Source organism: Streptomyces sp. NEAU-sy36 (assembly GCF_013423905.1).
GTDB lineage: Bacteria > Actinomycetota > Actinomycetes > Streptomycetales > Streptomycetaceae > Streptomyces > Streptomyces misionensis.
Map to the genome: position 1 here is coordinate 7,585,945 of NZ_CP058977.1, position 53,459 is coordinate 7,639,403.

67 protein-coding genes (2 of these 67 only partly in view) are annotated in these 53,459 nt (G+C 70.0%); 12 read left to right on the top strand and 55 right to left on the bottom strand.

What is annotated here, in order from left to right:
- Together HZZ00_RS33150 and HZZ00_RS33155 are read left to right on the top strand one after the other, a co-directional pair.
- On the top strand, positions 1-1,537 hold the 3' portion of the coding sequence (locus HZZ00_RS33150) for a glycoside hydrolase family 3 N-terminal domain-containing protein (RefSeq protein ID WP_180329813.1). The gene continues 767 nt to the left of window position 1, outside the view; only the last 1,537 of its 2,304 coding nucleotides appear in the window; its start codon lies beyond the left edge, outside the window; its stop codon occupies positions 1,535-1,537.
- A gap of 146 nt (positions 1,538-1,683) precedes the next feature.
- A complete protein-coding gene (locus HZZ00_RS33155; protein ID WP_257585505.1) occupies positions 1,684-2,508 on the top strand; it encodes a hypothetical protein in 825 nt (274 codons plus the stop codon).
- Positions 2,509-2,655: 147 nt separating this feature from the next.
- On the opposite strand, the gene HZZ00_RS33160 is transcribed toward HZZ00_RS33155, so the two are convergent.
- The 4 genes from HZZ00_RS33160 to tsaB are packed head-to-tail and all read right to left on the bottom strand — an operon-like array spanning position 2,656 to position 5,147.
- Positions 2,656-2,913 (bottom strand): hypothetical protein, encoded by a 258-nt coding sequence (locus HZZ00_RS33160; RefSeq protein ID WP_180329814.1) that lies wholly within the window; start codon positions 2,911-2,913, stop codon positions 2,656-2,658.
- Entirely contained in the window at positions 2,910-4,007 is a 1,098-nt protein-coding gene (tsaD, locus tag HZZ00_RS33165; protein WP_070026292.1) for a tRNA (adenosine(37)-N6)-threonylcarbamoyltransferase complex transferase subunit TsaD, read from the bottom strand. The genes HZZ00_RS33160 and tsaD overlap by 4 nt, the downstream gene beginning before the upstream one ends.
- The gene (gene rimI / locus HZZ00_RS33170) at positions 4,000-4,473 is read right to left on the bottom strand and encodes a ribosomal protein S18-alanine N-acetyltransferase (protein ID WP_074996177.1); all 474 of its coding nucleotides are present in this window, start codon (positions 4,471-4,473) and stop codon (positions 4,000-4,002) included. The genes tsaD and rimI overlap by 8 nt, the downstream gene beginning before the upstream one ends.
- Positions 4,474-4,490: 17 nt before the next feature.
- On the bottom strand, positions 4,491-5,147 hold the full coding sequence (tsaB, locus tag HZZ00_RS33175; RefSeq protein WP_180329815.1) for a tRNA (adenosine(37)-N6)-threonylcarbamoyltransferase complex dimerization subunit type 1 TsaB: 657 nt from the start codon (positions 5,145-5,147) through the stop codon (positions 4,491-4,493).
- A gap of 112 nt (positions 5,148-5,259) precedes the next feature.
- Between tsaB and HZZ00_RS33180 the strand changes: the two genes are divergently transcribed.
- Complete coding sequence (locus tag HZZ00_RS33180; protein WP_180329816.1) at positions 5,260-5,820, top strand: hypothetical protein; 561 nt, start codon at positions 5,260-5,262, stop codon at positions 5,818-5,820.
- A gap of 356 nt (positions 5,821-6,176) precedes the next feature.
- On the opposite strand, the gene tsaE is transcribed toward HZZ00_RS33180, so the two are convergent.
- The 5 genes from tsaE to HZZ00_RS33205 form a co-directional block, all read right to left on the bottom strand.
- On the bottom strand, positions 6,177-6,707 hold the full coding sequence (tsaE, locus tag HZZ00_RS33185) for a tRNA (adenosine(37)-N6)-threonylcarbamoyltransferase complex ATPase subunit type 1 TsaE (protein ID WP_180329817.1): 531 nt from the start codon (positions 6,705-6,707) through the stop codon (positions 6,177-6,179).
- On the bottom strand, positions 6,670-7,932 hold the full coding sequence (locus tag HZZ00_RS33190) for an alpha/beta fold hydrolase (RefSeq protein WP_180329818.1): 1,263 nt from the start codon (positions 7,930-7,932) through the stop codon (positions 6,670-6,672). The genes tsaE and HZZ00_RS33190 overlap by 38 nt, the downstream gene beginning before the upstream one ends.
- A gap of 89 nt (positions 7,933-8,021) precedes the next feature.
- The gene (gene alr / locus HZZ00_RS33195; RefSeq protein ID WP_180329819.1) at positions 8,022-9,191 is read right to left on the bottom strand and encodes an alanine racemase; all 1,170 of its coding nucleotides are present in this window, start codon (positions 9,189-9,191) and stop codon (positions 8,022-8,024) included.
- A 189-nt stretch (positions 9,192-9,380) separates the two neighbouring features.
- Positions 9,381-10,811, bottom strand: coding sequence for an NAD(P)H-hydrate dehydratase (locus HZZ00_RS33200; RefSeq protein WP_180329820.1), 1,431 nt, complete (start codon positions 10,809-10,811; stop codon positions 9,381-9,383).
- 47 nt (positions 10,812-10,858) lie between these two features.
- Positions 10,859-11,230 (bottom strand): holo-ACP synthase, encoded by a 372-nt coding sequence (locus HZZ00_RS33205; RefSeq protein WP_180329821.1) that lies wholly within the window; start codon positions 11,228-11,230, stop codon positions 10,859-10,861.
- A gap of 49 nt (positions 11,231-11,279) precedes the next feature.
- Here HZZ00_RS33205 and HZZ00_RS33210 point away from each other — a divergent pair, with 49 nt between their 5' ends.
- Positions 11,280-12,071: an SDR family NAD(P)-dependent oxidoreductase gene (locus HZZ00_RS33210; protein ID WP_180329822.1), complete on the top strand. Its 792-nt coding sequence runs from the start codon at positions 11,280-11,282 to the stop codon at positions 12,069-12,071.
- Between the two features lie 15 nt (positions 12,072-12,086).
- On the opposite strand, the gene glmS is transcribed toward HZZ00_RS33210, so the two are convergent.
- Positions 12,087-13,934, bottom strand: coding sequence for a glutamine--fructose-6-phosphate transaminase (isomerizing) (glmS, locus tag HZZ00_RS33215; protein ID WP_180329823.1), 1,848 nt, complete (start codon positions 13,932-13,934; stop codon positions 12,087-12,089).
- A gap of 196 nt (positions 13,935-14,130) precedes the next feature.
- Between glmS and coaA the strand changes: the two genes are divergently transcribed.
- Positions 14,131-15,099, top strand: a complete 969-nt coding sequence (gene coaA / locus HZZ00_RS33220; protein WP_180333814.1) for a type I pantothenate kinase — start codon at positions 14,131-14,133, stop codon at positions 15,097-15,099.
- A gap of 55 nt (positions 15,100-15,154) precedes the next feature.
- On the top strand, positions 15,155-16,084 hold the full coding sequence (locus HZZ00_RS33225) for a DUF389 domain-containing protein (protein ID WP_180329824.1): 930 nt from the start codon (positions 15,155-15,157) through the stop codon (positions 16,082-16,084).
- 81 nt (positions 16,085-16,165) lie between these two features.
- Here the strand turns inward: HZZ00_RS33225 and glmM are convergent, their stop codons facing one another.
- The 3 genes from glmM to rplM form a co-directional block, all read right to left on the bottom strand.
- Positions 16,166-17,524 (bottom strand): phosphoglucosamine mutase, encoded by a 1,359-nt coding sequence (gene glmM / locus HZZ00_RS33230; RefSeq protein WP_070026303.1) that lies wholly within the window; start codon positions 17,522-17,524, stop codon positions 16,166-16,168.
- A 195-nt stretch (positions 17,525-17,719) separates the two neighbouring features.
- The gene (gene rpsI / locus HZZ00_RS33235) at positions 17,720-18,232 is read right to left on the bottom strand and encodes a 30S ribosomal protein S9 (RefSeq protein ID WP_003998795.1); all 513 of its coding nucleotides are present in this window, start codon (positions 18,230-18,232) and stop codon (positions 17,720-17,722) included.
- A 42-nt stretch (positions 18,233-18,274) separates the two neighbouring features.
- Positions 18,275-18,718, bottom strand: a complete 444-nt coding sequence (gene rplM / locus HZZ00_RS33240) for a 50S ribosomal protein L13 (RefSeq protein WP_070026304.1) — start codon at positions 18,716-18,718, stop codon at positions 18,275-18,277.
- 265 nt (positions 18,719-18,983) lie between these two features.
- On the opposite strand from rplM, the gene HZZ00_RS33245 reads away from it, so the two are divergent.
- Complete coding sequence (locus HZZ00_RS33245) at positions 18,984-19,880, top strand: hypothetical protein (protein ID WP_180329825.1); 897 nt, start codon at positions 18,984-18,986, stop codon at positions 19,878-19,880.
- Between the two features lies 1 nt (position 19,881).
- Here the strand turns inward: HZZ00_RS33245 and truA are convergent, their stop codons facing one another.
- From truA to HZZ00_RS33425, 36 genes are all read right to left on the bottom strand, one after another.
- Positions 19,882-20,733 carry a tRNA pseudouridine(38-40) synthase TruA gene (truA, locus tag HZZ00_RS33250; RefSeq protein WP_180329826.1) on the bottom strand — a complete coding sequence of 284 codons (852 nt, stop codon included), beginning with the start codon at positions 20,731-20,733 and terminating at the stop codon, positions 19,882-19,884.
- A 73-nt stretch (positions 20,734-20,806) separates the two neighbouring features.
- Positions 20,807-21,301 carry a 50S ribosomal protein L17 gene (gene rplQ, locus HZZ00_RS33255; RefSeq protein ID WP_070026307.1) on the bottom strand — a complete coding sequence of 165 codons (495 nt, stop codon included), beginning with the start codon at positions 21,299-21,301 and terminating at the stop codon, positions 20,807-20,809.
- 181 nt (positions 21,302-21,482) lie between these two features.
- The gene (locus HZZ00_RS33260; RefSeq protein WP_003966937.1) at positions 21,483-22,505 is read right to left on the bottom strand and encodes a DNA-directed RNA polymerase subunit alpha; all 1,023 of its coding nucleotides are present in this window, start codon (positions 22,503-22,505) and stop codon (positions 21,483-21,485) included.
- Positions 22,506-22,632: 127 nt separating this feature from the next.
- Entirely contained in the window at positions 22,633-23,037 is a 405-nt protein-coding gene (gene rpsK / locus HZZ00_RS33265) for a 30S ribosomal protein S11 (RefSeq protein ID WP_003956432.1), read from the bottom strand.
- Between the two features lie 66 nt (positions 23,038-23,103).
- The gene (gene rpsM / locus HZZ00_RS33270; protein WP_009300593.1) at positions 23,104-23,484 is read right to left on the bottom strand and encodes a 30S ribosomal protein S13; all 381 of its coding nucleotides are present in this window, start codon (positions 23,482-23,484) and stop codon (positions 23,104-23,106) included.
- Between the two features lie 192 nt (positions 23,485-23,676).
- Positions 23,677-23,790 (bottom strand): 50S ribosomal protein L36, encoded by a 114-nt coding sequence (gene rpmJ, locus HZZ00_RS33275; protein WP_003998809.1) that lies wholly within the window; start codon positions 23,788-23,790, stop codon positions 23,677-23,679.
- Between the two features lie 60 nt (positions 23,791-23,850).
- A complete protein-coding gene (gene infA / locus HZZ00_RS33280) occupies positions 23,851-24,072 on the bottom strand; it encodes a translation initiation factor IF-1 (protein ID WP_003948620.1) in 222 nt (73 codons plus the stop codon).
- Positions 24,073-24,239: 167 nt separating this feature from the next.
- Complete coding sequence (gene map, locus HZZ00_RS33285) at positions 24,240-25,076, bottom strand: type I methionyl aminopeptidase (RefSeq protein ID WP_070026308.1); 837 nt, start codon at positions 25,074-25,076, stop codon at positions 24,240-24,242.
- 103 nt (positions 25,077-25,179) lie between these two features.
- Entirely contained in the window at positions 25,180-25,845 is a 666-nt protein-coding gene (locus tag HZZ00_RS33290; RefSeq protein WP_180329827.1) for an adenylate kinase, read from the bottom strand.
- A complete protein-coding gene (secY, locus tag HZZ00_RS33295) occupies positions 25,845-27,158 on the bottom strand; it encodes a preprotein translocase subunit SecY (protein WP_070026310.1) in 1,314 nt (437 codons plus the stop codon). Before secY ends, HZZ00_RS33290 begins: the two co-directional genes overlap by 1 nt.
- Positions 27,159-27,344: 186 nt before the next feature.
- Positions 27,345-27,800 carry a 50S ribosomal protein L15 gene (gene rplO / locus HZZ00_RS33300; protein WP_070026311.1) on the bottom strand — a complete coding sequence of 152 codons (456 nt, stop codon included), beginning with the start codon at positions 27,798-27,800 and terminating at the stop codon, positions 27,345-27,347.
- 2 nt (positions 27,801-27,802) lie between these two features.
- Complete coding sequence (gene rpmD / locus HZZ00_RS33305) at positions 27,803-27,985, bottom strand: 50S ribosomal protein L30 (RefSeq protein ID WP_003974250.1); 183 nt, start codon at positions 27,983-27,985, stop codon at positions 27,803-27,805.
- Between the two features lie 2 nt (positions 27,986-27,987).
- On the bottom strand, positions 27,988-28,593 hold the full coding sequence (gene rpsE, locus HZZ00_RS33310; RefSeq protein ID WP_009190144.1) for a 30S ribosomal protein S5: 606 nt from the start codon (positions 28,591-28,593) through the stop codon (positions 27,988-27,990).
- A 43-nt stretch (positions 28,594-28,636) separates the two neighbouring features.
- Complete coding sequence (gene rplR, locus HZZ00_RS33315) at positions 28,637-29,020, bottom strand: 50S ribosomal protein L18 (protein ID WP_070026312.1); 384 nt, start codon at positions 29,018-29,020, stop codon at positions 28,637-28,639.
- 3 nt (positions 29,021-29,023) lie between these two features.
- Positions 29,024-29,563: a 50S ribosomal protein L6 gene (gene rplF, locus HZZ00_RS33320; protein WP_070026313.1), complete on the bottom strand. Its 540-nt coding sequence runs from the start codon at positions 29,561-29,563 to the stop codon at positions 29,024-29,026.
- A gap of 24 nt (positions 29,564-29,587) precedes the next feature.
- Entirely contained in the window at positions 29,588-29,986 is a 399-nt protein-coding gene (rpsH, locus tag HZZ00_RS33325) for a 30S ribosomal protein S8 (RefSeq protein WP_014674378.1), read from the bottom strand.
- Between the two features lie 212 nt (positions 29,987-30,198).
- Complete coding sequence (locus tag HZZ00_RS33330) at positions 30,199-30,384, bottom strand: type Z 30S ribosomal protein S14 (protein ID WP_003948630.1); 186 nt, start codon at positions 30,382-30,384, stop codon at positions 30,199-30,201.
- A gap of 5 nt (positions 30,385-30,389) precedes the next feature.
- The gene (gene rplE, locus HZZ00_RS33335) at positions 30,390-30,947 is read right to left on the bottom strand and encodes a 50S ribosomal protein L5 (protein WP_070026314.1); all 558 of its coding nucleotides are present in this window, start codon (positions 30,945-30,947) and stop codon (positions 30,390-30,392) included.
- Entirely contained in the window at positions 30,947-31,270 is a 324-nt protein-coding gene (rplX, locus tag HZZ00_RS33340; protein ID WP_014674376.1) for a 50S ribosomal protein L24, read from the bottom strand. The genes rplE and rplX overlap by 1 nt, the downstream gene beginning before the upstream one ends.
- A 2-nt stretch (positions 31,271-31,272) precedes the next feature.
- The gene (rplN, locus tag HZZ00_RS33345) at positions 31,273-31,641 is read right to left on the bottom strand and encodes a 50S ribosomal protein L14 (RefSeq protein ID WP_003998823.1); all 369 of its coding nucleotides are present in this window, start codon (positions 31,639-31,641) and stop codon (positions 31,273-31,275) included.
- Positions 31,642-31,745: 104 nt separating this feature from the next.
- Positions 31,746-32,030: a 30S ribosomal protein S17 gene (rpsQ, locus tag HZZ00_RS33350; protein WP_039656223.1), complete on the bottom strand. Its 285-nt coding sequence runs from the start codon at positions 32,028-32,030 to the stop codon at positions 31,746-31,748.
- Positions 32,030-32,254, bottom strand: a complete 225-nt coding sequence (rpmC, locus tag HZZ00_RS33355; RefSeq protein ID WP_007494763.1) for a 50S ribosomal protein L29 — start codon at positions 32,252-32,254, stop codon at positions 32,030-32,032. Before rpmC ends, rpsQ begins: the two co-directional genes overlap by 1 nt.
- Positions 32,254-32,673, bottom strand: coding sequence for a 50S ribosomal protein L16 (gene rplP, locus HZZ00_RS33360; RefSeq protein ID WP_009190136.1), 420 nt, complete (start codon positions 32,671-32,673; stop codon positions 32,254-32,256). The genes rpmC and rplP overlap by 1 nt, the downstream gene beginning before the upstream one ends.
- Before the next feature lie 5 nt (positions 32,674-32,678).
- Positions 32,679-33,503, bottom strand: a complete 825-nt coding sequence (gene rpsC, locus HZZ00_RS33365; RefSeq protein WP_010036723.1) for a 30S ribosomal protein S3 — start codon at positions 33,501-33,503, stop codon at positions 32,679-32,681.
- Complete coding sequence (gene rplV, locus HZZ00_RS33370; protein WP_006130776.1) at positions 33,503-33,850, bottom strand: 50S ribosomal protein L22; 348 nt, start codon at positions 33,848-33,850, stop codon at positions 33,503-33,505. Before rplV ends, rpsC begins: the two co-directional genes overlap by 1 nt.
- A 45-nt stretch (positions 33,851-33,895) precedes the next feature.
- On the bottom strand, positions 33,896-34,177 hold the full coding sequence (gene rpsS / locus HZZ00_RS33375) for a 30S ribosomal protein S19 (protein ID WP_030641188.1): 282 nt from the start codon (positions 34,175-34,177) through the stop codon (positions 33,896-33,898).
- Between the two features lie 12 nt (positions 34,178-34,189).
- On the bottom strand, positions 34,190-35,026 hold the full coding sequence (rplB, locus tag HZZ00_RS33380; RefSeq protein ID WP_070026315.1) for a 50S ribosomal protein L2: 837 nt from the start codon (positions 35,024-35,026) through the stop codon (positions 34,190-34,192).
- 40 nt (positions 35,027-35,066) lie between these two features.
- A complete protein-coding gene (rplW, locus tag HZZ00_RS33385; protein WP_180329828.1) occupies positions 35,067-35,486 on the bottom strand; it encodes a 50S ribosomal protein L23 in 420 nt (139 codons plus the stop codon).
- A complete protein-coding gene (gene rplD / locus HZZ00_RS33390; RefSeq protein ID WP_070026317.1) occupies positions 35,486-36,139 on the bottom strand; it encodes a 50S ribosomal protein L4 in 654 nt (217 codons plus the stop codon). The genes rplW and rplD overlap by 1 nt, the downstream gene beginning before the upstream one ends.
- Before the next feature lie 8 nt (positions 36,140-36,147).
- Entirely contained in the window at positions 36,148-36,792 is a 645-nt protein-coding gene (rplC, locus tag HZZ00_RS33395; RefSeq protein ID WP_014674369.1) for a 50S ribosomal protein L3, read from the bottom strand.
- A gap of 16 nt (positions 36,793-36,808) precedes the next feature.
- Positions 36,809-37,117: a 30S ribosomal protein S10 gene (gene rpsJ / locus HZZ00_RS33400; RefSeq protein ID WP_003948644.1), complete on the bottom strand. Its 309-nt coding sequence runs from the start codon at positions 37,115-37,117 to the stop codon at positions 36,809-36,811.
- Positions 37,118-37,567: 450 nt separating this feature from the next.
- Entirely contained in the window at positions 37,568-38,590 is a 1,023-nt protein-coding gene (locus HZZ00_RS33405; RefSeq protein ID WP_180329829.1) for a hypothetical protein, read from the bottom strand.
- 118 nt (positions 38,591-38,708) lie between these two features.
- Complete coding sequence (locus HZZ00_RS33410; RefSeq protein WP_180329830.1) at positions 38,709-40,937, bottom strand: hypothetical protein; 2,229 nt, start codon at positions 40,935-40,937, stop codon at positions 38,709-38,711.
- Positions 40,938-40,983: 46 nt separating this feature from the next.
- Complete coding sequence (locus tag HZZ00_RS33415; protein WP_180329831.1) at positions 40,984-41,373, bottom strand: hypothetical protein; 390 nt, start codon at positions 41,371-41,373, stop codon at positions 40,984-40,986.
- A gap of 183 nt (positions 41,374-41,556) precedes the next feature.
- The gene (locus tag HZZ00_RS33420; protein ID WP_180329832.1) at positions 41,557-41,736 is read right to left on the bottom strand and encodes a DUF397 domain-containing protein; all 180 of its coding nucleotides are present in this window, start codon (positions 41,734-41,736) and stop codon (positions 41,557-41,559) included.
- Complete coding sequence (locus HZZ00_RS33425; protein WP_180329833.1) at positions 41,733-42,578, bottom strand: helix-turn-helix transcriptional regulator; 846 nt, start codon at positions 42,576-42,578, stop codon at positions 41,733-41,735. The genes HZZ00_RS33420 and HZZ00_RS33425 overlap by 4 nt, the downstream gene beginning before the upstream one ends.
- A gap of 128 nt (positions 42,579-42,706) precedes the next feature.
- Here HZZ00_RS33425 and HZZ00_RS33430 point away from each other — a divergent pair, with 128 nt between their 5' ends.
- Complete coding sequence (locus tag HZZ00_RS33430; protein ID WP_374028574.1) at positions 42,707-43,153, top strand: ATP-binding protein; 447 nt, start codon at positions 42,707-42,709, stop codon at positions 43,151-43,153.
- Here HZZ00_RS33430 and HZZ00_RS33435 read toward each other — a convergent pair.
- Entirely contained in the window at positions 43,150-43,833 is a 684-nt protein-coding gene (locus tag HZZ00_RS33435) for a serine/arginine repetitive matrix protein 2 (protein ID WP_180329835.1), read from the bottom strand. The genes HZZ00_RS33430 and HZZ00_RS33435 overlap by 4 nt on opposite strands.
- Before the next feature lie 59 nt (positions 43,834-43,892).
- On the opposite strand from HZZ00_RS33435, the gene HZZ00_RS33440 reads away from it, so the two are divergent.
- Positions 43,893-44,864, top strand: coding sequence for a YrhB domain-containing protein (locus HZZ00_RS33440; RefSeq protein ID WP_180329836.1), 972 nt, complete (start codon positions 43,893-43,895; stop codon positions 44,862-44,864).
- A 152-nt stretch (positions 44,865-45,016) separates the two neighbouring features.
- Positions 45,017-45,964: a hypothetical protein gene (locus tag HZZ00_RS33445; protein WP_257585510.1), complete on the top strand. Its 948-nt coding sequence runs from the start codon at positions 45,017-45,019 to the stop codon at positions 45,962-45,964.
- Between the two features lie 243 nt (positions 45,965-46,207).
- Here HZZ00_RS33445 and HZZ00_RS33450 read toward each other — a convergent pair whose 3' ends face one another.
- The 5 genes from HZZ00_RS33450 to rpsL form a co-directional block, all read right to left on the bottom strand.
- Positions 46,208-47,149: a hypothetical protein gene (locus HZZ00_RS33450; RefSeq protein ID WP_257585511.1), complete on the bottom strand. Its 942-nt coding sequence runs from the start codon at positions 47,147-47,149 to the stop codon at positions 46,208-46,210.
- Between the two features lie 183 nt (positions 47,150-47,332).
- Positions 47,333-48,526, bottom strand: a complete 1,194-nt coding sequence (gene tuf / locus HZZ00_RS33455; RefSeq protein WP_070026322.1) for an elongation factor Tu — start codon at positions 48,524-48,526, stop codon at positions 47,333-47,335.
- Positions 48,527-48,682: 156 nt separating this feature from the next.
- On the bottom strand, positions 48,683-50,809 hold the full coding sequence (fusA, locus tag HZZ00_RS33460) for an elongation factor G (protein WP_070026323.1): 2,127 nt from the start codon (positions 50,807-50,809) through the stop codon (positions 48,683-48,685).
- Between the two features lie 39 nt (positions 50,810-50,848).
- Entirely contained in the window at positions 50,849-51,319 is a 471-nt protein-coding gene (gene rpsG / locus HZZ00_RS33465; RefSeq protein ID WP_003998848.1) for a 30S ribosomal protein S7, read from the bottom strand.
- Between the two features lie 2 nt (positions 51,320-51,321).
- On the bottom strand, positions 51,322-51,693 hold the full coding sequence (rpsL, locus tag HZZ00_RS33470; RefSeq protein ID WP_003948652.1) for a 30S ribosomal protein S12: 372 nt from the start codon (positions 51,691-51,693) through the stop codon (positions 51,322-51,324).
- Between the two features lie 466 nt (positions 51,694-52,159).
- Here rpsL and HZZ00_RS33475 point away from each other — a divergent pair, with 466 nt between their 5' ends.
- Both HZZ00_RS33475 and HZZ00_RS33480 read left to right on the top strand, forming a co-directional pair.
- Positions 52,160-52,882, top strand: a complete 723-nt coding sequence (locus HZZ00_RS33475) for a Crp/Fnr family transcriptional regulator (protein ID WP_180329837.1) — start codon at positions 52,160-52,162, stop codon at positions 52,880-52,882.
- 158 nt (positions 52,883-53,040) lie between these two features.
- Positions 53,041-53,459, top strand: partial view of a hypothetical protein gene (locus tag HZZ00_RS33480; protein WP_180329838.1) — the 5' portion only. The gene runs 436 nt beyond the window's last position; 419 of the gene's 855 nt are visible here — the first part of the coding sequence; the start codon lies at positions 53,041-53,043; its stop codon lies off the right edge, out of view.

The window sequence follows — 53,459 nt, forward strand, 5'->3', positions numbered from 1 at the left end:
GACGGACGGCGTCCCGGCCTCGGCGGACCCCGCGCTGCTCACCCGGCTGCTGCGCGACGAGTGGGGGTTCACCGGCACCGTCGTCGCCGACTACTTCGGCATCGGCTTCCTCCAGTCGCTGCACCGGGTGGCCGGCAGCCCCGCCGAGGCCGCGCACGCGGCGCTGGAGGCGGGCATCGACGTCGAGCTGCCCACCCTGAACTGCTACGGCAAGCCGCTGGTGGCGGCCGTGCGGGAGGGGCGGGTGCCCGAGGCGCTGGTGGACCGGGCGCTGCGCCGGGTGCTGCTCCAGAAGTGCGAGCTGGGCCTGCTGGACCCCGACTGGTCGCCGGAGACCGGCGAGGACATCGACCTGGACTCGGCCGGCAACCGCGCGCTGGCGCGCCGGCTCGCCGAGGAGTCGGTGGTGCTGCTGGACAACCCGGACGAGGTGCTGCCGCTGGCGCCGCAGGCGCGGATCGCGGTGGTCGGGCCGCGCGCCGCCGACGCGCTGGCGATGCTGGGCTGCTACTCCTTCCCGTCCCATGTGCTCACCCACCACCCCGAGGTGGAGACGGGCGTCGACATCCCGACCGTGCTGGACGCCCTGCGGGCCGAACTGCCGGACGCCAAGGTGACGTTCGCGGAGGGCTGCGGGGTCTCCGAGCCGGACACCTCCGGGTTCGCGGAGGCGGTGGCGCGGGCCACGGAGGCGGAGGTGTGCGTGGCCGTCCTCGGCGACCGCGCGGGGCTGTTCGGACGCGGCACCTCGGGCGAGGGCTGTGACGCGGAGGACCTGGAACTCCCGGGCGTCCAGGCCGAGCTGCTGGACGCGCTGGTCGAGACGGGGGTGCCGGTCGTGCTGGTGCTGCTGACCGGCCGCCCGTACGCGCTGGGCCGCTGGCAGGGCCGCCTCGGCGCGGTCGTCCAGGCCTTCTTCCCCGGCGAGGAGGGCGGCCCGGCGCTGGCCGGGGTGCTGTCCGGCCGGGTGAATCCCTCGGGCCGGCTCCCGGTGAGCGTGCCGCGCGGGCCGGGCGGCCAGCCCTGGACCTACCTCCAGCCCCCGCTGGGCCTGGCCGGCGAGGTCAGCAACCTGGACCCGACCCCGCTGTACCCCTTCGGCCACGGCGGCTCGTACACCGCGTTCGCCTGGGAGGACGTCCACGGCCCCGAGGCGGAGCTGCCGACCGACGGTTCGTACGACCTCTCGCTCACCGTGCGCAACACGGGCGAGCGCGCCGGGGCCGAGGTGGTCCAGCTCTATCTGCACGACCCGGTGGCCTCGGTGACCCGGCCCGACGTCCGCCTGATCGGCTACCAGCGCGTGGAACTGGCCCCCGGCGAGTCCCGCCGGCTCACCTTCCACTTCCACCCCGACCTGTCGGCCTTCACCGACCGCACGGGCGAGCGGGTGGTGGAGCCGGGCGATCTGGAGCTGCGTCTGAGCGCGTCGAGCGCGGACGTCCGGCACCGGACGCGGCTGCGGCTGACCGGGCCGGTGCGCGCGGTGGGGACGGAGCGGCGGCTGCGCTGCGAGGTGACGGTGGCGGAGGGCTGAGCCGGGGGCGCGGGGCCATGGGGTGTACGCCGAGGGCGCGAACCTCGGCAAAGAACAAGCCCTGTGCGCCCCGCGTTCAGGACCCGTTCACAAAGCTCCTGCGAGGGTCGTCACTCATCTGACACACCCTCACAGGAGCACCACCCGTGACGACCCCGCACTCCGTGACGCGGAAACTGCCCGAGGTCACGCTCGCCTTCTGGATCATGAAGATCGCGGCGACGACCCTGGGCGAGACCGCGGGCGACCTGTTCTCCCAGACCCTCCGGCTGGGCTACTTCCTCACCACCGTCGCCCTGTTCCTGGTCTTCGCGGTGACGCTGGTGGTCCAGCTGCGCTCGGCGCGCTACCGGCCGTTCTGCTACTGGACGGTGATCCTTTCGACCTCCATGGCCGGCACCACCCTGTCCGACTTCATGAACCGCGCGGCCGACGCGCGCTACCTCCCGGCCGGGGACACGCGGCTCGGCCGGGGCCCGCAGGGCCTCGGCCTCGGCTATCCGGAGGGCGCCGCGATCCTGGTGTCGCTCCTGCTGCTGGTCTTCCTCGGCTGGAAGCTCAGCGGGACGACCTTCCGGATCACCGGGATCGTCACCTTCCGGGGCGAGGCGCTGTTCTGGACGGCGATCCTCGTCTCCAACACGCTCGGCACGTCGATGGGCGACTTCCTCTCCGACAGCTCCGGCCTCGGCTACCTGGGCGCCGCCGCCCTGGTGACCGGACTGCTGCTGGTGCTGGTCGCGCTGATCAGGGTGCCGGCGGTGCCGAACGTGCTGCTGTTCTGGATCGCCTTCGTACTGACCCGCCCGCTCGGCGCCACCGCCGGCGACCTGCTGACCAAGCCGGTGGCCAAGGGCGGCCTGGACCTGGGGACGACGGGGTCGTCGGCGGTGCTGCTCGCGGTGCTGGTCGGGCTGATGGTGCGGGCGACGAGAACACCCCGCCCCCGGGATTCCGGGAGCGGGGTGTGAGTGGAGCGCCGGGCAGGCCTTGCACCTGCATCTCCCCGCAGGAAGCGGGGCGTCTTTCCTTGGACCACCAACGCACTGCGTTCGTACCGGAGTTCCGGCCGTTCGCTGTGTGATGATCATAGACCGACGCGGGCGGGCGCCGCAAACTCAGTCGGCGGCCACCGGCTCGAAGCGCCAGCGGTGCACCGGCCGGGTCACCAACTCCGGTCCGGGATCCGGCAGTTCGGGCACCGCGGCGTCGTACGGCGCGTCCCACCACGTGATGACCAGCACCCGGTCCTGCGGGGCACGGAAGGTCTCGCGGCGCACCGGCCGCTCCGGGAGTACCTGTTCGCGCGCCCAGGCCAGCAGCTCGGCGCCCCGGCCCTCGGGGGCGCGCGCCTCCCACATCAGCGCGACCGTCATGAGTACAGGTTCTCCTTGCTGACCTCGTGCACATGGTCGTGGCCGTGGTGGTGGCCGGGCACGTGCGACTCGGTCACCGGCAGGGAGGAGTCCGCCGACAGGTCCCAGCCGGAGGCGGCCCGGTTGCGGGCGACCATCTCGGCGCCGAGCGCGGCCACCATCGCGCCGTTGTCCGTGCACAGCTTGGGGCGCGGCACCCGCAGCCGGATGCCGGCCGCCTCGCAGCGCTCCTGGGCGAGGGCGCGCAGCCGGGAGTTGGCCGCGACACCGCCGCCGATCATCAGGTGGTCGACGCCCTCGTCCTTGCAGGCCCGCACGGCCTTGCGGGTGAGCACGTCCACCACGGCCTCCTGGAAGGAGGCGGCCACGTCGCGCACCGGCACCTCCTCGCCGGCCGCCCGCCTGGCCTCGATCCAGCGGGCCACGGCCGTCTTGAGACCGGAGAAGGAGAAGTCGTACGCCGGGTCGCGCGGGCCGGTCAGACCGCGCGGGAAGGCGATGGCCGCGGGGTCGCCCTCGCGGGCGTACCGGTCGATGACCGGGCCGCCGGGGAAGCCCAGGTCGAGCACGCGGGCGATCTTGTCGAAGGCCTCGCCGGCGGCGTCGTCGATGGTGGCGCCCATCGGCCGTACGTCGGAGGTGATGTCCGAGGACAGCAGCAGCGAGGAGTGGCCGCCGGAGACCAGCAGCGCCATCGTCGGCTCCGGCAGCGGGCCGTGCTCCAGCTGGTCGACGCAGATGTGCGAGGCCAGGTGGTTGACGCCGTACAGGGGCTTGCCGAGGGCGTAGGCGTACGCCTTGGCGGCGGAGACGCCGACGAGGAGGGCGCCGGCGAGGCCCGGCCCCGCGGTCACGGCGATGCCGTCGAGGTCCTTGGCGGTGACCCCGGCCTCCTTGAGCGCGCGGTCGATGGTCGGGACCATCGCCTCCAGGTGGGCTCGGGAGGCCACCTCGGGGACGACGCCGCCGAAGCGGGCGTGCTCGTCCACGCTGGAGGCGACGGCGTCGGCCAGCAGGGTGGTGCCGCGCACGATGCCGACGCCGGTCTCGTCGCAGGAGGTCTCGATGCCGAGGACGAGGGGTTCGTCAGCCATTGATCTCGGTTCCTTGAACAGATGCGGAAGGGTCGGTCAGGCGCATCACCAGGGCGTCCACGTTCCCCGGCTGGTAGTAACCGCGCCTGAACCCGATGGGGGCGAAGCCGAAGCGCTCGTACAGCTTCTGCGCGCGGACGTTGTCGACCCGGCATTCGAGCATCACCTCGCGGCACTCGAACGCGGTCGCCGCCCGCAGCAGGTCGGTCAGCAGCCGCCCGCCCAGGCCGGAGCCCTGCTGGTCCCGGGCGACGGCGATGGTCTGGACGTCGGCCAGATCCCCGGAGGCGGCCAGGCCGGCGTAGCCGACGACGCGGCCCTCCGACTCGGCCACCACGTAGCGGCGGGTGGCCGCCGGGCCCCGGGAGTGGGCCAACTCGGACCAGAACATGCCCCGGGACCAGGCGTCCTCGGGGAACAGGTCCTTCTCCAGCTCCAGGACCGGGTCGATGTCCCACCAGCGCATCTCGCGCAGTTGTGCGGTCACTTGGGGGTGACCACCTTGTAGTTCTTGGGCACCTGGGCGTCCGGGCGGCGCAGGTACATCGGCCGCGGCGCCTCCAGCTCCTCGCCCGCGGCCAGCTTCCCGGCGGCGAGCGCGGCCAGCGCGGCGGCGGACACGTGCTCGGGCTCGTGGGCGCTCGGGAACGTGTCCGGGTAGAGCAGGGCGCCGGCGCCGACCGCCGGGAGCCCGGCGACCTTCTCGGCGATGTCGGCCGGGCGGTCCACGGCCGGGCCGGTCAGCCGGGTGCGGGAGTCGGCGTACGTCGCCCAGTAGACCTCCTTGCGCCGGGCGTCGGTCGCCACGACGAAGGGGCCCTTCTCGATGTCGGCGGCGTAGGCGAGGCCGTCCAGCGTGCACACGCCGTGCACGGGGACGCCGAGCGCCAGCCCGAAGGTGTCGGCGGTCATCAGGCCGACGCGCAGCCCGGTGTAGGGGCCGGGGCCGGTGCCGACGACGATCCCGGTGACCGCCTCCAGCCTGAGGCCGGCCTCGGCGAGGACCCGGTCGACGGCCGGCAGCAGCAGCTCCCCGTGCCGGCGCGCGTCCACCTGGCTCGACGAGGCGATGACGTCCGTTCCGTCGTGCAGGGCGACGGTGACGGCGGGCGTTGCGGTATCCAGAGCGAGCAAGAGCACGCGAACAGCCTACGGCGCCCGCGCCTCGTGCACGCCCGCCCGGGGCGGACGGTCACCGGCTGCTACGGTCTGTACGAAGTACGACATATGGCGCGAGGCGGAGGAGGCGCGGGTGACAGGGACCAGCTCGGGAATCGTGGCGGGCCTCACCGCGGCGGCCATCGGAACGGTCGGCTTCCTCGCCTACCAGGCGCAGGCGACCGTACCGGCGGGCCTGGGCGCGCGGCCGTCGGCGAACGGCTCGCCCGGTGTCCCGGCCGGCAAGGCACCCCGGGACCGGCGCCACCCGACCGCCCTGCCGGACGGTTCGGGCAAGGGTGAACGGGTCGTGTACTCGGTGGACGACGACCGGGTGTGGCTGGTCGGCGCGGGCGACCGGGTGCTGCGCACGTTCCGGGTACGGCCGGGCACCGTGGACCCGCCGGTCGGCACGTACTGGGTGACCTCGCGCTCGCACGCGGTCACCGGGACCGACGGCATCCCCATCGAACACGTGGTCCGCTTCACCACGGTCGACGGCGTCACCATCGGCTTCAGCGCTCCCGTGCGCAGCGACGCCGTCCCGGCCGCCGACGCGGGCACCAAGACGGGCGGCATCCGCGAGACGCGCCCGGACGGCGACGCCCTGTGGAAGTTCGCGACGATCGGCGAACGGATCGTGGTGATCCGCTGACGTCGCGCCGTACCGGTCCGGCGGCCGGACCGGTGCGGCGAGCGCGCCGACTCACCCCGTCCGGGCCGGGCTCACGCCGCGCGCCGGGTCTGGTCCGGCCGGCGAGGGGCGCGTGGTTCCGGCGTTCTCGGCGGGCGGGAGATCACCGCCGCTGCCGCGCATGCCGCCAGCAGGGTCTGCATGGGCACCGGGACGGGGCCGGGCTGCCGCGGGGGGCGGGAAGGGGGCATGAGGCGCCTCCTGAGGTGCGGTGCGGCGTAGTAAGGCATGCCTCACTACGAGCTGAACCCCATGTCATCACGCCATGGCAGCCCGCGCAACATCTTGCCGACGGCCTGTCGGAAAAAACCGGCGGCTCAGGCCGTGAGCGTCTCCAGGCCCGCGTCGGCCCACCGCTCCCCCAGCCCGGTCAGGGTCAGGTGCCGTACCTCGTCGGTGGTGTCGCCGACGGCGCGGTGGATGACGATCCGGAGCCGGTCCTCGGTCAGCTCCTCGACCTTGCCCTCGCCCCACTCCACGACGATCACGGAGTCCGGGAGGGAGACGTCGAGGTCCAGGTCCTCCATCTCGTCGAGGCCGCCGCCGAGCCGGTAGGCGTCCACGTGGACGAGGGGCGGGCCGTCGCCGAGGGAGGGGTGCACCCGGGCGATCACGAAGGTCGGCGAGGTGACCGCGCCCCGCACCCCGAGCCCCTCGCCGAGCCCGCGGGTCAGCGTGGTCTTGCCCGCGCCCAGTTCCCCGGAGAGCATCACCAGGTCACCGGCGCGCAACAGCTTGGCGAGGCGCCGCCCCAGCTCCCGCATCTGCTCCGGGGAGGTGATCGTCAGCCGGGTCTCGGCCCGGCCGGGCTCAGCGGGGTCGTACGGTGCTGCTGCTGGACGTTCCATAGGCACTTACGGTAGCCCCTGCCGGCACCGCGCCCGCGCGGGTGAGCAGGTCGGCGAGGCGGTCGGTGACCACCTCCGGGTGCTCCAGCATCACCAGGTGCCCGGCGTCCGGCACCAGCACCAGCTCCGCGTCGGGCAGCCGGTCGGCTATCGCCTCGCTGTGCGCGCTCGGCGTCACCAGGTCCTGCACGCCCGCCAGCACCAGCACCGGCATGTCCCGGAAGCAGGCCAGCGCCCCGGTCTTGTCGTGGTCGGTGAAGGCCGGGTAGAACTCGGCGACCACGTCGATCGGCGTGGACTCGATCATCCGCTCCGCGAACCGCTCCACGGCCGGGTCGACGTCCCGCCCGGCGAAGGAGTACCGCTTGATGATCCCGGCGAACAGGTCGGCGGTGGCCCGGCGCCCGCGCTCCACCAGCTCCGCCTGCTGCCCGAGCGCCTTGAGCACCCCGGGCAGCACCCGGCGTATCGCGTTGACGCCGGCCACCGGCAGCCCGAAGTTGACCTCGCCGAGCCGGCCCGGGGAGGTGCCCACGAACGCGGCGGCGACCACCCGGTCCCGGATCAGCTCCGGGTGCTCGGCGGCGAGCGCCATCATGGTCATCCCGCCCATCGAATGCCCCACCAGCACGATCGGCCCGTCCGGTGCGGCGGCGTCGATGACGGCCTTCAGATCGCGGCCGAGCTGGTCGATGGTGAGCGGCTCCCCGTCCCGGTTCTGCGCCACGCCCCGCCCGGAGCGGCCGTGGCTGCGCTGGTCCCAGTGCACGGTGCGCACGACCCCGCGCAGGGCAGCGCGCTGGAAGTGCCAGGAGTCCTGGTTGAGGCAGTAGCCGTGGCAGAAGACGACGGTGACCGGCGCGGGCGCCTTGCGGCCGAACAGCCGCAGCCGGCGCGGGGAGGGGTCCGCGCCCGTGTCCGGTTCGACCTCGTCGACCTCGTAGTACAGCTCGGTGCCGTCGTCGGCGTGCGCCTTGCCCGGGGTGCCGCGCAGGGTGCCGTAGGGGCCCGCGGCGTCCAGCGCGAGGCGGGCCTTGCGGCGCATCGAGCGCCCCACCGTCATCCGCTCGACGGCGACGCCGGCCGCCGCTCCCGCGGCGAGGACGCCTATCGCGGCGCCGACGACGCCGGTCGCCCTGCGCCAGCTCCCGGCCGCCCCCTCGGCGGAGGCGGCGGCCGCGGAGGCGACGACGTCCGCGACGGCGTCCGCCCTGCTCTCGTTCACGTACCGCTCCTCCTCGCCGTACAGGTGTTCGCTGAGACAGGCCCGCGGTGCGTGGGTGACCGCTGTGCCGGCCGGCAGTCCCGAACGGGTTATCCGCGCTCTTCCTCGTTGACGTAGACGCGGGGCACGCGGCTCCCGATGCGCGTGACGATCTCGTACCCGATCGTGCCGCAGGCCGCCGCCCAGTCCTCGGCGGTGGGCTCACCGCGGTCGCCGGGCCCGAACAGCACGGCCTGCGAGCCGACCGGCGGTTCGTCGCCGCCGAGGTCCACCACGAACTGGTCCATGGCGACCCGCCCGGCCGCGGTCCGCCACTTGCCGTCGACCAGCACCGGGCCCGCGCCGGAGGCGTGCCGCGGGACGCCGTCGCCGTAGCCGAGCGGGACGAGGCCGAGGGTGGTGGGGCCGGGGGTGACGTAGTGGTGGCCGTAGCTGACGCCGTGCTCGCCCGGCACGTGCTTGACCAGTGCCAGCGAGGCGCTGAGCGTCATCACCGGGCGCAGTCCGAAGTCCCCGGGGACGCCGATCTCGGGGCTGGGCGACAGGCCGTACATGGCGATGCCCGGACGGACCAGGTCGAAGTGGGTCTCGGGGAGGGTGAGCGTGGCGGGCGAGTTGGCGATGTGCCGCACCTCGGGGCGGACGCCCCGCTCCTCGGCGTAGGCCACCATCTCCCGGAAGCGGGTGAGCTGGGCGGCGATGGAGGGGTGGCCGAGCTCGTCGGCGCAGGCGAAGTGGGACCACAGGCCGGTGACCCGGACCAGGCCCTCGGTCTCGGCGCGCAGGGCGGCGGCGACCAGTTCCTCCCAGTCGGCGCCGGGCTGGCAGCCGTTGCGGCCGAGCCCGGTGTCCGCCTTCAGCTGGACCCGTGCGGTCCGCCCGGCCGCGCGGGCGGCCTCGGTGACCTCCCGCAGCGCCCACATCCCGCTGAGCGACACGTCGACGTCGGCCTCGATCGCCTGCCGCCAGGGCCCGCCGGGCACCCACAGCCAGCACAGCGTGCGCTGGGTGAGCCCGGCCGCGCGCAGCGCGAGGGCCTCCTCGGGCGTGGCGGTGCCGAGCCAGGTGGCCCCGGCCTCGACGGCCGCGCGGGCGCAGCGCACCGCGCCGTGTCCGTATCCGTCGGCCTTCACGACGGCCATCACGGCCACGTCCCCCACCCGGGCCCGCAGGGCCCGCACATTGGCGCGCAGGGCGCCCAGATCGATCTCGGCGCGGGCGCGCAGGGGGGCGGTCGGCACAGCTGCTGTCTCAGTCATGGCGCCCCCAGTCTCTCAGAGCGCGGTACCGGCCGGATCGTGGTGTCGGCCACGGGGCCGCCGGGATGCGCGGTACGACGGCGCGCGCGCCCCGGCCCGCACGTGTCTGACGGGGCGCCACGACCGCGTGCGGCACGGGGGCTCGGCGCCCGACCCCGCCCGGCGCGCCGCACCCGGCGCCGCCCCCGCTCAGCGCCGAACGTCCCGCCACGCCCGCGGAATGCGGTCCGCCACGTCATGGGCGCCCGCCGGGGCGCCCTCGGACGCGAACCGGCCCGCCAGGCCGTGCAGGTACGCGGCGGCACTCCCCGCGTCCCGCGCGGTCAGCCCCGAGGCCAGCAGGGAACCGCCGAGACCGGAGAGAACGTCACCGCTGCCGGCGGTGGCGAGCCAGCCGGTGCCGGTGGCGTTCACCCGTACCGCGCCGCCCGCCGCGTCGGCGACCAGCGTGGTCGAGCCCTTGAGCAGCACCGTCGCCCGGTAGACCGCCGCCAGTTCGCGCGCCGCGGCGAGGCGGGCGCCCTCGACCTCCTCGCGGGCCACCCCCAGCAGCGCGGCGACCTCCCCCGCGTGCGGTGTCATCAGGGTGGGCGCCGTGCGCGCCCGTACGGCGTCCCGTTCCGCGAGGCGCAGCCCGTCCGCGTCCAGCAGCACCGGCACCTCGGCGGCCAGCACCTCGGCGACGGTCGCCGCGTCGTCCCCGGCGCCCGGTCCGGTCACCCACGCCTGCACCCGGCCCGCCTTGGCCGGGCCCCGGTCGGAGACCAGGGTCTCCGGGAAGCGGGCGATGACCGCCTCCGCGGCCGGGCCGACGTAGCGCACGGCCCCGGCGCCGCCGCGCAGCGCCCCGGCGACGGCGAGCACCGCGGCGCCCGGATAGCGCGCGGACCCGGCCGCGATCCCGACCACGCCCCGCCGGTACTTGTCGCTCTCGGCCGCGGGCACCGGCAGCAGCCGCGCCACGTCCGCGTGCTGGAGCGCCTCCAGCTCGGCCTCGGCCGGCAGCTCCAGGCCGATGTCGACCAGCCGCACCACCCCCGCGTGCTCCCGCGCCGGATCCACCAGCAGTCCGGGCTTGTACGTGCCGAAGGTGACGGTGAGGTCCGCGCGCACGGCGGCCCCCCGCACCTCCCCGGTGTCCGCCTCGACCCCGCTCGGCAGGTCCACCGCCACCACGGCGGCCCGGGACCGCCGCACCGTCTCCACCAGCCGCGCGGCCTCGGGCCGCAGCCCGCCCCTGCCGCCGATCCCGACGATGCCGTCCACCACGAGATCGGCCCGCAGCAGCGCCTCCTCCGCGGAACCGGCCGCGCCGACGACGCCGCCGGCCCGCCGCAGCGCGGCCAGCCCCTCGGCGTGCGCCCGCTCGGGCGCGAGGAGCACGGCCGTCACCCCGGCCCCCCGGCGCGCCAGCCGGGCGCCCGCGTACAGCGCGTCGCCGCCGTTGTCGCCGCTGCCCACGAGCAGGACCACCCGGCTGCCGTACACCTTGCCCAGCAGTTCGGCGCAGGCGGCGGCGAGACCGGCGGCCGCCCGCTGCATCAGCGCCCCCTCCGGCAACCGCGCCATCAGGGCCCGCTCGGCCGCCCGTACCGTCTCCACGCCGTACGCACTCCGCATGGCACCGAGTGTGCCCCGTAACCCCCACCGGCCACACCCGGGCCCGCTCAGCCCTCGGCGATCACCACGGCCGAGGCGACGCCCGCGTCATGGCTGAGGGACACGTGCCAGGACCGCACTCCCAGCTCCGCGGCGCGCGCGGCCACGGTCCCGCGCACCCGCAGCCGGGGCCGCCCGTTGTCCTCGACGTACACCTCGGCGTCCGTCCACAGCAGTCCGGGCGGTGCGCCGAGCGCCTTGGCCAGCGCCTCCTTCGCGGCGAACCGGGCCGCCAGCGAGGCGATGCCGCGCCGCTCCCCGCTGGGCAGCAGCAACTCCTGTGTCACGAACAGCCGGTCGGCCAGCTGGGGGGTGCGCTCCAGGGACGCCCGGAAGCGGTCGATCTCCGCCACGTCGATCCCGACTCCGATGATGCTCATGGACAGCACCCTAGACAGACGGCGCCGGTACGCCCTCTACGCTTCGGCCATGACCAGCACCGCGTCCCAACAGTCCTATCTCGCCGACCTGTTCTCGCTCGACGGCCGCGTCGCCGTGGTGACCGGCGGCAGTTCCGGCATCGGCCGGGCCATCGCCGGGGCACTGGCCCGGGCCGGCGCGAGCGTGGTGGCCGTGGCCCGCGGCGAGGAGCAACTGGCCGCCACCGTCGGCGAGCTGACGGCCGACGGGTGCCAGGCCGCCTGGGTCGCGGGCGATCTCGGCAGCCGCGAAGGGGTGCGGGCGGTGGCCGAGGAGGCGGCGGCCGTGTACGGGGAGCCCGACATCCTCGTCAACTGCGCCGGGATCAATCTGCGGCCCCCGATGGACGAGCTGGACGAGGACGTCTGGGACGCCACCATGGCCGTGAACCTGGAGGCGCCCTTCCTGCTGGGCCGGCGGTTCGGGCCCGGCATGGCCGAGCGCGGCTTCGGCCGGATCATCCACATCAGCTCCCAGCAGGCGCACCGCGCGTTCGTGTCGAGCGGCGCGTACGGCGTCTCCAAGGGCGCCCTGGAGTCGCTGGCCCGTTCGCAGGCGGAGGCCTGGTCGCCGTACGGGGTCACCTGCAACACCCTGGTGCCGGGCTTCGTGATGACCCCGCTCAACGCCCGGCTGTCGGCCGACCCGGAGCGGGTGGCGGCGCTGGCCGCGCGCACCATGACCGGGCGCAACGGCCTCGCCGGGGACTTCGCCGGCGCGGCCGTCTTCCTAGCGAGCCGCGCCTCCTCCTACGTCACGGGCCAGTCGATCTGCGTGGACGGAGGCTTCTCCGTCCACTGAGCCCCGGCGGCGGCGCTACTCGACCGTCACCGACTTCGCCAGGTTCCGCGGCTGGTCCACCTCGTTACCCCGCGCGGCGGCCAGCTCGCAGGCGAAGACCTGGAGCGGCACGGTGGCCACCACCGGTTGCAGCAGGGTGGGCGTGGCCGGGATACGGATCAGGTGGTCGGCGTACGGGACGACCGCCTCGTCCCCCTCCTCGGCGATCACGATGGTGCGCGCCCCGCGCGCCCGGATCTCCTGGATGTTGGAGACGATCTTGTCGTGCAGGAGGGAGCGGCCGCGCGGCGACGGCACGACCACCACCACCGGCATGTCCTCCTCGATCAGCGCGATCGGGCCGTGCTTCAGCTCGCCCGCCGCGAAGCCCTCGGCGTGCATGTAGGCGAGTTCCTTGAGCTTGAGCGCGCCTTCGAGCGCGACCGGGTAGCCGACGTGCCGGCCCAGGAAGAGCACGGTGTCCTTGGCGGCCAGCGTGCGGGCCAGCGCCCGCACCGGCTCCATGGTCTCCAGGACGCGCTCGACCTCGACCGAGATCCGGGACAGGTCCTTGATCACGGCCTGGACCTCGTCGCCCCACTTGGTGCCGCGCACCTGGCCCAGGTAGAGGGCAACCAGGTAGCAGGCGATCAGCTGGGTGAGGAACGCCTTGGTGGAGGCGACGGCGACCTCGGGCCCGGCGTGCGTGTAGAGCACCGCGTCCGACTCGCGCGGGATGGTGGAGCCGTTGGTGTTGCAGATGGCCAGCACCTTGGAGCCCTGTTCGCGGGCGTGCCGCACGGCCATCAGGGTGTCCATGGTCTCGCCGGACTGGGAGATCGCGATCACCAGGGAGCGGCTGCCCAGGATCGGGTCCCGGTAGCGGAACTCGCTGGCCAGCTCCACCTCGCAGGGGATGCGCGTCCAGTGCTCGATGGCGTACTTGGCGATCAGCCCGGCGTGGAAGGCCGTACCGCACGCCACGATCACGACCTTGTCCGTCTCGCGCAGCTCGGACGGGGAGATCCGCAGCTCGTCCAGGGTGAGCGAGCCGGACGGGTCGATCCGGCCGAGGAGGGTGTCGGCGACCGCCTTGGGCTGCTCGGCGATCTCCTTGAGCATGAAGTAGTCGTAGCCGTCCTTCTCGGCGGCCGAGGCGTCCCAGTCCACGTGGTAGGAGTGCACCTCGGCCGGGCGGCCGTCGAAGCCGGTGACGGTCACGCCGTCCCGGCGCAGCTCCACCACCTGGTCCTGGCCCAGCTCGATCGCCGAGCGGGTGTGCGCGATGAACGCGGCGACGTCCGAGGCCAGGAACGCCTCGCCCTCGCCGACGCCGACCACCAGGGGGGAGTTGCGGCGCGCGCCGACCACCACGTCCGGGGCGTCGGCGTGCACCGCGACCAGCGTGAACGCGCCCTCCAGGCGCCGGCACACCAGCCGCATCGCCTCGGCGAGGTCGCCGGTCACCGAGTACTCCTCGGCCAGCAGATGGGCGACGACCTCGGTGTCGGTCTCGGAGTTCAGCACGTGGCCGCGCTCGGCCAGCTCGGCCCGGAGCACCGCGAAGTTCTCGATGATGCCGTTGTGGACGACGGCGACCCGGCCCGCGTTGTCGAGGTGCGGGTGCGCGTTGTCGTCCGTGGGGCCGCCATGGGTGGCCCAGCGGGTGTGCCCGATGCCCGTCGAACCGGCCGGCAGCGGCCGCTCGACCAGCTCCTTCTCCAGGTTGACCAGTTTCCCGGCCTTCTTCGCGGCGGCCAGACCGCCGTCCGCCGGCAGGGCGACGCCCGCCGAGTCGTAACCCCGGTACTCCAGCCGCTTCAGCCCGGCCATCACGACATCGAGCGCCGACTGCGACCCTACGTATCCCACGATTCCGCACATGGGCCGCAGCCTACGGTCCGCCCCGCTCCGGAAACCGTCACCCCCTGCCCGAATTCGGAAATTCCCACGGGCATACGAGGGCCCGCCCGGCCCGGTGCGGCGCGCGCGACGGGGCGCCCGAGCCGCGTGACGGACCCCACCTCCCGTGCCGTTCGAACTCCGTTAACAATGGAATGTGATCTCACCGGTCCCCTCGATGCCCCGGAGCGCCCACCGGCACAGGCCGGAGGCGACTCCCTACGTCGACCTCACCCGAGCCGAGTGGAGCGCGCTGCGCGACAAGACGCCGCTGCCGCTCACCGCCGAGGAGGTGGAGAAGCTGCGCGGCCTGGGCGATGTGATCGACCTGGACGAGGTGCGCGACATCTACCTCCCGCTGTCCCGGCTGCTGAACCTCTACGTCGGCGCCACCGACGGCCTCAGAGGCGCGCTGAACACCTTCCTCGGCGAGCAGGGCTCCCAGTCCGGCACCCCGTTCGTCATAGGCGTGGCCGGCTCCGTCGCCGTCGGCAAGTCCACCGTCGCCCGTCTCCTCCAGGCCCTGCTGTCCCGCTGGCCCGAGCACCCGCGCGTGGAACTGGTCACCACCGACGGCTTCCTGCTGCCCACCCGGGAACTGGAGGCCCGCGGCCTGATGTCCCGCAAGGGCTTCCCCGAGTCGTACGACCGCCGGGCGCTGACCCGCTTCGTCGCCGACATCAAGGCCGGCAAGGGCGAGGTGACCGCACCGGTCTACTCGCACCTGATCTACGACATCGTCCCCGACCAGAAGCTCACCGTCCGCCGCCCCGACATCCTGATCGTGGAGGGCCTCAACGTCCTCCAGCCCGCGCTGCCCGGCAAGGACGGCCGCACCAGGGTGGGCCTCGCCGACTACTTCGACTTCAGCGTGTACGTCGACGCGAGCGCCGAGGACATCGAGCGCTGGTACCTCAGCCGCTTCAAGAAGCTGCGGCACACGGCGTTCCAGGACCCCCACTCGTACTTCCGCAAGTACACCCAGGTCTCCGAGGAGGAGGCCCTCGACTACGCCCGCACCCTGTGGCGCACGATCAACAAACCCAACCTGGTCGAGAACATCGCCCCCACCCGCGGCCGCGCCACCCTGATCGTCCGCAAGGGAGCGGACCACAAGGTGCAGCGGCTGCGCCTGCGCAAGCTGTAGGGCGGGACGACGGAGGCGGCGGGGACGGCACGGCGCACCTGTTAGAAAAGGCGCCATGCTGCATCTGCGCCTGATCACCCCGGCCGAACGGACCGACGAGGTGGTGCGACTGATCGAGGACACGGTCGGCACCGCCCACCTCGCGGTGATACCGGGGGCCGCCCGCGACCCGGCCGGCGACCTCGTGCTGTGCGACGTCGCCCGGGAGGCGGGCGACGGGCTCATCGCCGGGCTGCGGCACCTGGGCCTGGACGGCACCGGCGCGATCACCGTCGAGGAGATCGGCCTGACCCTGTCCCGGCGGGCCGAGCAGGCCGAGCGGGACGCCCCGGGCGAGGGCGCGGACGCGGTGCTCTGGGAGGGTCTGACCGAGGCCACCCACGAGGAGTCCACCCTCTCGGTGACCTACCTGGCCTTCATCACGCTGGCCACGATGATCGCGGCCTGCGGTGTGGTGCTGGACAACGCGGTCCTGATCGTCGGCGCGATGGCCGTGGGCCCCGAGTTCGGTCCGCTGGCCGGCATCTCCACGGCCCTGGTCCGGCGCCGCCCGCGTCTCGCGCTGCGCTCGCTGACCGCCCTGCTGGTGGGCTTCGCGGCGGCGATGGCGGTGACGGTCGGCTTCGCCCTGTTCATGGACGCCGTCGGCCTGTTCCACCGCTCCGCCCTGGAGGGCAGCCGCCCCAACACCGCGTTCGTCTACGCCCCCGACGCCTTCTCGTTCATCGTGGCCCTGCTGGCGGGCGTGGCCGGCACCCTCTCCCTGACCTCCGCCAAGTCCGGCGCGCTGGTGGGCGTCGCCATCTCGGTCACCACGGTCCCGGCCGCCGCCAACGCGGCGGTGGCCCTGGCCTACGGCGACACCGGCCAGACCGCCGGCTCGGCCGAACAGCTCCTGCTGAACCTCGCGGGCATCGTGCTGGCGGGCACCCTCACCCTGCTGGCCCAGAAGTACTTCTGGGGGCGCCGGCGCCGGCACGGCTGAGGGGCGCGGGGCCGCGCAGCGGTACGGCCCCGCCGGGTGGGCGCGAGCGACCGCAACGGTTCCCCGCGCCCCGGACCGGCCCTATCCCAGGGCCGACTTCACCGCGTCGGCGAGCCGCCCGGCCACCGACCGCGCCTGCTCGATGTCCGCCGCCTCGACCATCACCCGGACCAGCGGCTCGGTGCCGGAGGGCCGCAGCAGCACCCGCCCGGTCTCCCCGAGTTCCCGCTCGGCCTCGACGACGGCCGCGGCCAGGTCCGCGGAGGTCCGCACCCGCGACTTGTCGACGTCGGGCACATTGATGAGCACCTGCGGCAGCCGTTCCATCACGGACGCCAGCTCCCGCAGGCTACGGCCGCTTTCGGCGACCCGCGCGGCCAGCAGCAGACCGGTCAGCGTGCCGTCGCCGGTCGTCGCGTGGTCGAGGATGATCACGTGCCCGGACTGCTCGCCGCCGAGGGCGAACCCGTGCCGCTTCATCTCCTCCAGCACGTAGCGGTCGCCCACGGCCGTCTGCACCAGCCTGATCCCGGCCTTCTCCATCGCCAGCTTGAAGCCGAGGTTGGACATCACGGTCGCCACCACGGTGTCGGCCCGCAGCGCGGAGTGCTCCCGCATCGCGAGGGCGAGCACGGAGAGGATCTGGTCGCCGTCGACCTCCTCGCCGGTGTGGTCCACCGCGAGGCACCGGTCGGCGTCACCGTCGTGCGCGATGCCGAAGTCCGCGCCGTGCTCGACCACGGCCGCCTTCAGCGGGCCGAGGTGCGTGGAGCCGCAGCCGTCGTTGATGTTGAGACCGTCCGGCGCGGCGCCGATGGTGACGACCTGCGCACCGGCCCGGGTGAACGCCTCCGGCGAGACCCCCGAGGCCGCGCCGTGCGCTTCGTCCAGGACGATCTTCAGCCCGTCCAGCCGGTTGGGCAGCACCGACAGCAGGTGCGTGACGTACTGCTCGAAGCCCTCGTCGTAGGAGCGCACCCGGCCGACGCCGGCACCGGTCGGCCGCTGCCACGGCTCGCCGTGCCGGTGCGACTCGTACACCGCCTCGATCCGGTCCTCCAGCTCGTCGGCGAGCTTGTGACCGCCGCGGGCGAAGAACTTGATGCCGTTGTCCGGCATGGCGTTGTGGCTGGCGGAGAGCATCACGCCGAGGTCGGCGCCGAGCGCGCCGGTGAGGTGGGCCACCGCGGGCGTCGGCAGCACCCCGACCCGCAGGACGTCCACGCCCGCGCTCGCCAGGCCCGCGACGACCGCCGCCTCCAGGAACTCCCCGGACGCCCGCGGGTCCCGACCGACCACGGCCTTCGGCCGGTGGCCCTCGAAGGTGCCCGCCTCGGCCAGCACATGCGCCGCGGCCACGGAGAGGCCGAGGGCCATCTCGGCCGTCAGATCCGCGTTGGCGACACCGCGCACGCCGTCCGTGCCGAAGAGTCGTCCCACTTGTCCTCCTGAGGAAGCATCGATGGCGTAAACGGACGGGCACCGGGTCGATGGGGGCGCCTCGCCATCCGATCACACAAGCCTTTGAGCGTCTTGTGTCGTTATACGCCCTTGGCTGAGATAAACGAACGCCCCGACGGCACAAGTGGCGTGCCGCCGGGGCGTTCGGAGTACGAGCAGGCAGCTCGGGCTTGCTTAGCGCTTGCTGTACTGCGGAGCCTTGCGGGCCTTCTTCAGACCGGCCTTCTTCCGCTCGACCGCACGGTCGTCGCGGCGCAGGAAGCCGGCCTTCTTCAGCGGGCCGCGGTTGTTGTCGACGTCCGCCTCGTTCAGCGCACGGGCGACACCGAGACGGAGCGCACCGGCCTGGCCGGAGACACCGCCACCGGCGATGCGGGCGATGACGTCGTAACGGCCCTCGAGCTCGAGCACCTTGAAGGGCTCGTTGACCTCCTGCTGGTGCACCTTGTTCGGGAAGTAGTCCTCGAGGGTGCGGCCGTTGATCTTCCACTTGCCGGTGCCCGGAACGATCCGGACGCGGGCGATGGCGTTCTTGCGGCGGCCCAGGCCGGCGGCCGGCTGGGGCTCGCCGAAGCGGGAGGCCAGGGACTCCGAGGTGTACTCGCCCTCGACGGGGACCTCGGACTCGGTGGTGTAGCTGTCGATGTCAAGCTCTTCGAGCGGCTGCTCGGCAGTGGTCTCGGCCACGATTCTCCTCAGATTCTCTTCAGTCTTAGGGGGTGGCCGGACTTACTGCGCGACCTGGGTGATCTCGAACGGCACCGGCTGCTGGGCAGCGTGCGGGTGCTGGTCACCCTTGTAGACCTTCAGCTTCGAGAGCATCTGACGGCCCAGGGAGTTCTTGGGGAGCATGCCCTTGACGGCCTTCTCGATGGCCTTCTCGGGGTTGTTGGCCAGCAGGTCGTCGTAGCGGACGGACCGCAGACCACCCGGGTAGCCGGAGTGGCGGTAGGCCATCTTCTGGGTCCGCTTGTTGCCGGACAGGTGCACCTTGTCGGCGTTGATGATGATGACGAAGTCACCAGCGTCTACGTGCGGCGCGTAGATCGGCTTGTGCTTGCCCCGGAGGAGGGTCGCAGCAGTGGTGGCGAGACGGCCCAGGACAACGTCCTGAGCGTCGATGACGTGCCACTGGCGCGTCACATCGCCGGGCTTGGGGCTGTACGTACGCACGGTTCGTAGCCTTCGCTTCGAGTGAATGGTCCTGAACAGGTCACCGAAACGATCACGACAGCCTTGACCGCACTGCGGTGACGCAAACCGCGCGCTGGTCGCTGGTCATCGGCCCGGTGGACCGGTGTAAGGGCCCGTCCCGTGAGAATGAGCAAGCCAATACACAACGAAGAAGCAGGTTACCCGGCGGCCCCCGGACGGGTCAAAACGAGGCAGGACACCCGGCGGGCCCTGCGCCGCCTCCCCCGCGTCTAAGATGCGCCCCATGAGTTACGGGCAGGGGGGACCCCAGTCTCAGTGGGATCCCTGGAAACCGCAATCCCAGCAGCCCCAGCAGCCTCAGCAGCCCTGGGGCAGCGGCGGCGACGACGGGACACCGGACTGGGCCGCCCTCGCGGAGGCCTCGGAGACCCGCAGCAAACGGCGCAGGCTGCTGTTCATCGGCGGCGGCGCGCTCGCCACGATCGCCATCGGTGCCGCGGTCGCCCTGGCCGTCGTCTCGGCGAACGGGCACAGCGGCCCCTCGGGCAGCGTCTCGCAGCTGCCCAGCGCCTCCCTGCCCGGCGGCACGGCCGGCACCGCGCCCTCCTTCGCGCCCACCAGCGCCCCGCCGCCGCTGGACCCGAAGGACTTCATATCCAGCGCCAAGAAGGACACCGCCCCGCTGAGCCCCGAGACCCTGTTCCCGGGCACCCGGCTGACCATGGGCGGCACGGTGTACAAGAAGGGCGCGACCAGTGACACCACCAGCTGCGCCGGCGCCGCGGGCGGCACCCTGCCCCAGATCCTCACCGCCAACGGCTGCACCCGGCTGATGCGCGCCACCTACACCCACGGGGACGTCGCGGTCACCGTCGGCGTCGCCCTGTTCGACACCGAGGCCCAGGCCACCAAGGCCCGCAAGCAGACCGACGACCACAGCATCGTGCGCTCGCTGTCCGGCTCGGGCGTCCCGGCCTTCTGCGACGGCGCCACCTGCCGCTCGACCCGCAACGCCTACGGCCGCTACGCCTACTTCACCCTCGCCGGCTTCACCACCGGCAAGAACGTCACCACCAAGGACACCCAGGTCTTCGGCGCGGGCGACAACCTGGCGGAGTTCACCTTCCAGCAGATCCGCCACCGCGGCCAGGCCCAGGCGTCCGCGGCGGCGAACCGGTAGCTCAGCAGCACCCCGCCGACGGCAGCGAGCGCTTGTTGCGGGCCTCCTTGTTACGGGCGGCCAGCAGCTCGTCGGCGGGGTAGCCGACCTCCTCCAGGGTCAGCCCGTGCGGCCGTACGACATGCACGGCCGAGTCCCGTACCCCCGCGGCCAGCACCTTCCCCGGCCACTCCGGGCCGCGGTGCCCGTCGCCGACGAACAGCAGCGCGCCGATCAGCGAACGCACCATGTTGTGGCAGAACGCGTCGGCCCGCACCGTCGCCGTGATGACGCCGTCCGCGCCCCGCACCAGGCTCAGCTCCTGCAGCGTCCGGATGGTGGTGGCACCCTCCCGGCGCTTGCAGTACGCGGCGAAGTCGTGCTCCCCGAGCAGCGCCCGCGCGGCCTCGTTCATGGCGTCCACGTCGAGCGGCCAGTCGTGCCAGAGCACATGGCCGCGCAGCAGCGGGTCCACTCCCCCGGGGTTGTCCGTCACCCGGTACGCGTAGCGCCGCCAGATCGCCGAGAACCGTGCGTTGAACCCCTCCGGGGCCTGCGCCACCCGCCAGATCCGCACGTCCTTCGGCAGCCGCCCGGCGAGCCGCTTGAGCAGCTTCTCGCGGTGCTCCGCCCACAGCTCCTCCGGCAGGTCGACGTGCGCCACCTGGCCGCGCGCGTGCACCCCGGCGTCGGTGCGCCCGGCCACGGTCAGCTCGTACGTCTCCTTCGACCGCGTCACCGTGCGCAGCGCGTCCTCGATCTCCCCCTGCACGGTCCGCTTGCCGCCGGCCTGCTTGGCCCAGCCGTGGAAATCGGCGCCGTCGTAGGACAGGTCGAGGCGGACGCGGACATGGCCCGGCTGTACTTCACTCACACACAGATCCTCTCAAGTACGCGAAAGCGGGCCCGCCCAAAGGGCGAACCCGCTTCCCGCGTCAGGCTGAGCCTCAGGCGTCCTTGGACTCCTCGGCAGCGGCCTCCTCGGCCGGCGCCTCGGTGGCCTCCGCGGCCTTGGCCTCGTCGGCCTCCTTGACCGCGCGCTTGGTGGCGGCCTCGGCCTCACCCACGGCGTTCTGCTGCACCGTCAGCGCCTCGACCAGCTCGATCACGGCCATGGGCGCGTTGTCGCCACGGCGGTTGCCGATCTTGGTGATGCGGGTGTAACCACCCGGACGGTTCTCGTACCGCGGGCCGATCTCGGTGAAGAGCGTGTGCACGATGCTCTTGTCCGTGATGACCTGGAGCACCTGACGGCGGTTGTGAAGGTCACCCTTCTTCGCCTTGGTGATCAGACGCTCGGCGTACGGGCGCAGGCGGCGGGCCTTCGCCTCGGTGGTGGTGATGCGGCCGTGCTCGAAGAGGCTCTTCGCCAGGTTCGCGAGGAGCAGCTTCTCGTGCGCGGCGCTGCCGCCCAGACGGGCACCCTTGGTGGGCTTCGGCATTGTTCTTCTCCTGTGTCTCTGCCCTGGCCGTATCAGGTACCGGGGTCAGTATCCGAGCAGACGGTTGTCTGTCGGAGATCCGGACGAGCCCCGAAGGGGTGCCCGCCCGGAGGGGGCGCGGGGAACTCGCGGCACGCCGCAGCGCACCCGCACCCGAAAACGGACCGTCCGGACCGAGCTGTCAGTACTGCTCGGTCTCGACGAACCCGGCGTCCGCGTCGTCGTCCGCGCCGAAGGCGTCGGCGGCGGCGGTCGGGTCGAATCCGGGCGGGCTGTCCTTGAGGGCCAGGCCCATGCCGGCCAGCTTCGCCTTGACCTCGTCGATCGACTTCGCACCGAAGTTGCGGATGTCGAGCAGGTCGGCCTCGGAGCGGGCGACGAGCTCACCCACGGAGTGGATGCCCTCGCGCTTGAGGCAGTTGTACGACCGAACGGTGAGCTCCAGCTCCTCGATCGGCAGCGCCAGGTCGGCGGCGAGCGCGGCGTCCGTCGGGGACGGACCCATGTCGATGCCCTCGGCGTCGATGTTCAGCTCGCGCGCGAGACCGAACAGCTCGACCAGGGTCTTGCCCGCGGAGGCCATGGCGTCACGCGGACGCATCGCCTGCTTGGTCTCGACGTCGACGATCAGCTTGTCGAAGTCGGTGCGCTGCTCGACACGCGTGGCCTCGACCTTGTAGGTGACCTTCAGAACCGGCGAGTAGATGGAGTCGACCGGGATACGGCCGATCTCCTGGCCCACCTGCTTGTTCTGCACGGCGGAGACGTAGCCGCGACCGCGCTCGACGGTCAGCTCCATCTCCAGCTTGCCCTTGCCGTTGAGCGTGGCGAGGACGAGGTCGGGGTTGTGCACCTCGACACCGGCCGGGGGCGCGATGTCGGCGGCGGTGACCAGACCCGGGCCCTGCTTGCGCAGGTACATCACGACCGGCTCGTCGTGCTCCGAGGAGACGACCAGCTGCTTGATGTTGAGGATCAGGTCGGTGACGTCCTCCTTGACGCCCGGCACGGTGGTGAACTCGTGCAGCACGCCGTCGATCCGGATGCTCGTGACGGCGGCACCGGGGATCGAGGACAGGAGGGTACGGCGCAGGGAGTTGCCGAGGGTGTAGCCGAAGCCCGGCTCCAGCGGCTCGATCACGAACCGGGAGCGGAACTCGTCGACGACCTCTTCGGTCAACGAGGGACGCTGAGCGATCAGCATGGAATGAATCCTTCAGTCAGGGGCGCCCGCTATTTGACGCCCGACTCTGTACTGCAAGGGTACGGGCGGCACGGCTTCTACAGAGGCCGTACCGCCCGGAACCGCAAATCCAGCGGAGCGCTGAGCGTCAGACGCGGCGGCGCTTCGGGGGACGGCAGCCGTTGTGCGGGGTCGGGGTGACGTCCTGGATGGAGCCGACCTCGAGGCCCGTGGCCTGCAGGGAGCGGATCGCGGTCTCACGGCCGGAACCCGGACCCTTGACGAACACGTCGACCTTGCGCATGCCGTGCTCCTGGGCGCGGCGGGCAGCCGACTCGGCGGCCATCTGCGCGGCGAACGGCGTGGACTTCCGGGAGCCCTTGAAGCCGACGTGGCCGGCGGAGGCCCAGGAGATCACGTTGCCCGAGGGGTCCGTGATCGAGACGATCGTGTTGTTGAACGTGCTCTTGATGTGCGCGTGGCCGTGAGCGACGTTCTTCTTTTCCTTGCGGCGCACCTTCTTGGCAGCGCCCTGACGACCCTTGGGGGGCATCTACAAACTCCTAGAGGGAGGTGGTCGGTCCTACAGCGAAGACCGTGGACAGAGGTCCGCTGCGGACTACTTCTTGCCCGGCTTCTTCTTGCCGGCGATGGCGCGACGCGGGCCCTTGCGGGTACGGGCGTTGGTGCTGGTGCGCTGACCGCGGACGGGCAGACCGCGACGGTGACGGAGACCCTGGTAGCAACCGATCTCGACCTTGCGGCGGATGTCGGCCTGGATCTCGCGACGGAGGTCACCCTCGGTCTTGATGTTGTTGTCGACGTACTCGCGGATCGCGACCAGCTGCTCTTCGCTCAGGTCACGAACGCGGGTGTTCGGGTCGACGCCGGTCGCAGCCAGCGTCTCCTTCGAGAGGGTCCGGCCGATGCCGAACACGTAGGTGAGGGCGACCTCCACGCGCTTTTCGCGCGGGATGTCAACACCGGAAACGCGTGCCATTCAATGGCTCCTGGTGAATCTTCGGAGGTCTTCCGCAGAACCGGCTCCCGGCCGCCGTATGAGGTACGGACCGGGTCCCCGGCCTCCGAACCGGGGGTGTCGAGCCGCTCGGCTCGGGTTCTGCGTATGAACAATTCAGCTCGCGTCGCGCGAAAACTCTGCGATAGAGGTGCAGAGAGGGGTGGTCGTGCGTCAGCCCTGGCGCTGCTTGTGGCGCGGGTTCTCGCAGATGACCATGACCCGGCCGTGACGGCGGATCACCCTGCACTTGTCGCAGATCTTCTTGACGCTCGGCTTGACCTTCATGGGGTGAGGTTCTCCGGGTCAGTGCCATCGCACCGGGCGAACCCGGGGCGCGGGCAAGATCTACTTGTACCGGTAGACGATCCGGCCACGCGTCAGGTCGTACGGAGACAGCTCCACCACGACCCGGTCGTCAGGGAGGATGCGGATGTAGTGCATACGCATCTTGCCGCTGATGTGTGCCAGGACCTGGTGGCCGTTCTGGAGCTCGACCTTGAACATGGCGTTCGGCAGAGACTCGACGACAGTGCCCTCGATCTCGATGGCACCTTGCTTCTTGGCCACGCTTCGCCCTTCGAATCGACTACCTTGATCGACTCTCCCGCGTCCCTTACGGGCGCATGCGGACATGCGGGTGCACGAGAGCCGACGAGTCAGTCTACGTCGGCGCACCCGGAAACGCGAATCGAGGAATTCTGCCCCACCAGGGCGTCGCCCATGCGAGCCGTTGTTCAGGCCAGCGGATCGGGAGCCACGGTGATGCCGTGCTCCGCCAGCTTCGCCTTGCCGCCGTCGACGGCCGTGAGGACCAGCGGGCCGTCCTCCGTCAGCGCCACGGAGTGCTCCCAGTGCGAGGACCAGGTGCCGTCGGTCGTGATGACCGTCCAGTCGTCCTCCAGGACCTCGGTCCTGGGCGTGCCGAGGGACACCATCGGCTCGATGGCCAGGCAGAAGCCCGGGACCAGTTTGGGGCCCTTGCCGCGCCGGCGGTCGACGTAGTTCAGCAGGTGCGGGTCCATGTGCATCTCGGTGCCGATGCCGTGGCCGCCGTAGTCCTCGATGATCCCGTACCGGCCGCCGCCCGGCTTGGGCTGGCGGCGGATGTACGTCTCGATGGCCCGGGAGACGTCGACCAGCCGGTTGCCCTGCTTCATCGCCGCGATGCCGGCCCACATCGACTCCTCGGTCACCCGGGACAGCTCGATCAGCTCCGGGGCGTGACCGGAGCCGACGAAGGCCGTGTAGGCCGCGTCGCCGTGCCAGCCGTCCACGATCGCGCCGCAGTCGATGGAGATGATGTCGCCGTCCTTGAGGACGACGTCGTCGGACGGGATGCCGTGCACCACCACGTCGTTCACGGAGGTGCAGATGGTCGCGGGGAAACCGCCGTACCCCAGGAAGTTCGACTTGGCGCCGTGCTCGGCGAGCACCTTGCGGGCGACCTCGTCCAGGTCCTTCGTGGAGGCGCCGGGCACCGCGGCCTCCCGGGTGGCCGCGTGGATCGCGGCGACGACCAGGCCCGCCGCACGCATCTTGGCGATCTGCTCGGGCGTCTTGATCTGCACCATGGGGGGCCTGCGCTCTCCGTCACTCACGTGGACTGGGTGTACCTGTACAACACTACGGCCGCGGCGCCCCGTCGAGGGCACCGCGGCCGGAAGGCGGCCGGGCTTACTTGTTCCCGGCCTGCTCGCTCTTCAGCGCCTCCAGCGCGCGCTGGGTGACCTCGTCCACCGAGGCCTGCGCGGAGATCGTCCGGACCAGGCCCTGCGACTTGTAGTAGTCGATGATGGGCTCGGTCTGCGTGTGGTAGACCTCCAGGCGCGTGCGGACGGTCTCCTCGGAGTCGTCCCCGCGCTGGTACAGCTCGCCGCCGCACACGTCGCAGACGCCCTCCTGCCGCGGCGCGTTGTACGCCACGTGGAAGACGTGCGAGGAGTCGTTGCGGCAGATCCGCCGGCCCGCGATGCGCTTGACGACCTCGTCCTCGGGGACCTCCAGGTCCAGCACCGCGTCCAGCGCCATGTTCTCCGTGCGCAGCAGCTCGTCCAGCGCCTCGGCCTGCGCCACGTTGCGGGGGAAGCCGTCCAGCAGGAACCCGCCCGCGGCGTCGGGCTGCTCCATGCGGTCCTTGGCCATCGCGATGGTCACCTCGTCGGGGACGAGGTTGCCGGCGTCCATGTAGGACTTGGCGAGCTTGCCCAGCTCGGTCTGCCGGCTGATGTTGGCCCGGAACAGGTCACCCGTGGAGATGTGCGGGATGGCCAGCTGCTCGGCGAGCCGGACGGCTTGCGTTCCCTTACCGGCACCGGGCGGCCCGACGAGGACGATACGCATCAGCGGAGGAACCCTTCGTAATTGCGCTGCTGGAGCTGGCTCTCGATCTGCTTCACCGTCTCGAGGCCGACACCCACGATGATGAGGATGCTGGTACCGCCGAAGGGGAAGTTCTGGCTTGCCCCGAAGCCGACCAACGCCATTGTCGGTACGAGAGCGATCAGACCCAGATACAGCGAACCCGGCCAGGTGATCCGGTTGAGCACGTACGACAGGTACTCAGCGGTCGGTCGGCCAGCCCGGATGCCCGGGATGAAGCCACCATACTTCTTCATGTTGTCGGCGACTTCTTCGGGGTTGAAGGAGATCGCCACGTAGAAGAACGCGAAGAAAACGATGAGCAAGAAGTACAGGGTGATGTAAATCGGGTGATCACCCTTGGTGAGGTTCTCCTGCACCCACTGCTTCCAGCCCGAGTTGCCGCCCGCGAACTGCGCCACGAGGGCCGGGATGTACAGCAGCGACGAGGCGAAGATGACCGGGATCACACCGGCCTGGTTCACCTTGAGCGGGATGTAGGTGGACGTACCGCCGTAGGAGCGACGGCCGATCATCCGCTTCGCGTACTGGACCGGGATGCGGCGCTGGGCCTGCTCGACGAAGACCACCAGCGCGACCATGACCAGGCCGACCAGGATCACGGTGCCGAACTCGATCCAGCCGCCGGCCAGGGTGCCCTGCTTCTTGATCGCCCACAGCGCGGACGGGAAGGTCGCGGCGATCGAGATGAACATCAGGATCGACATGCCGTTGCCGATGCCGCGGTCGGTGATCAGCTCACCGAGCCACATCACCACGGTGGTGCCGGCGGTCATGCAGATGACCATCGTGATCGTGGTGAAGATCGCCTGGTCCGGGACGATGCTCGTGGAGACCGAGCAGCCGCTGAACAGCGCGCCGCTGCGGGCGGTGGCGACCAGGCCGGTGCCCTGCAGGATCGCCAGGGCGAGGGTGAGGTAACGGGTGTACTGCGTGATCTTCGCCGTCCCGGCCTGGCCCTCCTTCTTCAGGGCCTCCAGGCGCGGGATCACCACGGTCAGCAGCTGAAGGATGATGCTGGCGGTGATGTACGGCATGATGCCGAGCGCGAAGACCGTGATCTGCAGCAGCGCGCCGCCGCTGAACATGTTCACGAGGCCGAACAGGCCCTGGTTGGCCCCCGCCTCGCTCACGCACTGCTGGACGGCCTTGTAGTTGACGCCGGGGATCGGGATGTGGGTACCGACCCGGTAGACCACGATGATGCCCAGCGTGAAGAGCAGCTTCTTGCGCAGGTCGGGCGTCTTGAACGCCCGGGCGAACGCGGTGAGCACGGTGCCTCCTGCGACCCCCGCGCAACTGCGTCAAGGGTGACGGTCTGAGGTTCGACGAATAAGTGAGAACAGTGCAGGCCACCTTACCGGCGACCAGGCCCCCCTTGGAACGACCAACCGGGGATACCTCATTGTGAGGTATCCCCGGTGGGATCGTTTACGTCATCGACGCGTCGTCCGAGGGGTTCAGACGAGCTCGGTGACCGTACCGCCGGCGGCGGTGATCTTCTCCTTGGCGGAACCGGAGACGGCGTCGACCGTCACCTGCAGCGCCACGGAGACCTCGCCCTGGCCCAGGACCTTGACGAGGCTGTTCTTGCGAACGGCACCCTTCTCGACCAGGTCCTGGACGGTGACCTCGCCACCCTGCGGGTAGAGCGCGGCCAGCTTGTCCAGGTTGACGACCTGGTACTCGGTCTTGAACGGGTTCTTGAAGCCCTTCAGCTTCGGGAGGCGCATGTGCAGCGGCATCTGGCCGCCCTCGAAGCGCTCCGGAACCTGGTAGCGGGCCTTGGTGCCCTTGGTACCACGACCGGCCGTCTTACCCTTCGACGCCTCACCACGACCCACACGGGTCTTGGCGGTCTTGGCGCCCGGGGCGGGACGGAGGTTGTGGATCTTGAGCGGGTTCTGCTCCGCCATGATCAGTCGACCTCCTCGACCGTCACGAGGTGGCGGACGGTGTGCACCATGCCGCGGAACTCGGGGCGGTCCTCCTTGACGACCTGCGTGTTGATGCCCTTGAGACCAAGGGAGCGCAGGGTGTCGCGGTGGTTCTGCTTGCTGCCGATGTAGGACTTGACCTGCGTGATCTTGAGCTGCGCCATGATTACGCACCCGCCCCGGCACGCGCACGCAGCAGAGCCGCGGGAGCGACGTCCTCGAGCGGCAGACCACGGCGGGCCGCGATCTCCTCGGGACGCTGCAGACCCTTCAGGGCCTCCACGGTCGCGTGCACGATGTTGATCGCGTTGTCGGAGCCGAGCGACTTCGACAGCACGTCGTGAATACCGGCGCACTCGAGCACGGCGCGCACCGGACCACCGGCGATAACACCGGTACCGGGGGACGCGGGCTTGAGCAGCACGACGCCGGCAGCCTTCTCACCCTGGATCGGGTGCGGGATGGTGCCCTGGATACGCGGGACCTTGAAGAAGTGCTTCTTGGCCTCCTCAACACCCTTGGCGATGGCGGCCGGCACCTCCTTGGCCTTGCCGTATCCGACACCCACGGTGCCGTCACCGTCGCCCACCACGACCAGCGCGGTGAAGCTGAAGCGACGACCACCCTTCACAACCTTGGCGACGCGGTTGATCGCGACGACGCGCTCGACGTACGCGGTCTTCTCGGCGGCAGCAGCGCCGCCGTCACGGCCCTTCCGGTCCCGCCGCTCGCCGCCACCGGCACCGCCACCGCGGCGCTGGGGTCCAGCCATTGGAATTACCTCTCTCTGTTTCCGCTAGCTACGGAACCGTGGCTCAGAACTTGAGCCCGGCCTCGCGGGCGGCGTCCGCCAGGGCCGCGATGCGGCCGGCGTACTGGTTACCACCACGGTCGAACACGACGGCCTCGACACCGGCGGCCTTGGCACGCTCGGCGACCAGGGCGCCGACCTGCTTGGCCTGCGCGGACTTGTCGCCCTCGCCACCGCGGATCGAAGCGTCCAGGGTGGACGCCGACGCCAGGGTGTGGCCCTTGAGGTCGTCGATCACCTGCGCCACGATGTGGCGGTTGGAGCGGGTTACGACCAGACGGGGGCGCTCCGCCGTACCGGAGATCCGCTTGCGGATCCGGATGTGACGGCGCTTGATCGCGGCGCGCTTGTAGGCGTCGCCCTTGAGGATCTTCTGCCCGTATGCCATGGCTTACTTACCCGCCTTTCCGACCTTGCGGCGGATGACTTCGCCCTCGTACTTGACGCCCTTGGCCTTGTACGGGTCGGGCTTGCGCAGCTTGCGGATGTTGGCCGCAACCTCGCCGACCTTCTGCTTGTCGATGCCCTCGACCGAGAAACGGGTCGGGGACTCCACCTTGAAGGAGATGCCTTCAGGGGCCTCGACCAGGATCGGGTGGCTGTAACCGAGAGCGAACTCCAGGTTGGAACCCTTGGCGGTCACTCGGTAACCGACACCGCTGATCTCGAGCTTCTTCACGTAACCCTGGGTCACGCCGGTGATCATGTTCGCCACCAGCGTGCGGGACAGGCCGTGCAGGGCCTTGCTCTGACGCTCGTCGTTGGGGCGGGTCACCTGCAGGGTGCCGTCCTCGCCCTTGGCGATGTCGATCGGTGCCACGACGGTGTGGGTCAGCTCGCCCTTGGGGCCCTTGACCTTGACCGTACGGCCGTCGATGGTGACGTCCACGCCGGCGGGAACCGCGATGGGGAGCTTGCCGATACGCGACATAGCTGTTTCCTCCGTTCCCTTCTGCTACCAGACGTAGGCGAGGACTTCCCCACCCACGCCCTTCTTGCCGGCCTGCTTGTCGGTGAGGAGCCCGTGCGACGTGGAGATGATCGCCACGCCGAGGCCACCCAGCACCTTGGGCAGGTTGGTGGACTTCGCGTACACCCGGAGACCGGGCTTGGAGATCCGCTTGATGCCCGCGATGGAGCGCTCACGGTTCGGACCGAACTTCAGCTCGAGAACGAGGTTCTTGCCGACCTCGGCGTCCTCGACCTTCCAGCCCGTGATGAAGCCCTCCTGCTGGAGGATCTCCGCGATGTGAGACTTGATCTTGGAGTGCGGCATCGACACCGAGTCGTGGTAAGCCGAGTTCGCGTTCCGCAGACGCGTAAGCATGTCTGCGATCGGATCAGTCATGGTCATGAATTGGCCTGTGGCCTTTCTCGCCGGGGTTTCCTATATGCGCCATCCCTCTCCCCGTACAGGGACGGGACGGGTGCGGCGCGGGGACCTACGGCGTAGTAAGTCGTTCAGGGCGGCAGAGGCCCAACCCTCCTAGCCTAAGCCATGAGAGTTGACACCTCTGCCTACCCCGGTTGCTTACCGAGAGGTCCAGGTATCCCTAAAAGCAGGGACTACCAGGAGCTCTTGGTCACGCCCGGCAGCTCGCCACGGTGAGCCATCTCACGAAGGCACACGCGGCACAGGCCGAACTTGCGGTACACGGAGTGCGGGCGGCCGCAGCGCTGGCAGCGGGTGTAGCCACGCACACCGAACTTGGGCTTGCGAGCAGCCTTCGCGATGAGAGCCTTCTTCGCCATCTCGCTCACGCCTCCTTGAACGGGAAGCCGAGGTGACGGAGAAGGGCACGGCCCTCTTCGTCGTTGGTCGCCGTGGTCACCACGGTGATGTCCATACCCCGGACGCGGTCGATCTTGTCCTGGTCGATCTCGTGGAACATGACCTGCTCCGTGAGACCGAAGGTGTAGTTGCCACGGCCGTCGAACTGCTTCGGGGACAGGCCGCGGAAGTCGCGGATGCGCGGGAGCGCGAGCGACAGGGTGCGGTCCAGGAACTCCCACATGCGGTCGCCACGGAGCGTGACGTGGGCACCGATCGGCTGGCCCTCACGCAGCTTGAACTGCGCGATGGACTTGCGGGCCTTGGTGACGGCCGGCTTCTGACCGGTGATGGTGGTCAGGTCGCGGATCGCGCCCTCGATCAGCTTCGAGTCACGGGCGGCGTCGCCGACACCCATGTTGACCACGATCTTGACGAGGCCGGGGATCTGCATGACGTTCTCGTACTTGAACTCGTCACGCAGCTTGCCCGCGATCTCGTCACGGTACTTCTGCTTCAGACGCGGAGTGGTGGTGGTAGCCATCAGATGTCCTCACCCGTCCGCTTGGCAACGCGGATCTTGTTGCCCTCTTCGTCGAAGCGGTAACCGACACGCGTGACGACCTTCTGACCGTCCTTCTCCACGACCAGCTGGACGTTGGAGACGTGGATCGGCGCCTCGGTGGTCACGATGCCGCCGGCCTGGGAGCCGCTGGCGGTCGGGCCGGCCTTGGTGTGCTTCTTGACCCGGTTGACACCCTCGACCAGGACACGCTCCTCGCGCGGGTAAGCGGCAATGACCTTGCCCTGCTTGCCCTTGTCCTTGCCGGTGATGACCTGGACCAGGTCGCCCTTCTTGATCTTCATGCTTACAGCACCTCCGGCGCGAGCGAGATGATCTTCATGAACTTCTTCTCGCGCAGCTCACGGCCGACCGGGCCGAAGATACGGGTGCCGCGAGGGTCGCCGTCGTTCTTCAGAATGACGGCGGCGTTCTCGTCGAAGCGGATGTACGAGCCGTCCGGACGGCGGCGCTCCTTGACGGTGCGAACGATGACCGCCTTGACGACGTCACCCTTCTTCACGTTGCCACCGGGGATCGCGTCCTTGACGGTGGCGACGATGACGTCACCGATGCCCGCGTAGCGGCGACCGGAGCCACCGAGCACACGGATGCAAAGGATCTCCTTCGCACCAGTGTTGTCGGCGACACGCAGTCGCGACTCCTGCTGGATCACGTCTATCTCCTGTTTGTCTGCCGGTTCCCGGCAGGGGTTCCGTTAGGAGACCCCTGCCGAGCCTGGCGGAACTGACCTGCGAGGCAACTGCCCCGCAGGAATTGCTACTTGGCCTTCTCGAGGATCTCGACGACGCGCCAGCGCTTCGTCGCGGACAGCGGCCGGGTCTCCATCAGGAGGACGCGGTCGCCGACGCCCGCGGCGTTCTGCTCGTCGTGCGCCTTGAGCTTGTTCGTACGACGGATGACCTTGCCGTACAGCGCGTGCTTGACACGGTCCTCGACGGCGACGACGACGGTCTTGTCCATCTTGTCGCTGACGACCAGACCCTCACGGGTCTTGCGGAAACCGCGAGCTTCCTTGTTCTCAGTCACGTTGCTCTCGCTCATCAGGCGTTCTCCACCGTCTCGATGCCGAGCTCACGCTCACGCATGAGGGTGTAGATCCGGGCGATGTCCTTGCGGACCGCCTTCAGACGGCCGTGGTTCTCGAGCTGACCCGTGGCCGCCTGGAAGCGGAGGTTGAACAGCTCTTCCTTGGCCTCGCGGAGCTTCGCCAGAAGCTCCTCGTTGCCCAGCTCGCGCAGCTCGGACGCCTTGGTACCGGCCGACATCACGCTTCACCTGCCTCGCGCTTGACGATCCGGCACTTCATCGGCAGCTTGTGGGCCGCACGGGTCAGCGCCTCACGGGCGATCTTCTCGTTGGGGTACGACAGCTCGAACATCACACGTCCGGGCTTGACGTTGGCGATCCACCACTCAGGAGAACCCTTACCGGAACCCATGCGGGTCTCGGCGGGCTTCTTGGTGAGCGGACGGTCCGGGTAGATGTTGATCCAGACCTTGCCGCCACGCTTGATGTGACGGGTCATCGCGATACGAGCCGCCTCGATCTGGCGGTTCGTGACGTAGGCCGGGGTCAGCGCCTGGATGCCGTACTCGCCGAACGCAACCTGCGTCCCACCCTTGGACATACCGTTGCGCTTCGGGTGGTGCTGCTTGCGGTGCTTGACCCTACGGGGGATCAGCATTTCGGTCAGGCCTCCGTTCCGGTGCTCTCAGCCGGAGCGGCGGCGGCGGGAGCCTCGGCCTTGGGGGCCTCGGCGCCGGCAGCCTGCTGCGGCTTGCGACCGCGCCGCTCGCCACCGCGGCCACCACGGGCCGGGCGGTCGGCACCACCACGGGCCGGGCGGTTACCCGCACGGGCCGCAGCGTTCTCGGCGCGGACCTCGGCGATGTTCTTGACGTCGCCCTTGTAGATCCAGACCTTCACGCCGATGCGGCCGAAGGTCGTCTTGGCCTCGAAGAAGCCGTAGTCCACGTTCGCGCGGAGCGTGTGCAGGGGCACACGGCCCTCGCGGTAGAACTCCGAGCGGGACATCTCGGCGCCGCCGAGACGGCCACCGCACTGGATCTTGATGCCCTTGGCGCCCGCCTTCATGGCCGACTGCATGCTCTTGCGCATGGCACGGCGGAAGGAGACGCGGGAGGACAGCTGCTCGGCGACGGCCTGGGCCACCAGCTGAGCGTCCGTCTCCGGGTTCTTGACCTCGAGGATGTTCAGCTGGACCTGCTTGCCGGTCAGCTTCTCCAGGTCACCGCGGATGCGGTCGGCCTCGGCGCCGCGGCGGCCGATGACGATGCCCGGGCGAGCGGTGTGGATGTCCACGCGGACGCGGTCACGGGTGCGCTCGATCTCGACCTTCGAGATGCCGGCGCGCTCCATGCCGGACGTCATCATCCGACGGATGGCGACGTCTTCCTTGACGTAGTCCTTGTACAGCTTGTCGGCGTACCAACGCGACTTGAAGTCGGTCGTGACACCGAGCCGGAACCCGTGCGGGTTTACCTTCTGGCCCATTACCGGGTTCCTTCCTTGCTGCTGACGACCACGGTGATGTGGCTGGTCCGCTTGCGGATCCGGTAGGCACGGCCCTGGGCACGCGGACGGAACCGCTTCAGGGTCGGGCCCTCGTCGACGTAGGCCTCGGAGATGAAGAGGCTGTCGACATCGGTGTGGTCGTAGTTGTGCGCGGCGTTGGCAATGGCGCTGTCGAGCACCTTGCCCACCGGAACCGAGGCTGCCTGCGGAGCGAATCGCAGAACAGCCTGGGCCTCCGTGGCGTCCATGCCACGGATGAGGTCCACCACACGGCGGGCCTTCATGGGCGTGACGCGGATGTACCGCGCCTGGGCCCTGGCTTCCATGGTTGTCCCTTCAGAGTTACTTACGTGTCTGAATGCGATCCGCTGTTAGCGGCGCTTCGACTTCCGGTCTTCCTTGACGTGGCCCCGGAAGGTGCGGGTCGGCGAGAACTCGCCGAGCTTGTGGCCGACCATCGACTCGGTGACGAACACCGGGATGTGGGTCTTGCCGTTGTGCACCGCGATCGTGTGGCCGAGCATGGCCGGGACGATCATCGAGCGACGGGACCAGGTCTTGATGACGTTCTTGGTGCCGGCTTCGTTCTGCGTGTCCACCTTCTTCATCAGGTGGTCGTCGACGAAGGGCCCCTTCTTCAAGCTACGAGGCATCTCAACCCGTCCTTAGCGCTTCTTGTTCGTCTTGCGGCGGCGGACGATGTACTTGTTCGACGCCTTCTTGGGCGAACGAGTACGGCCTTCCTTCTTGCCCCACGGGGACACAGGGTGACGACCACCTGAGGTCCGGCCCTCACCACCACCGTGCGGGTGGTCAACCGGGTTCATGACCACACCACGGACGGTCGGGCGAACGCCCAGCCACCGCTTACGGCCCGCCTTGCCCCAGTTGATGTTGCTCTGCTCGGCGTTGCCGACCTCGCCGACGGTGGCGCGGCAGCGGACGTCGACCAGGCGGATCTCACCGGACGGCATGCGCAGGTGGGCCATGGAGCCCTCCTTCGCGAGCAGCTGCACCGAGGCGCCGGCGGAGCGGGCGAACTTGGCGCCGCCGCCCGGCCGCAGCTCGATGGCGTGCAGCGTGGTACCGACCGGGATGTTGCGCAGGGCGAGGTTGTTGCCCGGCTTGATGTCGGCCCCGGGACCGTTCTCGACGCGGTCGCCCTGGCTCAGGCCACGCGGCGCGAGGATGTAGCGCTTCTCGCCGTCCGCGTAGTGCAGGAGCGCGATGCGCGCGGTGCGGTTGGGGTCGTACTCGATGTGCGCGACCTTCGCCGGCACGCCGTCCTTGTCGTGACGACGGAAGTCGATCACTCGGTAGGCGCGCTTGTGTCCGCCACCCTGGTGGCGAACGGTCACACGACCGGCGTTGTTACGGCCGCCCTTGCTGTGCAGGGGACGGACCAGCGACTTCTCCGGCGTGGACCGCGTGACCTCGACGAAGTCGGCGACGCTGGCGCCACGACGGCCCGGCGTAGTCGGCTTGTACTTGCGGATTCCCATTTCTCAGTCCTCGTCCGATATCGGACGATCCGGACCGCCCTCAGGCGGTCGGACCGCCGAAGATGTCGATACGGTCGCCCTCGGCGAGGGTCACGATCGCGCGCTTGGTCGCCGCGCGCTGGCCGAAGCCGGTGCGGGTGCGCTTGCGCTTGCCCTGGCGGTTGATCGTGTTGACCCCGGTGACCTTGACGTCGAAGACCGCCTGGACGGCCTGCTTGATCTGGGTCTTGTTGGCGTTCGGGTCGACGATGAACGTGTACTTGTTCTCGTCGAGAAGCGCGTAGCTCTTCTCGGAGACGACCGGCTTCAGCAGGACGTCACGGGGGTCCGTGTACGCCTTGCTCAGCGGGGTCTCGACGGTGTTCTTGCCCTCGGCGGCGTGGCGACGCGCCTTGGCGACGCGCGCGGCCTTGGCGGCCTTGGCGGCCTTCGAGGCGATAGCGGGGTGACGGATAGCCATCAGGCCTCGCTCCCTTCGGTGTCATTGGCCTTCGGGCCGGACACGAAGGACTCGAAAGCGGCCTGGGTGAAGACCACGTCGTCCGAGACGAGAACGTCGTACGTGTTCAGCTGGCCCGGCTCCAGGATGTGGACCTGGGGCAGGTTGCGGGCGGACAGCCACGCGGCCTCGTCGGCGCGGTCGACGACCAGGAGCAGGTTCTTGCGCTCCGAGATCTTGCCGAACAGCGACTTGGCGGCCTTGGTGCTGGGGGTCTCGCCCTCGACCACGCCGGCGACGACGTGGATGCGGTTGTGACGCGCCCGGTCGGTGAGGGCACCGCGCAGGGCGGCGGCCTTCATCTTCTTCGGGGTGCGCTGCGAGTAGTCACGCGGCACGGGACCGTGCACGACGCCACCACCGGCGAACTGCGGCGCGCGGGTCGAACCCTGACGGGCGCGACCGGTGCCCTTCTGGCGGTACGGCTTCTTGCCGCCACCGCGGACCTCGCCACGCGTCTTGGTCTTGTGCGTGCCCTGGCGGGCAGCGGCCAGCTGGGCGACGACGACCTGGTGGATCAGCGGAACGCTGACCTTGGCGTCGAAGATCTCCGCGGGGAGCTCGACGGAACCGGCCTTCTCGCCCGCCGGCGAAAGGATGTCAACAGTGCTCATCGGTTACCTCAGGCCCCCTTGGCCGCGGTGCGGACCAGGACGAGGCCGCCGTTCGGACCGGGAACCGCGCCCTTGATGAGCAGCAGACCCTTCTCCGCGTCAACGGCGTGGACGGTCAGGTTCTGGGTGGTGACCCGCTCGTTGCCCATGCGACCCGCCATGCGGAGGCCCTTGAACACACGACCCGGGGTGGCGCAGCCACCGATGGAACCGGGCGAGCGGTGCTTGCGCTGGGTGCCGTGCCCGGCGCCGAGGCCACGGAAGTTGTGGCGCTTCATGACGCCGGCGAAGCCCTTGCCCTTGCTCTTGCCGGTCACGTCGACCTTCACGCCGGCCTCGAACACCTCGGCGGTGATCTCCTGGCCCAGCGTGTACTCGGAGGCGTCCGCGGTGCGGATCTCGACGAGGTGGCGACGGGGGGTGACGTCGGCCTTGGCGAAGTGGCCCTTGAGGGGCTTGTTCACCTTGCGCGGGTCGATCTCGCCGAAGGCGATCTGGACCGACTCGTAGCCGTCGACGTCGTTCGTACGAACCTGGGTCACGACGTTGGGGCCGGCCTTGACGACGGTGACCGGGACGACACGGTTGTTCTCGTCCCAGACCTGCGTCATGCCGAGCTTCTCGCCCAGGATGCCCTTGATCTGCTTAGCCATTCTCAGCCCACCAGCCTCAGAGCTTGATCTCGATGTCGACACCGGCCGGGAGGTCGAGTCGCATCAGAGAGTCAACGGTCTTGGGGGTCGGGTCGAGGATGTCGATCAGGCGCTTGTGCGTGCGCATCTCGAAGTGCTCGCGCGAGTCCTTGTACTTGTGCGGCGACTTGATGACGCAGTACACGTTCTTCTCAGTGGGCAGCGGCACCGGGCCCGCGACCGACGCACCAGTGCGAGTCACCGTCTCGACGATCTTCTTCGCCGAAGAGTCGATGACCTCGTGGTCGTAGGCCTTGAGCCGGATGCGGATCTTCTGTCCCGCCATGGCTACTCAGTAGTCCTGTCTCTTCTCACGCTCTGGAACCCGGCGGATTCCTTCTGCTGCCTTCGTTTCTCCGACCCACGCGGTCGGGCGTGTCGCGCTCCCGCTGACATGAATGTCCCTTGTTCGAACATCCCTGCGGGGAATGCGCACGGCCCTTCCGGAAACCGCGGACCGGGGACCTTAGGCCCACCGGGCGCCTGGCCGGTGCCGCGCTCACACTTCCCGGAAGATTCCCGTACGTCCGCCCCAGTGCTGCCCGAGGGCAGTTAGGACGACGAGTACTGTGGGACTCGCTTCCGGTCCTCCCGGCGGGAGGCGCGCAGCATCAACACTCGACCGAGCAACTCGGACAGTCTGCCATACGGGGCAGGCAGACCGCCAATCGAGCCGAAGAGATTACCCCGGGGGTGACGTAGGTCAAACCGGGGACGGGGCGGCGCCGGGCCGGCTTCACGCCCGGGCCGCCATCCTTACGTCGGTGCAGCCGCGCTGCTTCGCCTCGTGCTCGGCGAAGAGCTGCAGGGCATCGTGGGCGAACGAGCCGGAGAAGTGCGGGACCGGGTAGGTGTCGGTGTCCCCGTCGTACAGGCGGTACAACACGAACACCGCCTGCTGGTCCGACTGCGGGCACGTCGCGGTGGCCCAGGCGTAGTCACGGTCGCCGTGCGTGGGCCCGTATCCCTCCCTGAGCTGGTTGCCCTCGCTTGTCAGGAAGTCCTTGGCAGCGGCGCCGTAATAGGCGTAGAGACCGTAGCCGGGCTTCTTCGCCTTCGTGGCCAGGAAGCAGTTCGTCTGCGGGGCGTCCGGGTCCGCCGGGTATTCCATGACCTCGGGCGTGCCGTTGCCCTCCGCGTCCGTCCCGCGCAGCGCGGCACATGACCCCTCGGCCTGCGGCAGCGGCTTCGCCGTCCCGGGTGCGCCAAGCCGGGCGGTGGACAGGTCGGTGAGCCGCCTTCCTGCCTTCACCTGGCAGCCGTGTTTCTCGGCTGCCTTTCGGGCGGTCTCGGTGGTCACCTGACCGAGTCCTGTCAGGGTCACGCCATTCGCCGGGCCGAGCAGGTCGCCGTAGGCGACCAAGGCCTTGTTCTTCTGGTTGACGCAGTCCAGCGCGGCCATGACCTGATAGGTGCCGCCCTCGTGCCTGACGACACCGGACCAGCCGTGGCCGAGGGGCGCCGCCTGTCCCCGCACTCCGTCGTAATCCGCGTTGTACCAGGTGAGCATGGCGGAAGGAGCCTTCGCCGTGCTCCAGCGCAGCTTCAGCTCCAGGGAACTGGCCTGCGGCCCGGACTCCGGGTTGCGGATACGGCAGGAGGCCAGATAATCACTGTCGCCCTCGCCCCCCTCGTCGGCGCTGAAGTGCGACGAGTGCAGTGCCGCGCTGAGCCCGCCCTGTGCCAGGGTGCCGTCACACGCCCGGTCCAGCGAGCCGGTGTCGCCCCTGTCGCCGAAGATCCCAGCGCTGTAGAGCACCGCTCCCACCAGCGCCAGAACAAGCAGGCCCGCCCCTGTGTACCACCCGACGTGTACACGTCGGGATCCGGATTTCGTCTGCATCGTGCTCATTCCGTCGAAGGCCGTCGTACGCCGCTCAGCGGTCGGCGCGGAGCGTGCTCAGGGTTCGGTCACGTCCGTGTGCGTAGTCGTCCTGACCCGCGTGGACGTAGTACTTCGTCCAGTCGCTGTCGACGGCGTGACCGCGGCTGTCCGCCCATGACCTGACCAGCTTCTCGACGTCGTGCTGACCGGCGTCGTAGGTCTTGGCGTTCTGCTCGGTCGCGGCGAGGTTCGCTTCTGCCACGTGTTCCTTGTTCGACTCGTACGCCCACACGTCGAGCGTTTTCTGACTGAGGTCTCCGATGGGGCTGAGGTCCGTCACAGGATTGAACATCAGCGCGGTGCTGAGGGACGTGCCGAGGCCGTGGTTGAAGTCGGCTGCCCACTGCGTCTTCTTGAACCGCTCGTCGTAGATGATGTCCGACCGGATGCCGTCATAGGCGCCCATGGCACGGGACGACTCCACGATGCGGTCCCGGATCGTCTTGTCGCCGGCGTCCAAGGGGATCGTGTCCAGGACATGGTGCGAGTACTGCTGCTCGGCCCCGTAGAGGTGCCCGAACGCCTCCGGGTCGTTGGCGATGCCGCGCATGACAGCGGCGAGCCGCTGGTGCCCGACGGCCATGTGCGCGCCGTCCTTGTCGCTCCAGACGGAACCCGAGCTGTCCCAGTCGATGTCGTACTTCGACGACGACTCCGCGTAGGTCTCATGGGTGTCGGCCGTGTACGACGTCATGATGTGAGCCAGCGGCCGGACGAGGTTCGTCGGCAGGTCCTGGGCGTGCTTGTCGGTGTACAGCGTATTGATCGTCTGCTGGAGGATGCGGGCCTGCGGCTCGCTGTGCTCGCCGATCGGGTGGTAGGCGCCGGGCGCCTGGCCGGTCGTCGCGGCCTCCAAAGCCGCGCCGAAGCCCTTGCGGACGTCGCCGTCTTCCGCCATGACGGGCATGCCGACCGTCGTGCCGCCGGGCGGAGTCGCGAAGTGGTCCACGACCGTGTTCCAGTCCCGGTTGTGAAGCAGGTACTGCAGGTTGTCGTTGTGAGCCGGGTCCAGGTAGCCGGTACTCGTCTTCGGGTCCTGGGACATGATGCCGAGCACGCCGTCGAGCGGGTCGTTGGCGAACCAGCCCCGATCCTTGCCGCTGAATTCGTCTCGCAGGGCCCAGATGGACTCGGTGTGGCCCTGAGCCGCGTAGGACTCCTCGGCGTGCCGGATGTCGTCGGCGGTGTCCTCCAGGAACTGCCCGCTGTAGCCGTGCCCCTGCTGCATCAGGGTGACCAGGCTCTGGTAACCGCGGACCTTCTCATCCGGGATGGGACTGAGGCCGTCCACCTTGAACTGCTCGGTTCCGGCCTTCTGCATGTCCGACCGGAACTTTGCGTAGAAGGACGAGTGCGGGTCCTGGGTGGCGGTCGCCAGCGTCGTGGCGAGCCCCTTCTGGATGTCCAGGTACTGCCCGCTGTGCTGCTTGTCGTCGTGGTAGGCGAGACCGTCGAGGCTGTTGGAAAGTTGCAGGGTGCCCTTGGCGCCCAGCTCGTCCAACAGGGTCTGGCTGAACGCCTTGTCATCGGAGTTGTCGTGGAAGAGGCGCTGCAGCTCCTTGTAGTCGGCCGCCGAGGCATTGCCGGAGTTGACGCGCTGAGCGATGTCCTTGGCCTCGTCGGCCTCGTACTTCTCGATGTCGCCCTGCGCCTTGCCGTTGAAGCCGAGGCCCGTGCCGTCGCCCATGTCGGGCCCCTTCACGACGGCGGCGAGGGCGACCTCGACCCCCTTGTCGGCATCGTCGACATCCTTCACGCACCGGTCTATGTGCGCCTGCCAGGCAGCGACGTCCTTGCGGATGCTCTCCTGGTAATCGGGGTCGTGCACGTAGGCCATCCGCTCGCCCTGGCTCAGCTTCTCCGTGTCGAACGAAACCACACCCTGGTCCGACACCTTCATGCCCTTGGCGATCGCGTCGTCCCGCGCCGCTTCCAGCTTCTTGCGCAGGTCCACGAACTGGGTGTGCGCGTCACGCAGGAGCGAGGCGATCGCCTTGGCCTCGATCTGGGCATTCTGGAATTCCGTGAGCCTGACGCCGAAGAGCGCGTTCGCGGCCTGCTGGCTCTCACCGGCGAACGTCGGGCGCATGGTGATGCCGTGCACGTCCCTCCGGTAGGCGGTCTCCTGCTTGCCGAACTCCGTCGCCATGCCGTCCCAGCGTTCGGCGGCCGTGGTGAGCGTGGACAGGTCCGTCGTCAGGATCTCGTGGTACGTCGGCATGGTTCCCCGTTGAATGCAGTGGCGTACGAGTGGGCCCGGTTGAGCGTCAGTGCGTCGGTGACGAGTACGTGTCGAAGACCGACACCCTGCGCACGTTCGTGTGCGTCTCGATGTCCGATCCGGTCATCACGGAGTCGTTCCTTCGAAGGGCCGCCTCGTCGTCCTTCAGTCGGCTCACGAGGCCCTGAACCTGTTCCCCCCAGGTCTTGTGCGCCTTGCGCACGGCACCGGACGTCAGCCAGCCGTGCCCGTCCTTCGCGTCGAACGCCTTGACCACGGCGCCCGTCTCGTCGTCCGCCCAGCGCCCCGCCTTCGCGGTGTCCGGCTCGATGTCCTTGTTGAGCGTGTTGGCGGCGCTCTGCTTGTCGGCGGAAGAGTGCGCGACGTCCGGCCCGCCACCCAGGTCACCCGGCAGCTGGTTGAGCCGTATTCCCACCGACTGTCCGCGGCCGCTTCCCGACATGTGTCAACCCCCGCTTGCGTACTGACGTGGCTGCGTCACGCTAACAAACGCCCCGATGACCATGGGTAGTTGGGCTCGCTCTTGGCGCATTCCTGACAGCGAGAGCGACGATCTCGACCCAGGCGCCGGCTCCCTTCAAAGACGGGCTCGTCGTCGTCAGAGCGCACGCACGAACTCCGACCACGCCTCAGGCGTGACGGCCAGCCGGGGGCCGTCGGGCTTCTTGGAGTCGCGGACGTGGACGGTGGCGGGGACGGTGGCGATCTCGACGCAGTCGTTGCCGTTGCTGCTGTCGCTGTGGCTGCTCTTGAACCAGTGGAGTTCCGGGGTGCTCATAGTTCTCCCAGCGCTTGCTCGATGAAGGCCAGAGACTCCTCTGGCGTGAGCGCCTGAGCCCGGATGATGCCATAGCGCAGGTCGAGGAAACGGAGTTGCCTGGGGTTCGAGACCGGGCGACCCGAGAAGTCACCGTCGGTACGGCCCATCCCCGTGCCGTCGGCGAACTTGAGTACCTGGATCCTGCCACCCGTCCCCGGATGATTCGCCCGCGCGGTCGGCATCACCTGAAGCTCCACGAACGGCAACTCGGCCACCTCCAGCATGTGTTGGAGCTGTCGGCGCAGCACCATTGTGTCCCCGATCGGGCGGCGCAGCGTCACCTCTTCCTGGACGAAGCTGAACTCCGGTGAGGGCGACCGCTCGAAGACGGACTTCCGGGCCATCCGGGCTCCCACCATGCGCTCCAGCTGGTCGGGCGAGTAGGCGGGACGCCAGGTGCGCAGGAGCGCTCGCGCGTACTCCTCCGTCTGCAGCAGACCGTGGATGTTGTGGTTGCTGTACAGCGACATCTCCACCGCCCGTCCCTCCAGTTCCGCCAGCTCCCGTACCTTCCTGGGGTACCGCGCCTTCCTCATGTCCTCCATGAAGGCGCGCAGGTGCCCCTGGGCCTTCAGGACGGTGTCCGCCTTGTCCAGGACCTCCGGCCGGGGGATGCGCACCCCGCGCTCGATCTTGCGGATCATGTCCTCGCCGTAGCCGAGCGCCTCGGCCAGCTCGGGTACGGTCAGCCCGGCCGCCTCCCGGCACACCTTGAGAAGGCGTCCCACCGCCTGCACGATCGACTCGATCTCGTCGCCCGGCTCGACGTCCCAGCCCGCTTCGTCCACGCTCTCGCTCACAGCGCCTCCCTCGACGTGCACTCCTGCTCGTACAACGCCTGAGACAGCCGAGACAGCCGAGACAAACCGGGGACAGTCACCGTACGCAAGGGCGTTGTCACCCCCCCACGGAAGCACGCTCGACCACGCTGAGTGACGTGAATCAGGAAACCGTCGAGCCGTCGGCCGAACTCGCCGACCCCGCCCGCACCTTCACCCAGCTGCTGTCCGCCACACCGCGCGGCGCCCGGCTCGCCCGGCTGCTCGCCGTGGAGCAGTTGCGCACCTGGGGGATCTCCTCGGAGGCGGCCGCACACGTGGTCGCCGAGCTGGCGGCCAATGCCGCGACCCACGGCCGGGTGCCCGGCAGGAGCTTCCGGCTCACCCTCTCCCTCGTCGCCGGCACGCTCCGCATCGAGCTGACCGACACCCGCCGCGAACGGTTGCCGCAGGTCCGGCTCCCCTGCGCCGAACGGGAGACGGGCAGGGGTCTGCTGCTGGTGGAGGCGCTGGCCGACCGCTGGGGTGTGTCCTGGGACAAGGTGCCGTGCAAGACGGTGTGGGCGGAGATCACCGTCCCGGGACAGCACATCTAGGCCACCGGCCCGGCCGGAGGCCACGGTGCGGCTCCGGAGGGGGGCGGGCCCCACATGGGGGGCGTCGCCGCGGCGAGGAGCCGGCGGCGGTGGCGGCCGCGGCGGACCGCGGTGACGATGCAGATGGCCGGTACCGCGACCGCCGCCGTCAGGAAGCAGCCGACCGCGGCCAGGATGCCGCCGACCATGCCGCCCACCTCGGGCTTGTCGCCCAGCGCGAACTCGGCCCCGGGGACCTCCGAGGCGCAGATGACCGGGTAGTCGCCGCTGGTCCGCGGGGTGAACTCGAGGACACGGTCCCAGGAGCGGGCTCCGTGGGTGACGCGGAAGGTGCCGGCCGGCTTGGTCAGCGAATCGGCCAGTTCACGCGGGATACGGCAGTCGACGTGCCCCCACCGGGACTGGGAGACGTAGATCGCCCGGGTCTTGCCCCGGGTGAAGCCGAACGTGCGCTGTTCCCCGCCGGCGAACGTGTGCGCCGTGTAAACCGAGTTCACCGTGTCCTTGATCGCGAGCACGACGAGGGTGACCCCGGTGCCGACCAGGACGGCACCGAGCAGTGCGGCCACCACGTACCACAGGCGCCTGGGCCGCAGATCCTTCGCCGGGATGACGGGCGGCGCGGGGGGCGGGCCGCCGTAACCGCCGTACGGTGCACCCCAGGTGTTCGGTATGGCCATGACGCCGCATCGTAGAACAGGTGTCGGGCGGCGGCCGGAGAAAAGGAGAGGGGACCGGGATGATGAGCCGGGAGGAGGCCGTGGCGGCGGCCGAGCGGTATCTGCGGACCTCGGCGTATCCGGAGCGCGCGCAGTCCGTCGTGATGCTCGCCGAGACGGCGCTCTGGTACCCGTACGGCTGGACGGTGCGCTTCGACTTCCGGGAGCACCTGGAGACGGGGGATCCGATGCAGGGCCCCTTCAGCTCGCTCCTCGTCGTCCCGCACGACGGGACGGAAGTGCACTTCCCGCCGACCCACATGCCGGCGGAGGTGTATCTGGCGCAGCGGGCCGCGGCGGCGGTGGTGAACGCCGACGGGCCGCGTGCGCGCGCCGAGGCGTGGTTGCGGCACACCTACGGCGGTCTGGTGGAACCGGCCGGGCCGGACCGTGAGCCGGTGTACGAGACGGCCACGGCCTGGCTGTTCGCGTGCCGGGCGGTCCCCCAGCCGGGCTTCGGCGACCCGGCGATGCTCGCCGCCTCGGTGGTGGTGCCGAAGGACGGTGGCGCCCCCTTCCACCCGTCCCCCAGCGATCCGCTGGCCGACATGGAGCCGGGTGCGGCGCAGAGGGCGGCTGGCCGGGGCCTGCACGCGCGCGGCTGCCTCGTCGCCGTGCACTGCGGGATCGACGGCATACCGGTCTCGCCCCTGCCCTGGAGCCCCTTCCACGAGGCCCCCGGCTGGTGGGACCGGCTCGCGCGCCGCTACTTCCCGGAGTTCGCGCCGGTGGCGGTGAGCGGCTGGGACGACGTGATCGGCGCGGTCGGGGAGCCGGGGCCCGGCACCCGGGGCGTCGTCCGGGTACGGCGGCAGATCGGCGGCCACGAGATCAGCGGGAATCTGGTCTACGTCCACAACAACCAGGGCCGGGTCGTCCTCCTCGACGGCCTGGCCGGGACCCTCGCCCGCCTCGATCCGCCGCCGCTGATACGGGAGTTGACGCTGCTGCGGGCTTTGCCGCAGGCCGCCTGGCGACCGGCCGCCGGGTGACTCGCCGTCCCGGCGGTGCCGAACAAACCGGTGGGGCGTTGTCAGTGGCCTGTGCCAGGATCCACATCGATCGCAGCCGGCAACGGATGCGGCGCGCATCCTGCCGCCCGCGTCGGCGACGCCCGCGTACACAGATATCCGGGGGGTATCCCATGTCACGATTGACGGCTCTTCCGCTCAGCGGCGCCCGGCCCGGTTCCGCCCTGGCCCGCCTCACCACCGTCTTCGCCCTCACGCTGGCCTGCGCCGGCGCCACCACCGGCCTGCTGAACGCCCCGGCGGCGCAGGCCCAGACCGTCTCCGACGGCTCGCTCGCGTTCAGCGGCGACTCGGGGGACTACATCAGCGGTGGCCAGTCGTACTCCTACGGCACCTCGTCCGGTGACGGCCTCGACGTCTACGCCTCCACCGACGACAGCCACATATCCGTCAGCGTCAACGGCGCGAACGGCGACTGGTGGTACCTGGACCTCGCGGCCCCCTCCGGTCAGGCGCTCGCGCCGGGCGACTACACCGGGGCCACCCGTTACCCGTTCAACTCGGCTGCCGAGCCAGGCCTTTCGGTGGACGGCAACGGCCGCGGCTGCAACACGCTCACCGGTTCGTTCCACATCGCCGACGTCGCCTTCGGGCCCAACGGGTACGTGCAGAAGCTGGACGCCACCTACGAGCAGCACTGCGAGGGAGGCTCCGCCGCGCTGCGCGGTGAGGTGCACATCGACAACCCGGCGCCGCCGGCCGCGCTCGACCTCGGTGTCTCCGTCGGTCTCACGGGCAAGGCGAGCACCCTCGACGGCAAGGCCACCATCGACGGCACGGTCAGCTGCAACGCGCCGGTCAAGGTGTCCGTCTCCGGGGACGTCACGCAGGTCGCCAAGAAGGTCCTGATCAAGGGGTCGTACGCGACGACGGTCGACTGCGAGCCGGGCACCCCGGCCGCCTGGACGGCCGTGGCCGACCCCACGGGCACGACCCCGTTCCAGAAGGGCGACGTGGCGGTCAACGCGCGCGCCTCCGCCGTCGACCCGAACTACGGGCAGCTCGTCACGGCGAACCAGACCGCCGTGGTGTCCCTGGACAGGAGCAAGACGGTGAGCTGACGCGGGAGCGGTAGGGGCGGCGGGTGGCACCGCCGGGGGGCAGCCGGTCCGGGCCGGTACGCCCGCCCGGGTGCCGCCCGCCGCCCCGCCGCGTTTCCGCCGTCCTCGCCGCGCACCCGGACCTGCGGAGGCCGCCCCGCCGTGTCCCGCCGCCCCGCCGGCCGGCCCTTTCGCCCCGCCGTACCCCGTCGCCCCACCCTTTCGCCCCGCCGTGCCCCGTCGCCCGCCAAGGCTCCGCCGCGACTACACGTTGCTCACTGCGGCCTTGCCGCCGGTCCAGTCCCCCTGTTCCGGCACCAGGTTGTTCGCGCTGAGCACGCCGTCCTCGGCCGGCAGGCCCAGCGAGGTGCGCAGGGTGCCGACGGCCGGGTCGCGCAGGGAGACGACCAGGCGGTAGGCCGGCTGGCCGGTGACGGTCCGGTGGGAGTCCGTGGGGGGCTGGAGCGCCTCCGCCACCGAGCGGGCGTCGTAGCCGGGGCACAGCGCCTGGGAGGGCAGGGTTATCTCGCCGCCGGTCCCGTCGCTCACGTCGACGGAGGCGCCCTTCTTCGAGGAGGACCAGGTGACGGGCAGCCCGTGGGCGCCGGCCACCAGCCCCTGCGGGCCCTCTATCTCCACCGCCACGCCCTGGCCCCCCAGGTTCCGCGACAGTTCCAGGGACTTCTTCGCGCCGGGGGCGAAGCCCAGGCCCACGGTGAGGTGGCCCGGCGAGCGGGACGACAGCTTCTCGTAGCCGTAGGAGGCGAGAACCAGGCGCGGACCGGAGCCGGTGTCGGAGGGCTCGGGCTTGTCGGCTTCGGGCGGCAGCGGGAAGTGGTGGTAGTCGCCGGTGCCGCACTGGTTGCCGTCCGAGGTGCCGCCGCCGGGCAGGGAGACCGCCTTGGCCGGGCCGGAGACGGGCCCGGAGGACTGCGGTATCAGGCCCATCTGGAAGGCGCCGAAGGCCACCACGGCCCCCGCGGCCAGCCAGGGCGCCGCGCTCGCCAGCCAGGCGGTGGCCGACCTGGTGCGCTTCGGGCGGCGCGGGCGGCGCAGTCGTACGGCCGCCATCCGGGCCCGGGCCGACGGCTCCTTGGGGGCGCGCCCGCCGCCGCCCGCCACCACCTCCCGCAGGAACGCGTCCCACTGCTCGTCGGACGGGGAGGAGGGGTCGTCGGGGCCTTGGGCGGGCGGGACGGTGCTCACGCGGGTCACTTTCCTCGGATGATCGGCCTGCGGTGGTCGGCCTGGGGGCAAGGTCATTCCTAAGCGGCCCGGCGCCGTCGCACAAGGGGTTCCGGAAAGTGGCGGACATGCGAAGAGGCCCGTACGACCGGAGTCGTACGGGCCTCTCCCGAGGTCAGTCAGTGACCTTCAAGCAAGCGGAACTTACTTGACGATCTTGGTGACCTGGCCGGCGCCCACGGTGCGGCCACCCTCACGGATGGCGAACTTCAGGCCCTCTTCCATGGCGACCGGCTGGATCAGCTGGACGGACATCTCGGTGTTGTCGCCCGGCATGACCATCTCGGTGCCCTCGGGGAGGGTCACAACGCCCGTCACGTCCGTCGTACGGAAGTAGAACTGCGGACGGTAGTTGTTGAAGAACGGCGTGTGGCGGCCACCCTCGTCCTTGGACAGGATGTAGGCCTGAGCCTCGAACTCGGTGTGCGGGGTGACCGAACCCGGCTTGATGATGACCTGGCCGCGCTCGACGTCCTCGCGCTTGATGCCGCGGAGCAGCAGACCGACGTTCTCACCGGCCTGGCCCTCGTCGAGCAGCTTGCGGAACATCTCGATGCCGGTGACCGTGGTGGAGGTCTTCTCCGGCTTGATGCCGATGATGTCGACGGTCTCGTTGACCTTGAGGACACCACGCTCGATACGGCCGGTGACGACCGTACCGCGGCCGGTGATGGTGAAGACGTCCTCGATCGGCATCAGGAACGGCTTGTCGACGTCGCGCTCCGGCTCCGGGATCGCGGTGTCGACGGCGTTCATGAGGTCCAGGACGGACTGGGTCCACTGCGCGTCGCCCTCGAGGGCCTTCAGCGCGGAGACCTTGACGACCGGAACGTCGTCGCCCGGGAACTCGTACTCGGAGAGGAGCTCACGCACCTCGAGCTCGACGAGCTCCAGGATCTCCTCGTCGTCCACCATGTCGGCCTTGTTCAGGGCGACGACGATGTACGGAACGCCGACCTGGCGGGCCAGGAGCACGTGCTCCTTGGTCTGCGGCATCGGGCCGTCGGTGGCGGCGACCACCAGGATCGCGCCGTCCATCTGCGCGGCACCGGTGATCATGTTCTTGATGTAGTCCGCGTGACCCGGGCAGTCGACGTGGGCGTAGTGACGCGCCTCGGTCTGGTACTCGACGTGCGCGATGGAGATGGTGATACCGCGCTGGCGCTCCTCGGGCGCCTTGTCGATGTTGTCGAACGGGGTGGCCTCGTTCAGCTCCGGGTACGCGTCGTGCAGCACCTTGGTAATGGCGGCCGTGAGGGTCGTCTTACCGTGGTCGATGTGACCGATGGTGCCGATGTTGACGTGCGGCTTAGTCCGCTCGAACTTCGCCTTCGCCACTGGGGTCCTCCTGTGGAGTGGTTCTGTACGCCTTACTTCATCGGCGCCAGGTGATCTTTGCTGTTAATGCCCGGGGCCCGGGGCAAACATCCGGGTTCACGGCTGTTTGCCCCTGGAGGCTCCGGAGTCAAGCCTAAAGCGTGGGAACGCGGTGCGTTACTCGCCCTTGGCCTTCGCGATGATCTCCTCGGCGACGTTCCGCGGAACCTCGGCGTAGGAGTCGAACTGCATCGAGTAGCTTGCGCGACCCGACGTCTTGCTGCGGAGGTCGCCGACGTAGCCGAACATCTCCGACAGGGGCACGAGGCCCTTCACGACGCGGGCACCAGCCCGCTCCTCCATGGCCTGGATCTGGCCACGGCGGGAGTTGATGTCGCCGATGACCTCACCCATGTAGTCCTCGGGCGTGGTGACCTCGACGGCCATCATCGGCTCAAGGAGCACGGGCGAAGCCTTGCGCGCGGCCTCCTTGAAGGCCTGCGAACCGGCGATCTTGAAGGCGAGCTCGGAGGAGTCGACCTCGTGGTAGGCACCGTCGTGGAGGATGACACGGACACCGGTCATCTCGTAGCCGGCCAGGATGCCGAACTGCATGGCCTCCTGCGCACCGGCGTCGACCGAAGGGATGTACTCCTTCGGGATGCGACCACCGGTCACCTTGTTCACGAACTCGTACGAGGTGTCGCCGCTCTCGATCGGCTCGATGCCGATCTGCACCTTCGCGAACTGACCGGTACCACCGGTCTGCTTCTTGTGCGTGTAGTCGACGCGCTCGACGGCCTTGCGGATCGTCTCGCGGTAGGCCACCTGCGGCTTGCCGACGTTGGCCTCGACCTTGAACTCGCGCTTCATCCGGTCGACCAGCACCTCGAGGTGAAGCTCGCCCATACCGCCGATGACGGTCTGGCCGGTCTCCTCGTTGGTGTGCACCTGGAAGGAGGGGTCCTCCTCCGCGAGACGCTGGATGGCGACACCCAGCTTCTCCTGGTCACCCTTGGACTTGGGCTCGATCGCGACCTCGATGACCGGCGCCGGGAAGTCCATGGACTCCAGGATCACCGGGTTCTTCTCGTCGCAGAGCGTCTCACCGGTGGTGGTCTGCTTCAGGCCCATGACGGCGACGATGTCGCCGGCGCCCACCGCGTCGATCTCCTCACGCTTGTTGGCGTGCATGCGGTAGATCTTGCCGATGCGCTCCTTCTTGCCCTTGACGGAGTTCAGCACCGAGGTGCCGGACTCCAGGCGGCCCGAGTAGACCCGGACGAAGGTGAGCTTGCCGAGGTGCGGGTCGCTCATGATCTTGAACGCCAGCGCGGACAGCGGCTCGTCGTCGGACGGCTTGCGGCGGACGACCTCCTCCGGGTCGTTGACGGCGTGGCCCTCGATGGCCTCGACGTCGAGCGGGGAGGGGAGGTAGCGCACGACCGCGTCGAGCAGGGGCTGGACACCCTTGTTCTTGAACGCGGTGCCGCAGAACACGGGAGTGACGGTGGTGCCGTCGCTCTTGCCGGACGCGATGGTGATGCGACGGATCGCGGCGTACAGCTGCTCCACGGAAGGCTCCTCGCCCTCCAGGTACAGCTCCATGATCTCTTCGTCGTTCTCGGCCACGGCCTCGAGCAGCTTGCCGCGGTACTCCTCGGCAGCCTCGGTGTGGGTGTCCGGGATGTCGACGATGTCGTACATCTCGCCCTTGGTGGCCTCGGCGGACCACACGAAGGCCTTCATCGTCACCAGGTCGACGACGCCCTTGAAGTCCGCCTCGGCGCCGATCGGCAGCTGCATGACCAGCGGCTGCGCGCCCAGACGGTCGACGATCATGTCGACACAGCGGTGGAACTCGGCACCGGTGCGGTCGAGCTTGTTGACGAAGCAGATGCGCGGAACGCCGTAGCGGTCCGCCTGACGCCACACGGTCTCGGACTGGGGCTCAACGCCGGCGACGCCGTCGAACACCGTCACCGCACCGTCGAGCACGCGCAGGGAGCGCTCCACCTCGACGGTGAAGTCGACGTGACCCGGGGTGTCGATGATGTTGATGGTGTGGTCGACGTCTTCCAGCGGCCAGTGGCAGGTGGTGGCAGCAGAGGTGATCGTGATGCCACGCTCCTGCTCCTGCTCCATCCAGTCCATGGTGGCAGCGCCGTCGTGGACCTCACCGATCTTGTAGGACACACCGGTGTAGAACAGGATCCGCTCGGTGGTGGTCGTCTTGCCCGCGTCGATGTGGGCCATGATGCCGATGTTGCGCACCTTGGCCAGGTCAAGCGAAGTGGTAGCCATAAGGCTTCAGTCTTCTCTCGGTCTCGATGTGGACTGCGACTACCAGCGGTAGTGCGCGAAGGCCTTGTTGGACTCGGCCATCTTGTGCGTGTCCTCGCGCTTCTTCACAGCGGCACCCAGGCCGTTGGAGGCGTCGAGGAGCTCGTTGAGCAGACGCTCGGTCATGGTCTTCTCGCGACGGGCGCGGGAGTAACCGACCAGCCAGCGCAGCGCCAGCGTGTTGGCACGGCCGGGCTTGACCTCGACCGGAACCTGGTAGGTGGCACCACCGACACGGCGGGACTTGACCTCGAGGGTCGGCTTGATGTTCTCAAGGGCGCGCTTGAGGGTGATGACCGGGTCGTTGCCGGTCTTCTCGCGCAGACCCTCCATGGCGCCGTAGACGATGCGCTCGGCGGTGGAGCGCTTGCCGTTCAGCAGCACCTTGTTGATCAGCGAGGTCACCAGAGGAGAGCCGTAAACCGGGTCGATGATGACCGGGCGCTTCGGGGCGGGGCCCTTACGAGGCATTCTTACTTCTCCTTCTTGGCGCCGTAGCGGCTGCGGGCCTGCTTGCGGTTCTTGACACCCTGGGTGTCGAGGGAGCCGCGGATGATCTTGTAGCGAACACCCGGCAGGTCCTTCACACGGCCGCCGCGCACGAGCACGATGGAGTGCTCCTGCAGGTTGTGTCCCTCACCCGGAATGTAAGCGGTGACCTCGATCCCGCTGGTCAGACGCACACGCGCGACCTTACGCAGGGCCGAGTTCGGCTTCTTCGGGGTGGTCGTGAACACACGCGTGCAGACGCCGCGACGCTGAGGGGAACCCTCAAGTGCGGGCGTCTTGTTCTTCTCGACCTTGTCCTGCCGGCCCTTACGGACCAGCTGCTGGATCGTAGGCACTACTTCTCCGGTTTCTGTGTGCCGATGGGTACAGCTAACCTGGAACGTCGCCGACCCACGCGGTCGGGTGTGTCGAATCCGCCAGACTCCCGCCGCAAGGCGAAAAGGGCGCGAATTACGGTGGCCGGTAGCGGCTCGCCATACGGTTTCAAGGCACGCACAGCAGCCAGGGCACACCCCAGGCACAAGGTCTGAGAGTACCTACCTCACGGACTTCGGTCAAAACAAATGGAGCAGCCCCCGACACGCTGGACTTTCCCACCTCGTCAGCATGGTTTTGTCCCCATCGTCCGCCACCCGGCGGCGGGGCGCCACAGCACGGCGTCGCGGCTGGTCGCACACCTTCGCTCGCTCCCGCTCCCCCGTCTCCGCCGCATGGCCGGATTCCGCTCTTGCCGGGCTGCCGCCGGATGCCCTTTCAGTACGTTGATCCGTCCACCGCGGTGAACGATTCGGGGGAACCGGCATGGCGAGCAAGTGGACCGCGTCCGCTCCGTACGACGGCGGTCTCGACGACCGGGTGCCGTTCCTGGCCCGGCTGGAGGCCGAGGACCGGGCGGCGCTGCTCGCGCTGGGCCGGGAGCTGACCTTCACCGCGCGGTCCGTGCTCATCCACCACCACGAGCCGTCCTCCCACGTACTGGTCCTCGTGCAGGGCTGGACCAAGGTGACCGCGGCCGCGGCCAACGGCTACGAGGCCCTGCTCGCACTGCGCGGGCCCGGCGACATCATCGGCGAGTCGGCCGCGCTGACCGGCCGTACCCGCTCGGCCACCGTGACCGCGCTGGAGCAGGTGCGGGCGGTGGCCGTGCAGCGCGAACGGTTCACGGAGTTCCTGGCGCTTTCCCCCGCCGTCTCCTTCGCCCTGCTCGGGCTCACCTCGGACCGCACCCGCGCCGCCGACCGGCGCCGGCTGGAGTTCGCCTCCATGACCGTCCGGGAGCGCTTCGCCACCCTGCTGCTCGACCTCGCCCGCACCCACGGCCGACGCACCGCCGAGGGCGTCGAACTCTCCGTGCCGCTGAGCAAGCAGGAGCTGGCCGGCTCGGTCGGCGCCTCGCGCGAGGCGGTGCAGCGCCTGCTGAAGGACCTGCGGGAGCGCGATGTGGTGCGCACCGGCCGCCGGGCGCTGGTGATCGTACGACCGGACGTGCTGCGACGGCTCGCGCGGGCCGACGCGCCGGAGTGAGCGCCCGCGCACACAGCGCACTTCCCGGCCGCCGCCCGCTCTGTGCACACGGTCACAGTCCCAGTGGGTCATCCGTCCTCACGCCCCCGCGGCGCCAGGCGCCACCCTGCTGACGGCGGCGCGGCCCCCACCACCACGGCACCGACCGAGAGGCAAGCATGAAAGATCCCGTGAGCCGGACGATCCTGCTGTTCGACATCGAGAAGTACAGCGACCGGGACGACGTCGAACAGGCCTATCTGCGGCGCGTGCTCTACGACATCGCCGACCGCGCGCTGGAACGCGCCGGCGTCGACGAGACGCTGCGGCAGCGGGCCGACCGCGGCGACTCCGTCATGGAGCTGATCGACGCGGGCGCGTCCGTCCCGGCGCTGCTGCGGGCCCTGCTCACCGAGGTGCCCGCCCGGCTGCACGGGTACAACCGGCTGGCATCGAGCTCCGCCCAGATCAGGCTGCGGGGCGTGGTCGCCACCGGGTACGTGGCCGTGGACGAGCACGGCGGCTGGGTCGGTTCCGACCTGAACCACGCCTGCCGGCTGCTGGACGCCCCGCTGCTGCGCGCCGCGCTGCGGGAGCG

What these genes read in the sequence shown, in the direction of transcription:
- HZZ00_RS33160 (WP_180329814.1), bottom strand. Translation starts at nt 2,913, where the DNA reads ATGACGGTCGCGCTGATGTGGGAGGCGCGCGCCCCCGAGGGCCGGGGC.
- tsaD (WP_070026292.1), bottom strand. Translation starts at nt 4,007, where the DNA reads ATGGCTGACGAACCCCTCGTCCTCGGCATCGAGACCTCCTGCGACGAG.
- rimI (WP_074996177.1), bottom strand. Translation starts at nt 4,473, where the DNA reads ATGCGCTGGTGGGACATCGACCCGGTCCTGGAGCTGGAGAAGGACCTG.
- tsaE (WP_180329817.1), bottom strand. Translation starts at nt 6,707, where the DNA reads ATGGAACGTCCAGCAGCAGCACCGTACGACCCCGCTGAGCCCGGCCGG.
- alr (WP_180329819.1), bottom strand. Translation starts at nt 9,191, where the DNA reads ATGACTGAGACAGCAGCTGTGCCGACCGCCCCCCTGCGCGCCCGCGCC.
- HZZ00_RS33200 (WP_180329820.1), bottom strand. Translation starts at nt 10,811, where the DNA reads ATGCGGAGTGCGTACGGCGTGGAGACGGTACGGGCGGCCGAGCGGGCC.
- HZZ00_RS33205 (WP_180329821.1), bottom strand. Translation starts at nt 11,230, where the DNA reads ATGAGCATCATCGGAGTCGGGATCGACGTGGCGGAGATCGACCGCTTC.
- HZZ00_RS33210 (WP_180329822.1), top strand. Translation starts at nt 11,280, where the DNA reads ATGACCAGCACCGCGTCCCAACAGTCCTATCTCGCCGACCTGTTCTCG.
- glmS (WP_180329823.1), bottom strand. Translation starts at nt 13,934, where the DNA reads ATGTGCGGAATCGTGGGATACGTAGGGTCGCAGTCGGCGCTCGATGTC.
- coaA (WP_180333814.1), top strand. Translation starts at nt 14,131, where the DNA reads ATGCCCCGGAGCGCCCACCGGCACAGGCCGGAGGCGACTCCCTACGTC.
- HZZ00_RS33225 (WP_180329824.1), top strand. Translation starts at nt 15,155, where the DNA reads ATGCTGCATCTGCGCCTGATCACCCCGGCCGAACGGACCGACGAGGTG.
- HZZ00_RS33245 (WP_180329825.1), top strand. Translation starts at nt 18,984, where the DNA reads ATGAGTTACGGGCAGGGGGGACCCCAGTCTCAGTGGGATCCCTGGAAA.
- rplQ (WP_070026307.1), bottom strand. Translation starts at nt 21,301, where the DNA reads ATGCCGAAGCCCACCAAGGGTGCCCGTCTGGGCGGCAGCGCCGCGCAC.
- HZZ00_RS33260 (WP_003966937.1), bottom strand. Translation starts at nt 22,505, where the DNA reads ATGCTGATCGCTCAGCGTCCCTCGTTGACCGAAGAGGTCGTCGACGAG.
- rpsK (WP_003956432.1), bottom strand. Translation starts at nt 23,037, where the DNA reads ATGCCCCCCAAGGGTCGTCAGGGCGCTGCCAAGAAGGTGCGCCGCAAG.
- rpsM (WP_009300593.1), bottom strand. Translation starts at nt 23,484, where the DNA reads ATGGCACGCGTTTCCGGTGTTGACATCCCGCGCGAAAAGCGCGTGGAG.
- rpmJ (WP_003998809.1), bottom strand. Translation starts at nt 23,790, where the DNA reads ATGAAGGTCAAGCCGAGCGTCAAGAAGATCTGCGACAAGTGCAGGGTG.
- map (WP_070026308.1), bottom strand. Translation starts at nt 25,076, where the DNA reads ATGGTGCAGATCAAGACGCCCGAGCAGATCGCCAAGATGCGTGCGGCG.
- HZZ00_RS33290 (WP_180329827.1), bottom strand. Translation starts at nt 25,845, where the DNA reads ATGCGTATCGTCCTCGTCGGGCCGCCCGGTGCCGGTAAGGGAACGCAA.
- rplO (WP_070026311.1), bottom strand. Translation starts at nt 27,800, where the DNA reads ATGGCGGAGCAGAACCCGCTCAAGATCCACAACCTCCGTCCCGCCCCG.
- rpmD (WP_003974250.1), bottom strand. Translation starts at nt 27,985, where the DNA reads ATGGCGCAGCTCAAGATCACGCAGGTCAAGTCCTACATCGGCAGCAAG.
- rpsE (WP_009190144.1), bottom strand. Translation starts at nt 28,593, where the DNA reads ATGGCTGGACCCCAGCGCCGCGGTGGCGGTGCCGGTGGCGGCGAGCGG.
- rplR (WP_070026312.1), bottom strand. Translation starts at nt 29,020, where the DNA reads ATGGCATACGGGCAGAAGATCCTCAAGGGCGACGCCTACAAGCGCGCC.
- rplF (WP_070026313.1), bottom strand. Translation starts at nt 29,563, where the DNA reads ATGTCGCGTATCGGCAAGCTCCCCATCGCGGTTCCCGCCGGCGTGGAC.
- rpsH (WP_014674378.1), bottom strand. Translation starts at nt 29,986, where the DNA reads ATGACCATGACTGATCCGATCGCAGACATGCTTACGCGTCTGCGGAAC.
- HZZ00_RS33330 (WP_003948630.1), bottom strand. Translation starts at nt 30,384, where the DNA reads ATGGCGAAGAAGGCTCTCATCGCGAAGGCTGCTCGCAAGCCCAAGTTC.
- rplE (WP_070026314.1), bottom strand. Translation starts at nt 30,947, where the DNA reads ATGGCTACCACCACCACTCCGCGTCTGAAGCAGAAGTACCGTGACGAG.
- rplX (WP_014674376.1), bottom strand. Translation starts at nt 31,270, where the DNA reads ATGAAGATCAAGAAGGGCGACCTGGTCCAGGTCATCACCGGCAAGGAC.
- rpsQ (WP_039656223.1), bottom strand. Translation starts at nt 32,030, where the DNA reads ATGAGCGAGAGCAACGTGACTGAGAACAAGGAAGCTCGCGGTTTCCGC.
- rpmC (WP_007494763.1), bottom strand. Translation starts at nt 32,254, where the DNA reads ATGTCGGCCGGTACCAAGGCGTCCGAGCTGCGCGAGCTGGGCAACGAG.
- rplP (WP_009190136.1), bottom strand. Translation starts at nt 32,673, where the DNA reads ATGCTGATCCCCCGTAGGGTCAAGCACCGCAAGCAGCACCACCCGAAG.
- rpsC (WP_010036723.1), bottom strand. Translation starts at nt 33,503, where the DNA reads ATGGGCCAGAAGGTAAACCCGCACGGGTTCCGGCTCGGTGTCACGACC.
- rplV (WP_006130776.1), bottom strand. Translation starts at nt 33,850, where the DNA reads ATGGAAGCCAGGGCCCAGGCGCGGTACATCCGCGTCACGCCCATGAAG.
- rpsS (WP_030641188.1), bottom strand. Translation starts at nt 34,177, where the DNA reads ATGCCTCGTAGCTTGAAGAAGGGGCCCTTCGTCGACGACCACCTGATG.
- rplB (WP_070026315.1), bottom strand. Translation starts at nt 35,026, where the DNA reads ATGGGAATCCGCAAGTACAAGCCGACTACGCCGGGCCGTCGTGGCGCC.
- rplW (WP_180329828.1), bottom strand. Translation starts at nt 35,486, where the DNA reads ATGGCTATCCGTCACCCCGCTATCGCCTCGAAGGCCGCCAAGGCCGCC.
- rplD (WP_070026317.1), bottom strand. Translation starts at nt 36,139, where the DNA reads ATGAGCACTGTTGACATCCTTTCGCCGGCGGGCGAGAAGGCCGGTTCC.
- rplC (WP_014674369.1), bottom strand. Translation starts at nt 36,792, where the DNA reads ATGGCTAAGCAGATCAAGGGCATCCTGGGCGAGAAGCTCGGCATGACG.
- rpsJ (WP_003948644.1), bottom strand. Translation starts at nt 37,117, where the DNA reads ATGGCGGGACAGAAGATCCGCATCCGGCTCAAGGCCTACGACCACGAG.
- HZZ00_RS33410 (WP_180329830.1), bottom strand. Translation starts at nt 40,937, where the DNA reads ATGCCGACGTACCACGAGATCCTGACGACGGACCTGTCCACGCTCACC.
- HZZ00_RS33420 (WP_180329832.1), bottom strand. Translation starts at nt 41,736, where the DNA reads ATGAGCACCCCGGAACTCCACTGGTTCAAGAGCAGCCACAGCGACAGC.
- HZZ00_RS33435 (WP_180329835.1), bottom strand. Translation starts at nt 43,833, where the DNA reads ATGGCCATACCGAACACCTGGGGTGCACCGTACGGCGGTTACGGCGGC.
- HZZ00_RS33440 (WP_180329836.1), top strand. Translation starts at nt 43,893, where the DNA reads ATGATGAGCCGGGAGGAGGCCGTGGCGGCGGCCGAGCGGTATCTGCGG.
- HZZ00_RS33445 (WP_257585510.1), top strand. Translation starts at nt 45,017, where the DNA reads ATGTCACGATTGACGGCTCTTCCGCTCAGCGGCGCCCGGCCCGGTTCC.
- fusA (WP_070026323.1), bottom strand. Translation starts at nt 50,809, where the DNA reads ATGGCTACCACTTCGCTTGACCTGGCCAAGGTGCGCAACATCGGCATC.
- rpsG (WP_003998848.1), bottom strand. Translation starts at nt 51,319, where the DNA reads ATGCCTCGTAAGGGCCCCGCCCCGAAGCGCCCGGTCATCATCGACCCG.
- HZZ00_RS33475 (WP_180329837.1), top strand. Translation starts at nt 52,160, where the DNA reads ATGGCGAGCAAGTGGACCGCGTCCGCTCCGTACGACGGCGGTCTCGAC.